Raw genomic sequence first — 51548 nt, forward strand, 5'->3', positions numbered from 1 at the left:
CTCCCTTGAACCGGTGCGGTCGCGGTGACGCCGGTCCTCATTTTCCAACGCAGCCGGGTTACGCTTGAACCTTGCCGCACTTGCACGGTAAGGCGCCCGCAATGCCGGAAGGCCCCGACGGTTCACAGCTTGCGCCCAGGAAATCAGGTTTCCAGATGTCACTTTCCAATCTCACCCCGATCCCCGAGCTTTACGTATCGCCCGAAAGCGCCCAGAAACTCAAGGTCGAGGCGGGGCATCTGCCCAGTTGGGATCTGACGCCGCGCCAGATTTGCGACCTCGAGTTATTGTTGAATGGCGGGTTCAACCCCCTCAAGGGTTTCCTGTCGGAAGCCGATTACGACAGCGTGGTCGAGACCATGCGTCTCGCCGACGGCACGCTCTGGCCGATGCCGATCACGCTGGATATCTCCGAGGAGTTCGCAGCAAAGATCGAGCCTGGACAGGACATCGCGCTGCGCGATCTCGAAGGCGTGATCCTTGCCATCCTGTCCGTCACGGACAAATGGGTGCCAAACAAGGCACGAGAAGCCGAAAAGGTCTTCGGCGCCGACGATCTGGCCCATCCGGCGGTGAACTACCTGCATCACAGCGCGGGCAAGGTCTATCTGGGCGGCCCGGTGACTGGCATCCAGCAGCCGGTACATTACGATTTCCGCGGCCGCCGCGACACGCCCAACGAGTTGCGCGCCTATTTCCGCAAGCTTGGCTGGCGCCGCATCGTGGCGTTCCAGACCCGCAACCCGCTGCACCGCGCACATCAGGAACTGACCTTCCGCGCGGCGCGCGAGGCGCAGGCGAACCTGCTGATCCACCCGGTCGTGGGGATGACCAAGCCGGGCGATGTCGACCATTTCACCCGCGTGCGCTGCTATGAGGCGGTGCTGGACAAGTACCCCTCCGCCACCACCACGATGAGCCTCTTGAACCTCGCCATGCGCATGGCCGGCCCGCGCGAGGCGGTGTGGCACGGGATCATCCGCCGCAACCACGGCTGCACCCATTTCATCGTCGGCCGCGATCATGCCGGTCCCGGCAAGAACAGCCAGGGCGCCGATTTCTACGGCCCCTATGACGCGCAGGATCTGTTCAAGCAATATGCGGACGAAATCGGCATCGAGATGGTCGATTTCAAACAGATGGTATATGTGCAGGAAAAGGCACAGTATTTCCCCGTGGACGAAGTGTCCGAAGGGGCAACCGTTCTCGACATATCGGGCACCGAACTGCGCCGCCGCCTGCGCGAAGGGCTGGATATCCCCGACTGGTTCTCCTTCCCCGAGGTGGTGACCGAACTGCGCCGCACCTCGCCGCCGCGCTCGCAACAGGGCTTTACCGTGTTCTTCACCGGGCTGTCGGGCTCGGGCAAGTCAACCATCGCCAACGCGCTGATGGTCAAGCTGATGGAGATGGGCGGCCGTCCGGTGACGCTGCTCGACGGCGACGTGGTGCGCAAGCATCTGTCCTCGGAACTGGGCTTTTCCAAGGAACATCGCGACATCAACATCCGCCGCATCGGCTATGTCGCAAGCGAGATCACCAAGAATGGCGGCATAGCCATCTGCGCGCCGATCGCGCCCTATACCGCCACCCGCCGCGCCGTGCGCGAGATGATCGAAGCCTATGGCGCCTTCTGCGAGGTCCATGTCGCCACGCCCATCGAGGAATGCGAGAAACGCGACCGCAAGGGCCTCTACCGGCTCGCGCGCGAGGGCAAGATCAAGGAGTTCACCGGTATCTCGGACCCCTACGAGGCCCCGGAAACCCCCGAACTCTGCGTCGACACCACCGGCGTCGATGTCGACAACTGCGCCCATCAGGTCATCCTGAAGCTCGAACAGATGGGGCTGATCGCGGGGAACTGACCCGCCTGCAACAGGCCGCGCCGACTCACCCGGCGCGCGCCTCCTGCTTCTTCCTGGCAAAAAATACCCCCGCGCGGCGCGCGCGGCCGCAAGGCCGCGCCACGCCCAACCCCGGACAAGCGGGCGCATGCGCCCTGCGCCGGCCCGGGGCGGGAGCGCCCCCTTGCGTCCCGGTTCAGTGCACGTTGACCGGCGCCAGATCGTTCTGCCGCGCCAGCACGAAGGCCAGCTTGCGGTCGCGCACCAGCGCCAGCCGCTCGCCATTCGGCGCATGCAGCGCATAAAGCGCCTTCAGCCCCTCGGCCTCGCGCTGGACCTCTTCGGGCAGGTCCGCCACCCTGACAGACCGGATATAGACGATCCGCTCGCCGCCGCCGGGCAGGAAATCGGTTTTCGTGTCCATGGCCCTGCCCCCCGTCACGCAGTCTTGATGCGGATCGTCTGCACCACGCTCTCGGGCACCGAGCGTTGCAGATCCACATGCAGCAGCCCGTTTTCCATGGTCGCTCCCGACACTTCGACCCCGTCGGCCAGCACGAAGCTGCGCTGGAACTGACGCGCCGCGATGCCGCGATGCAGGAACACCCGGTCGGCGCCCTCCTCGGCCTGGCGGCCGCGGATCACCAGTTGCCGGTCCTCGACGGTGATCGCCAGATCCTCCTCGCGGAACCCGGCCACCGCCAGCGTGATGCGATAGCCCGTTTCCGAGGTCTGTTCGATGTTGAAGGGGGGATAGCCCTCGGTTCCGGACTTCGCCGTCCGTTCCACGAGCCGTTCGAGCTGCTCGAAACCCAGCAGGAAGGGGTGCGAGCCGAGAGTGAGTTTCGTCATATGTGCAAGTCCTTGAACAAGCGACCTGGATTCCACTACGCCCCGCATCCGCGGCGGCATTCCGGGATATGGGGGCGGCACGCGCGCCCCGCAAGTCCGGCTTCCCGCCGGGCGGCAAAACGGATATCTTAATATCGTCCGGAACCGTCGCGACTCACGCGGGAAAGCCATGAACATCGCCAGCGAGATGAACTCAGAAGAAGTCCTGCGCGTGAAGCTTGAGGTTCTGCGCCGCGAGCATCGCGATCTCGACGATGCGATCCGTGCCCTTCAGGAAAGGGGCACCGGCGACACTTTCACGCTGATGCGGCTGAAGAAGCAGAAACTCGCGCTCAAGGACCGCATCGCGCTGATCGAGGATCAGTTGACCCCCGATATCATCGCCTAGCCCGATTGCGCAGCCGCGCCGCACCGCTATAGTGCCCGCTCGCGAAACCCGGAGGGCGGAATGGCGGACGTGAAAGTGGGCATCATCATGGGCAGCCAGTCGGACTGGTCCACGATGAAAGAGGCAGCCGCGATCCTCGACGAACTCGGCGTGCCCTTTGAATCACGCATCGTTTCCGCCCATCGCACGCCCGACCGGCTGTGGGATTATGGCAAGTCCGCCGTCAGCCGCGGGCTTCAGGTCATCATCGCGGGGGCTGGCGGGGCGGCGCATCTGCCGGGCATGATGGCCTCGAAAACCCGCGTGCCGGTGATCGGGGTGCCGGTGCAGACCCGCGCCCTCAACGGTGTGGACAGCCTTTATTCCATCGTCCAGATGCCCCGCGGCTTTCCCGTCGCCACGATGGCGATCGGGGCGGCGGGCGCGGCCAATGCGGGGCTGATGGCGGTGCAGATCCTTGCGCTGACCGATCCCGTTCTGGCAGCACGGCTCGACCGCTGGCGGTCCGATCTGTCGGCCTCGATCCCCGAGGAGCCCTCCGATGACTGAGCCGCTTGCCCCCGGTGCCACGATCGGGATTCTCGGCGGTGGCCAGCTTGGCCGGATGCTGTCGGTCGCAGCCGCGCGTCTCGGCTTTCGCAGCCATATCTTCGATCCCGCCCCCGAACCGCCCGCAGGCCATGTCGCCGACCGGGTGACCACCGCGCCTTATGAGGATACCGAGGCGCTGGCCGCCTTTGCCGCTGCGGTCGATGTCGTCACCTACGAGTTCGAGAACATCCCCACCGCCGCGCTCGACGCGATCGAGGCGCGGGTGACGATCCGGCCCAACCGCCGCACGCTGGCCGTTTCGCAGGACCGGCTGACCGAAAAGGCCTTTGTCACCGAACTGGGCCTGAAGACCGCCCCCTTTGCCGCCGTCGACGACGAGGTGGATCTGGCCGAGGCGATGGCCGAGATCGGCTTGCCCGCCATCCTCAAGACCCGCCGTCTGGGCTATGACGGCAAGGGCCAGGCGCGGATCAACCGGCCCGAGGATGCGCCCGCCGCCCTTGCCGCGATGGGCGGGGCGCCTGCAATCCTGGAGGGCTTCGTGTCCTTCACCCGCGAGATCTCGGTGATTGCCGCGCGCGGGCTGACGGGCGAGGTCGCCTGTTACGATCCCGGCCTGAATGTCCATCGCGACGGCATCCTGCACACGACCCGGGTGCCCGCGCCGCTGACCGCCGCGCAGCGCACCGATGCCGTCCTGCTGGCGGGCAGGCTGTTGAACGCGCTTGATTATGTGGGCGTGATGGGGGTGGAACTGTTCGTCACCCCCGATGGCCTTCTGGTCAACGAGATTGCGCCGCGCGTACACAATTCCGGTCACTGGACGCAGGATGGCTGCATGATCGACCAGTTCGAACAGCATATCCGCGCCATTGCAGGCTGGCCGCTGGGCGACGGGTCGCGCCATTGCGATATCGAGATGGAGAACCTGATCGGCGACGATATCGCCAAGGTGCCCGCGCTGGCTCGCGATCCGGCCGTGGCGATCCATCTTTACGGCAAGGCCGAGGCGCGGCCGGGCCGCAAGATGGGGCATGTCAACCGCTGGCTTGGGCCCGCATCGTCCTGATCGTCACGTCACTCAAGGAGCCGCACCAGCGCCCCGGCCACACCCAGATCGGGCTGGAACCGACCGCTGCGCAGGAAGGCCAGCGTCTGCGCGATCACCCGGGGATCGTTCATCATGAAGGTATGCGTCACCGGCAGCACCAGATGCGCCGCCATTCCCTGCACCCGGGTCGAGGCGACCGACACCTTGCCATCATCCGCGCCGGGGATCAGCGCGGAATAAAGCGGGTTCAGGCTGCGGTCCCCGGCGATCACCCCCAGCGGGAAATCGACCGGCCCCAGCCGCTTCGGCAGGCTTTGCGGCCCGGTGCCCAGCTGCATCCCCGCCGGGCCGTTGATCCATTCGAAGGGTTCCAGCGTGCCCAGCGCATCGACCAGTTCCGAGCCCGCATTGGGCGGCCCCAGCATCACCACCCGGCCCAGATTGGCGGGCCGGTGATCGCTCAGCCAGAGCCGCAACAGGATCCCGCCCATCGAATGGGTGACGACATGCACATGCGCCATCGGCCCGCATTCGGCAAAAGCGCGTGGCAGCACGCCCGCCAGATCCTCGATCGGCGCCTCGGTCGAGGGATAATCCGCGTTCACCACCCGGTAGCCCTGGCGTTCCAGGGCCTGTTCCATCAGCAGCATCGAATCCGAACTGCGCGCAAGCCCGTGCAGCAGAATGACGCAATCGGACCGGGCGGGGGCGGACAGGGCTAACAGCAGAATCAGGACAAGACGCAGCATCGTCCTGATCTAGGCGCGCAGGCGCCCGGTTTCGAGGGGGCGCTTGCGCAGCGGCAACGGGCCGGGCAGTCTCGCGCCATGACAGCCCCCACGCCCCGCCTTGCCGTCCGCGCGCTGATCCTGCACGAAAACCGGCTGTTGCTGGTCAATGCCTGGCCCGGCGGGGTCAGCGACCTGTGGTGCGCGCCGGGCGGCGGAGTCGAGCGCGGCAGTTCCCTGCCCGACAACCTCGCCCGCGAGGTGCATGAGGAAACCGGCCTGCGCGTCGCGGTCGGCACGCCCTGCCTGGTGAACGAGTTCCACGACCCCGGCCACCCGTTTCACCAGGTCGACATCTATTTCCGCTGCACGATCACCGGCGGCACGCTTGATGCCGACTGGCGCGACCCCGATGGCGTGGTGACCGTGCGCCGCTTTTTCGCCCGCGACGAGATGGCCGCGATCCGCTTCAAGCCCGACAGCCTGCCCCGCGCTGCCTGGGAGGACGCGGTGATCTATGACCCGCTGGAGCCGTTGATCCGCTGACACCGCGCCCCGGTCACTCGCCAAGCCGCGCCCGGGCTGCCAGCGTGTCGGTGGCCGTGGCCACGGCCGCAGGCAACCCGGCGGCACGCAACATATCCATATGCTGGGGATGCGGCCCGGCCAGCGTCACCTCCATGCCCTGATCCAGCGCCTTCCTGACGAACCCGCTCAGGCTGTGGGCGCCGGTCATGTCCAGAACCGGCACATCGGCAAGGTCGATGATCAGGTGACGGGGCCGCGCCACGATCCGGTCCAGCACGCTTTCGATGACCGGGGCCGAGCCGAAGAAATAGGCCCCGGTCAGCCGCAGCACCACCGTCCGGCGGCTTTCGCCCCGATCCTCGGGGCGCGGGTCGGTGTCGCTTTCGTCCATGGTGGCGTCCACGCCGCTCATCTGCGCCATGCGGTGCAGGAAGACCAGCGCGCCCAGCGCAAGGCCAAGGATGATCGCCTCGGTCAGGTCGCGCAGCACGGTGGTCACCAGCGTTGCCAGCAGCACCACCGCCTCGGCGCGCGAGGTACGGGCCAGCGTCACGATGGCCTTGACGTCGACCATGTGCAGCGAGACCGAGATCAGCACGCCCGCAAGCGCCGCGATGGGGATGGCGCTGGCAAGCGGGGCCAGCAGCAGCACCACGGCCAGCAGCGCAAGCGCATGGATCATGCCCGCGACGGGGCCATGCGCCCCCGCACGCACATTGGTCGCGGTGCGCGCAATGGTGCCGGTGACGCAGAACCCGCCGAAACAGGCCGCGCCCATATTGGCGATGCCCTGCCCTATCAGTTCCACATTCGAGCGATGCCGTCGGCCGGTCATCGAATCCGCCACCACCGCGGACAGAAGCGACTCGATCGCGCCCAGCAGCGTGAAGGCCAGCGCGTCGGGCAGAACGGCCAGCACCTTGTCCCATGTGAATTCGGGCAGCGATGGGGCTGGCAGGCTTTGCGCGATGCCGCCAAAGGCCGTGCCGATGGTCGGCACGTCGAGTTTCAGCAGCCAGACCGTCAGCCCCGCCAGCGCGATCGCCGCCAGCATGCCCGGAAAGCGCGGGGCATGGCGGCGCTGCACGAGGATGAAGCCGAAGGTGCCGATGCCCAGCAGCAGGTTCAGGGGGCTCAGCGTCGGCATCGCCGCCCACAGCACGGGCAGCTTTTCAAGGAAGGGGCCGGGTTCCGGGCCATCGAGCGTGAGCCCCAGAAAGGGCCGCATCTGGCTGGCCAGGATGATCAGGCCGATCCCCGCGGTGAAACCCACCGTCACCGGATAGGGGATGTATTTCACGAAGCCGCCCAGCCGGAACGCGCCCAGCGCGCTCAGCATCAGCCCCGACAGGAAGGTGGCCAGCATCAGCCCGTCAAGCCCGTGGCGCTGGACGGTCGCCAGCACCAGCACGATGAAGGCCCCCGCCGGGCCGCCGATCTGGTAACGGCTGCCGCCAAGGAAAGACACGAGGAAGCCGCCGACAATGGCCGTGACCAGCCCGCGATCGGGCGGCACACCAGAGGCGATCGCGATGGCCAGCGACAGCGGCAGCGCCACCACCGCCACGGTCAGCCCCGCGATCAGGTCGGCGCGGAACTGGCGCAGACCGTAGCCCTCGGCCAGGACCGAAACGAGTTTCGGCGTGAACTGGAGGAAGGGCGAACTGTGCGGGGCCATGGCACTCCTCGGCATCGGGATGTCCCGGATCCGGAAACGCCGCCCCCTGCCTTGCGGTCGGGGCGGCGCGTTCGGGCCGAGTCGGGGTCAGTCTATCGCGAAATCCGCATCGCGGAAGGGGGTCGGCCCCGGGCCGTTTTCAGGGCCGATGGGGAAAGACCACACAGCCCGTCGCGGGGTCGAGATCGCTGCGGCGGGTATCCCGCAACCACTCGGCGTCCTCAAACCCAGCGCACAGCCGGAACGCGCCCTCGGGAAGCCGTTCATAGCGATAGGGCGCGCCGGTAAAGGGATCGGCCAGACGGATATCGCGCGGGCAGGCATCGCTCGGCGCAAGGGTTTCGGGCAGATCCCCGGTTCGGGCCAGACAATGGGCCAGATCGGCCAGCCCCTGCAAATCCGCCAGCCGGGTCGCGTCCCGCTTCTCCATCCGCCCCTTGCCCGGCCCGCCCGTGGCCAGCAGGCCAAGCCCCACCAACCCAACGACAAGGATGGCCAGAAGCGCGCGGGCCAACCCCTCAGCCCGCATCGTCGGGCTCCGCCATCTCGCCGCGGAAATAGACCAGCACGATACCCGCCGTCACCGCGACCAGCCCCGCCTTGGCAAGGAAACGCAGGGTCAGATCGCCGCCCAGCGCCGCATAGATGACCGCGATCAGGTCGCCCAGCAGCGCAAGCGTGGCCAGAAACAGCGTCAGATGCCCGAACCACCGCCGCACCGCCGAGCGCCGCACCCCCTGATCGCGCCGCGCCGCCCGGGTCGTGCGCTGGTTCAGGATCAGAAACAGCGGGAAGAACACCACGAGCGAGGCAATCGACCAGCGGATCGCATCGGCCGAATAATACGTCGCAGGATCGCTCAGCGACGGGATCCAGCGGTCGATCAGCCGAAAGCCCAGCGCGGTGACATGCCAAGTGGTCATCGCCAGCGCGAGGAACATCAACCCGTAGACGAAGGCCTCGCTGGCCGAAACATAGGGGCGCGGGCGCGGCACAGGGGGCAGGAAATCGCCCTCTGCCCAAGCGCCCAGCGCCTCGGCGGTTTCGGTCTCGGTCCAGCCGGCCGCGCGCAGGGCCGCGGCAATCTCGAGGCGGCTGCGCCCGGCGGACAGCGCCTCGGCCACGAATTGCGACAATTGCTCGGCGGGACGCATGGGCGGGCTCCGGGGCTCTGGCGCGGCCAGTCTGGCAGAACCGCAATGCCGCGCCTTGATGCAGGTCAGCCGGGCTCAGTCGCGGGGGCCGACATTATCGGCAAAGGCCCTTTCGAACGCAGCCTGTTTCTCGGGGCTTGCCTCGGTCTGGTGGGCGGCCTTCCAGTCGTCATAGGGCATGCCGTAGAAATCGGCGCGCGCCTCGGCCTGGGACATCGCGATGCCACGCTCGGCCGCGGCCTCCTGCACCCAGCGTGACAGGCAGTTGCGGCAGAAGCCCGCCAGATTCATCAGGTCGATATTCTGCACATCCGGCCGATCCTCCATCAGGTGCCGGCGCAGGCGGCGAAAGGCGGCGGCCTCAAGCTCGGTTCGGGTTGCGTCGTCCATTGTCTTTCCTCCTCCTCGTGTCAAAGCCCGGTTTCGACCAGTACCCCGGTCAGGATCGGCGCCAGCCGCTCGGCCCAGCCGATCTGGTCGGCCTCGGTCGCGATCACGTCGTTGCGCAGCTCGATCAGCACATTGGGCAAACCGTTGGCGATGGCATGGCGGTCGATGGCATCGCCCGGCAGATGGCCGCCATAGGGTTCGTTCTCGCCCACGCACAGATCGGGCTCGCGCCGCAGACGGTCGATCAGGGGTCGCGCCAGCCGGTCGTCGGCAGCATGCAGGATGCCGATCTGCCAGGGCCGCGGATCGCGCCCGGCAAGACGCGGCGTAAAGCTGTGAACCGAAACGAAGACCGTGCCCGGACGCCGCGCCAGCCGGGCCAGTTCGGCATCATAGGGCCGCCAGAACGCTGCCAGACGCCGCAGCGTTTCGGCCTCGTCCACCGCCCGGTTCGCCGGGATCACGGTGCCGTCGTAAAGCCGCATCACCAGCGTCGGATCGTCCTCGCCCCGGTTCGGGTCGATCACCAGCCGCGAGAAGCGGCTTGCGACGTAAGGTGCCCCCAGCACTTCGGCCAGCCGCCGCGCCACGCCTGCCGCCCCCGGATCCCAGGCGATGTGCCGGGCCATGTCGAGCGGTGCGATCCCCAGATCGCCCCCGTTCACCGAAGGCGGCACGATATTGGTGGCATGATCGCAGGTCACCAGCCAGCGGGACATGCGCCCCGCCTCGATCGTCTCGAACGGCTGATAGGTCATGTGCGTGTCATCTTTCACGGTGACAAGCCTATAGGACAGCCGCGGCAGAAGCACCAGTTGTCACCGGGCCGGGTTTTGCCCTAGAGAGTGTGTACCGGCGCATACACCCGCGCCGGGTTCAGCCAAACGATGGGGCAGGATGAGACGTCTACGCAACCTCAAGGTCGTGGCCACGCTGGGTCCGGCCTCCGACGATTACGACATGATCCGCAAGCTGTTCGAGGCGGGAGCCGATGTGTTCCGTCTGAACATGAGCCATGGTGCGCATGAGGAAATCGCGCGCCGCCACGCGATCATCCGCCAGATCGAACAGGATACCGGACGGCCCATCGCGATCCTTGCCGACCTGCAAGGGCCGAAACTGCGCTGCGGGGTCTTTGCCAATGGCGCGGCGGATCTTGAGGATGGCCAGGAATTCCGCCTCGATCTCGATCCCACCCCCGGCGAGGCGCATCGGGTGCAACTGCCCCATCCCGAGATCTTCGCCGCGCTGGAACCGGGCGCGTCGCTGCTGGTCAATGACGGCAAGATCCGGCTGAAGGTCAGGGAATGCGGCCCCGATTTCGCGAATTGCGAGGTGGTCGTGGGCGGCACGATCTCGAACCGCAAGGGCGTGAACGTGCCCGATGTGGTGCTGCCGCTCGCCGCCCTGTCCGACAAGGACCGGCGCGATCTGGCCTTCGTGCTGGAACTCGGGATCGACTGGATCGCGCTCAGCTTCGTGCAACGCCCCGAGGACGTAACCGAGGCCCGCGCGATCGTCGGCGACCGCGCCGCGATCCTGTCCAAGATCGAGAAACCCGCCGCCGTGAAATGCTTTGACGAGATTCTGGCCGTGTCGGACGGGATCATGGTAGCGCGCGGCGATCTGGGGGTGGAAATCCCCGTGCAGAACGTGCCGCCGATCCAGAAACGGCTGGTGCGCGCCTGCCGGTCCGCGGCCAAGCCAGTGATCGTCGCCACCCAGATGCTGGAAAGCATGATCGAAAGCCCGATGCCCACCCGCGCCGAGGTCTCGGACGTGGCAACCGCGATCTATGAAGGGGCGGATGCGGTGATGCTGTCGGCCGAATCCGCGGCCGGGCAATACCCGATCGAGGCAGTGACCACGATGAACAACGTGGCGATCGAGGTCGAAAGCGACCCGACCTATCGCACCATCATCGAATCAAGCCGTCAGGCCAGCCGCACCACGATCGCCGACGGCATCGTTGCCGCCGCGCGCGAGATCGCCGAGACCACAGACATCAAGGCGATCTGCTGCTTCACCGAAAGCGGCACCACCGCGCTCAAGACCGCCCGCGAACGCCCGCGCGTGCCGATCCTCGCCCTGACCCCCTATGCCGCCACGGCGCGGCGGCTCTGCCTGTCCTGGGGGATCAACTGCTATTTCAACGACAAGGTCGAACGCTTCAAGATGGCCGTGGTCAGCGCCGCCCGCGCAGCCCGTGCCGGCGGCTATGGCGATGGCGAGGACCGGATCATCGTGATCGCGGGCCTGCCCTTCAACATCCCCGGTTCGACCAACATCCTGCGCGTGGCCCCCTGCGAGGAAAGGCTGATCTTCAACGTCGAACCGGAATAAGGGCGCGGGCCTACAGGGACCGGAGGAAGCAGGCGCCCCATGATCTTCTTCTGGCCGCAAATATCCCGGGGGGAGTCCGCAAGGACGAGGGGGGCAGAGCCCCCCCGCGCCCTGTGACCCCCGGATCACCCCATCGTGATCACGACCTTGCCCGTCGCCCTGCGCTCGCGCAACAGCGTCAGCGCCTCCTCCGCGCGCTCAAGCGGCAGCACATGGCTCACATGCGGGCTCAGCCCGCCTTCGGCATACCAGCGAAACAGCGTCGCCAGACTGTCGGTCAGCACCTCGGGCCGGAAGGCCAGATAGCCGCCCCAGTAAAGTCCCATCACGCTCAGGTTCTTGACCATCAGGTGATTGGCCTTGATCTGCGGCACGTCGCCCGAGGCGAAACCGATCACCAGGATCCGCGCCTCGGGCTTGCAGGCCCGCATCGCCGCGGTGAACAGGTCGCCGCCGACCGGGTCATAGACCACATCCGCGCCGCCCAGCGCCAGCACCGCCTCGCGCAGATCGCCCGCATCGCTGTCGATCAGGTGATCGGCCCCGGCGGCGCGCGCCACCTCCAGCCGCTCGGCTCCGCGGGCGCAGGCGATCACGCGCGCGCCCATCCGCTTGCCGATCTCGACCGCGGTCAGCCCCACGCCCCCCGCCGCGCCCAGCACCAGAAGCGTCTCGCCCGGTTGCAGCCGCGCCTTGTGGTTCAGCGCGACATGGCTGGTGCCATAGGCAACCTGAAACGCCGCCGCCGCCTCGAATGTCATGCCTTCGGGCAGCGGCACGCAGCGGTCGGCCGGGAAGCAGCCTGCCTCGGCCAGCCCCCCCGATCCGGCAAAAACCGCGACGCGACGGCCCAGAAGCCCGGGATCGACGCCCCCGCCCAGCGCCTCGACGGTGCCAGCCAACTCCATGCCCAGCGTCACGGGCAGCGGCGGACGTTCCTGATAGCGGCCCTCGATCATCAGAAGATCGGCGAAGTTCAGCCCGCAGGCCGCAATCCGGACCCGCACGGCACCCGGCCCGGGCTCGGGCAGGGCAACCTTGTCCAGTTGCGCAGCGGCGCCGAATTCGGCGATCCGGAAGGCCCGCATCATGTGTTACTCCTGTAGCAAGGTGATTCCCGGCGAAGGGTAATCGCAGGCAGGCCCGGGGGCCAGCGGCCACAAATTCGCAATATGCAACGGGCGCTGCGCGCGTGATTTTTGCAAAACGCAAAGGCATCGGCGGAATTTCGCGCCCTGCAACCCATGCGTGAGCAACACTTTGTCGACTTTACCCTAGATAAGCCCTTCTCAGGGCACTCAGAGAAAATAATTATCTTTCGTCTGCAACGTGTTGATGACAAGGTACACGCATTGGTTGCCATCGCAAGCAATTTGGCACGCAATTTGCTTTATGATGGGTGTTAGAGGAGTTCGCCTATGAAACACCCCGTTGATGTCCATGTGGGCAAACGAATAAGACACCGCCGCTGGATGGTGGGCATGACCCAGCAACAACTGGCCGAGAAGGTCGGGATCAAGTTCCAGCAGATCCAGAAGTACGAAACCGGCATGAACCGCGTCAGCGCCTCCCGGCTGTGGGATATCGCCGATGCGCTCGATGTGCCGGTCAGTTTCTTCTTCGAAGGGATCGACGGCAAGGCGGCAGAACCCGCCGGGCAGGGCATGCCCGACGATATCCTGTCGGACAAGGAGGCGCTGGAACTGGTGCGCTCCTACTACGCGATCCCGGAAAACCAGCGGCGTCGGCTGTTCGAACTGGCGCGGGTGCTGAGCGACGTCGCCTGACGCGCGCGCTTGACGGAACCCGGCCGGGCGGATACCGCCCGGGCCAAGGGCGTAGCCCGCCGTTCCGCAAGCCAGCCTGGAGGCAGAATGCCCCATTTTTCCCCCGACGACCTGATCGCCACCGCCCATGCGCTGGCGGATGCCGCGCGTGTGGCAACGCTTGCCCATTTCCGGGGTGCCGCGCTGGGGGTCGAGAACAAGGCCGGGGCCGGTTTCGATCCGGTGACGCAGGCCGACCGCGAGGCCGAGGCGGCGATGCGTGCGGTTCTCGCCGAACGAAGGCCGGATGATGCGATCCTTGGCGAAGAACTTGCCGGGGTTGCGGGCACCAGCGGGCTGACCTGGGTGCTGGACCCGGTGGACGGCACCCGCAGCTTCATGTGCGGCACACCGACCTGGGGCGTCCTGATCGCGGTGGCGGATGAGACCGGGCCGCTCTTCGGCATGATCGACCAGCCCTATATCGGCGAGCGCTTCATGGGCGGGCTGGGACTGGCAGAGTTGCACGCGCCGTCGGGCCGGTTTCCGCTTAAGACGCGCCCGCCGCGGCCTCTGGCCGAGGCTTCGCTGTTCACCACATTTCCCGAAATCGGCAGCCCGGAGGAGGCCCGCGCCTTTGCCGACCTCGCCGGACAGGTTCGCCTGACGCGCTACGGGCTGGACTGCTATGCCTATGCGCTGGTGGCGCTGGGCCAGATCGACCTGGTGGTGGAGGCGGGATTGCAGCCTTATGACATCCAGGCCCCGATCGCGGTGATCGAGGCAGCGGGCGGCATCGTGACCGACTGGCGCGGCGGCCCGGCACATCAGGGCGGGCGTGTTGTGGCGGCGGCGAACCGCGCGATCCATGCCGAGGCGCTGGCCATCCTGTCCCGCGCGCCGGACTAGCCGCGCGGCGCTTCGGCGGGGCGCAGGCGCTGACCGTTCACCCAGACCCCGGCAATAGCGCGGTCATCGCCCATCATGATCGTCGGGAAGACCGCTTCCCAGAACGTCTCTGCCCGCGCGCTGCGCTGTGCGATGGCCTGGGTCGATGCCAGGTCGAGGGCGATCAGGTCGGCCTCCATCCCCGGCGCCAGATTGCCGATCCGGTCAGCCATCCCCATCGCCCGCGCCCCCCCGGCCGTGGCCAGCCACCACAGTTCCGCCGGGTGCAGCGCCCGGCCGCGCAACTGGCAGATTTCATAGGCGGCGGCCATGGTGCGCAGCATCGAGAAGGACGAGCCGCCGCCGGTATCGGTGGCCAGCCCCACGCGCTGGCCCTCGGCGGTCAGCCCGGCCATGTCGAACAGCCCCGAGCCGATGAAGGCATTCGAGGTCGGGCAATGGATCAGCGCCGCGCCCGTCTCGCGCAGCCGCATCCGCTCGCGCCCGGTCAGGTGGATGCAATGGCCGAACAGCGCGCCCGGCCCCAGCAGCCCCGCGCGTTCGTAGACATCCAGATAGTCGCGCGCCTCGGGGTAGAGCGCGCGCACCCAGTCCAGTTCCTCGGTCTGTTCGCTCAGATGGGTCTGCATCAGGCAGGTCGGATGCTCGGCCCAGAGCGTGCCCAGCGCGTCCAGTTGCTCGGGCGTCGAGGTCGGCGCAAAGCGCGGCGTGATCGCATAGACGAGCCGCCCCCGCCCATGCCAGCGCGCGATCAGCGCGGCACTTTCGTCATGTGCGCGCCCGGCCGTGTCGCACAGGCCGGGCGGCGCGTTGCGGTCCATGCAGGTCTTGCCCGCCGCGATCCGCATCCCCCGCGCCTCGGCCGCCGCAAAAAGGGCATCGACGCTTTCAGGATGGCTGGTGCAGAAGCTTGCGACCGTCGTGGTGCCATGGGCCAGTACGAGGTCGAGATAGCGCGCCGCCACCGCGGCGGCATGGGCCGGGTCGGCAAAGCGCATCTCCTCGGGGAAGGTATAGGTATTCAGCCAGTCGATCAGCCGCTTGCCCCAGCTCGCGATGATGCCGGTCTGGGGGTAATGGGCATGGGCATCGACGAACCCGGCCGACAGCAGCGCCGCCCCCAGATCGGTGATCCGGGCGCCGGGATGGGCGGCGCGCAGCGCGTCCGCGGCCCCGACCGCCACGATCCGGCCCGCCTCGACCAGGACGCCGCCGCGGGTCTCGATCCGCGCGGCCTCCAGACCCTCGGCAAAGGGATCGGCCGCGAAATGCAGCACCTGCCCAAGGATCAGTTCCACCGCCACCCCCCTGCCCTGTCCGCTTCGGTCGCGCAAACCCTATGGGTGCGCGCGGGCAGCGTAAATCCCGCATCGCACCCTGTTGTCCGGCCGCCCGTTTCGCTATGGTGCGCGCAAAGCAGGAGGCAGGGCCGGGCATGAACGACGAGGTCATCGACAAGACCGCCGCCGACGAGGACGGCTTTGCGCTCGACAACCGGACGGTGTCGGCGGTTCTTCTGGCCGTGGCCGCGGGCGATGGCGCGCGGCTGGGCGAGTTGCTGGAACCGATGCACTCGGCCGATATCGCCGACCTTCTGGAACAGGTCGATTCCGGGCGGCGGCGCGAGATCCTGTTGCTGGCGCCCTGGCATTTCGATGGCGAGGTGCTGTCCGAACTGGACGAGACCCTGCGCGAGGAGGTGATCGCCTTCCTGCCGCCCGAGGTGCTGGCCGAGGCGGTGCGCGATCTCGACTCGGATGACGTGGTCGACCTGATCGAGGATCTGGAACCGCCCCAGCAAGAGGCGATCCTTGACGCGCTGGAGGATGCCGACCGGGTCGCGGTCGAACAGGCGCTTGGCTATCCGGAATATTCCGCGGGCCGCCTGATGCAGCGCGAGGTGGTGCGCGCGCCCGAACACTGGACCGTGGGCGAAACCATCGACCACATGCGCGCCAACAAGAAGACCCTGCCCGACCAGTTCTATCATGTGATCGTGGTCGATCCCGGCATCCGGCCGGTGGGCTATGTGACGCTGGGCAAGCTTCTGTCGGCGAAACGCTCGGTGCCGCTGACCGATATCCTGGAGGACAGCTTCCGCACGATCCCGGTCACCCAGCCCGGCGCCGAGGTGGCCTATCTGTTCAAGCAGTATCACCTGATCTCGGCCCCGGTGGTGGACGAAGGCGGGCGTCTGGTGGGTGTCATCACCATCGACGACGCGATGAACGTACTCGACGAGGAGCACGAGGAGGACTACCTGCGGCTCGCCGGTGTGGGCGATACCAGCCTCAGCGACAAGGTGCTGACCACCGCCAAGGGGCGCTTTCCCTGGCTGATGGTGAACCTTGTGACGGCGAATGTCGCGGCGTCGGTGATCTCGCAATTCGAGGCGACGATCCAGCAGATCGTGCTTCTGGCGGTGCTGATGCCGATCGTGGCCTCGATGGGCGGCAATGCGGGCACGCAATCGCTGGCCGTCGCTGTGCGCGCGCTGGCCACCCGCGATCTGACAGCGTCCAACACCTGGCGCGTGGTCCGGCGCGAGGCGCTGGTGGGGGTGCTGAACGGCCTGGCCTTCGGCGCGATGATGGGGGCGGTGGTCGCGCTGTGGTTCGGCGAGCCGATGATCGGCGCGGTGATCGCGGTGGCCTTGCTGCTGACGCTGATCGGCGCGGCGGTGGGCGGAGTACTGATCCCGATTGCGCTGGAACGGGCGGGGGTCGATCCGGCGGTTGCCTCGGGCCCCTTCGTGACGACGATAACCGACATCGTGGGCTTCTTCGTGTTCCTCGGCATCGCAACCATGGTGCTGTTATGACCGCCGACAAGGCCGCGCTGCGGACCGAAACCCTGGCCCGGCGTGCCGCCCTGCCGGATGCGACGCGCGCGGGTCAGGCCGCTTGCGCGCGGCTTCTGGCGCTGCTGGCCGGGCATAGGGGCCGGCCCGCATCGGGCTACATGCCCATGCGCGGCGAGATCGACCCCCTGCCCGCCATGGCGGCGCTGGCTGCGCATGGCCCGGTGGGCGTGCCGGTGATCGTGGCAAGGGACAGGCCGCTGGACTTTCACCTCTGGACGCCGGAGGGCGCGATGCAGCCCGGCCGCTTCGGCGCCGCGGTGCCGGTGTCGGCCGTGCCGATGCGGCCCGAACTGGTGATCGTGCCGCTGGTCGCCTTTGACCGCAGCGGCGCGCGGCTGGGATATGGCGGCGGGTTCTACGACCGGACGCTGGAACGGCTGCGCGCGCAGGGGCCGGTTCTGGCGGTGGGCCTTGCCTTTGGCGCGCAAGAGGTGGCGCGCGTGCCGGTCGAGCCGACGGACCAGCGCCTTGACGCCATCGTGACCGAGGCGGAAGCGATCCGCATCGCGCTGTAACCGACGGCCCCTGAGAGGGCAGCGCCCCCGCCGGACCCGGCGAGGGCGCAAGCTCTGCGTTCAACCCGCGGCGGTGACGGCCCGGCCGGTCAGCACCTTGACCAGATGCGCGCGGTATTCGGGCGAGCCGTGCAGATCGCCGATCATCATGTCGGCCTCCAGCGACAGCCCCGCGATGGCGCCCGCGCTGAAATCGGCAGACAGCGCCGCCTCGGCCTCGGCCCAGCGGAACACGCCCCCTTCGGAGGCGCCGGTCACCGCGACGCGCACGCCCGAGGCGTATTTCGCCACGAACACCCCCACCAGTGCAAAGCGCGAGGCCGGTTGCTCGAACTTCTGATAGGCCGCCCGTTCCGGCACCGGAAAGCGAACCTCGGTGATGATCTCGCCATCCTCAAGGGCGGTGGTGAACATGCCCTGAAAGAAGTCGTCCGCCGCGATGTCGCGGTTGACCGTGCGGATCGTCGCGCCCGAGCCCAGCGCCGCCGCCGGATAGCAGGCCGAGGGGTCGTTATTGGCCAGCGACCCGCCGATGGTGCCGCGATTGCGCACCGCCGGATCGCCGATATTGCCCGCAAGCGCCGCCAGCGCCGGGTAATGCGCCGCCGCATCGGCCGCGACCACCGCGTGCGGGGTCGCGCCCCCCACGCAAACCGCGCCGTCATCGGCGATGCACACCCCCCTGAGTTCGGCAATCCCGCTCAGGCAGACCAGTTTCGCAGGCGCCGCCAGCCGCTGCTTGAGCGTCGGGATCAGCGTCTGCCCCCCGCCCAGCGCCTGCGCCTCTTCGGCGCCCAGTGCGGTCATCGCCTCGTCCAGCGTTGCCGGGCGCACGAGTTCGAAAGCGTACATGCGTGGTCCTCCTCAGCCCTGCATGACCGCCCAGACGCGCGAGGGCGTCAGCGGCATGTCGATATGGGTGATATGGGTATGGCCCGCCCGTTGCAGCGCATCCACGACCGCGTTGACCACCGCGGGCGGGCTGCCGATGGCACCGGCCTCGCCGCAGCCCTTGACCCCCAGCGGGTTGTGGGTGCAGGGCGTCTGGCAGGAATGGTCGACCACGTAGAACGGCACGTCCGAGGCCCGCGGCATGGCATAATCCATGTAGGATCCCGACAGAAGCTGGCCGTACTCGTCATAGGTCGTGGTTTCCAGCAGCGCCTGCCCGATCCCCTGCCCGATCCCGCCATGGACCTGTCCATCGACGATCATCGGGTTGACGACATTGCCGAAATCGTCCGCCGCCGCGAAGCGTTCAATGGTCACCTTGCCGGTCTCGGGATCAACCTCGACCTCGCAGGCATAGGCGCCCGCGGGATAGGTGAAGTTGTTCGGATCGTAGAAGGCGGTTTCCTCCAGCCCCGGCTCGATCTCGTCCAGGGGATAGTTGTGCGGCACATAGGCCGCCAGCGTCACATCCCCCCAGGCCACCGACTTGTCGGTGCCCGCAACGGTGAACCTGCCGTCCTTGAGTTCGATATCCTCGGGGCTGGCCTCCATCAGGTGGGCCGCGATCTTGCGGGCCTTGGCGATGATCTTGTTCGTCGCCTTGACCATCGCGCTGCCCCCCACGGCCAGCGAGCGCGAGCCATAGGTGCCCATGCCCATCGGCGTGTTCGCCGTATCGCCATGCACGATCTCGACCATCTTCTCGTCGATGCCGATCATGTCGGCCACCACCTGGGCAAAGGTCGTCTCGTGCCCCTGCCCGTGGGAATGGCTGCCGGTCATCACCACCAGCCCGCCCGTGGCGTTCACCCGCACCGTGGCGCTTTCGTAAAGCCCTGCGCGGGCACCAAGCTGGCCGACCAGTTGCGAGGGCGCGATCCCGCAGGCCTCGATATAGCAGTTCACCCCGAGGCCGCGCAGCTTGCCGCGGGCCTTGCTTTCGGCCAGCCGCGCCTCGAAGCCCGCGACGTCGGCGATTTCAAGCAGCTTGTCCATCGTCGCGTTGTAGTCGCCGGTGTCGTATTCCACCGCGACCGGCGTGGCATAGGGAAACTCGGTGATGAAGTTCCTGCGCCGCAACTCCACCGGGTCGATCCCCATCTCGCGCGCCGCCTTGTCGATCACGCGCTCAAGCTGAAAGGTCGCCTCGGGCCGACCGGCCCCGCGATAGGCATCGACCGGAACCGTGGTGGTGAACACCGCCTTGACGTTCACATAGATCAGCGGCGTGCGGTAGTTCCCCGCCATCAGCGTGCCATGCAGCCAGGTCGGAATCGACGGCGCAAAGGTCGACAGATACGCCCCCATATTGGCGTAGGTCTCGGTGCGGATGGCCTGGAAATGGCCCTCGGCATCCAGCGCCAGTTCGATCTTCGTGACGTGGTCGCGGCCCTGCGCATCGGTGACGAAGCTTTCCGACCGGGTGCAGGTCCATTTCACCGGACGGCGCAACTGCTTCGCGGCGAAGGTGACGGCGGCCTCCTCGGCATAGTGGAAGATCTTGGACCCGAACCCGCCGCCCACATCGGGCGCGACGACGCGCAGCTTGTGCTCGGGGATGCCCAGCACGAAGGCCCCCATCAGAAGCCGGATCACATGCGGGTTCTGGCTGGTGGTGTAAAGCGTCGAGTCGTCGGTCGCGAAATTGTAGTCGCCGATGGCCACCCGCGGCTCCATCGCGTTCGGCACCAGCCGCTGGTTGACCAGTTCCAGCGTGGTGACGTGATGGGCGGTCTCGAACGCCTTGTTCACCGCCTCGCGGTTCTCCTCGACGAAGCCCCAGTCATAGCACAGGTTCGAGGTCAGCTCGTCATGCACCTTGGGCGCAGACTCGGCCAGCGCCGCCTTCATGTCGAGAACGGGTTCCAGTTCCTCGATATCGACCACGACCGCCTCGGCCGCGTCGCGGGCCTGGTCATAGCTCTCGGCCACCACCAGCGCGATCGGATCGCCCACATGGCGCACCTTGCCCCGCGCCAGAACCGGGTGGCCCGGCTCCTGCATCGGGGCGCCGTGGCGGTCGGTCACCTGCCAGCCGCAGGGCAGCCCGCCCACGCCCTCGAAATCGGCGGCGGTGAAGATGCGGATGACACCGGGCATCGCGGCAGCGGTGTCGGTGTTCACCCCGTTCAGCCGGCCATGCGCGACCTGGCTGCGCACGAAACAGGCATGGGCCTGTCCGGGCAGGTTTATGTCGTCGGTATAGCGGCCCCGTCCCGTCAGGAACCGCAAATCCTCGCGCCGCTTGGTGCTGGCGCCGATGCCGTGATCCTTCGGCATGATATCCTCCCTGGAGTATCTGTCTTCTGCGCGCCCTTGACGGACGGCTATTCGGCGGCGACCGCGTCCCCGTGGCCCAGATGGCTGACATCCTGTCCCGAGGCTGCCAGTATCGCCTTGACGATGTTGTGATATCCCGTGCAGCGGCAGATATTGCCCTCAAGGTAATGCCGGATCTCGGCCTCGCTGGGCGTCGGGTTCCGGGCCAGCAGCGCCGCAGCCGTCATCACCATGCCCGGCGTGCAGAAGCCGCATTGCAGCCCGTGATGATCCTGAAACGCCTGCTGGATCACCGACAGCGAGCCGTCGGGATTGGCCATGCCCTCGATCGTGCGCACCTCGGCCCCCTCGCATTCAAGGGCAAAGGTCGTGCAGGATTTCACGTCCTGCCCGTTCACATGCACCACGCAGGCCCCGCATTGGCTGGTGTCGCAGCCGACATGGGTGCCGGTCAGGCCAAGCCCTTCGCGCAGGAACTGGGACAGCAGGGTGCGTCCCTCCACCTCTCCGGAAACGGCCTTGCCGTTCACGGTCATCGTGACCTTTGTCATCGATATCCTCCCTATATCCCGGGCGAGTAAAGCATGGGTCGGGGGCTTTGAGAACCGCTGATTTGCCGATCCCTTCGTCCGGGTTGACGGGCTGGAAACCGGGCGCGAAACGGCGCACAGGGCACCACACCGCCAAGGCGGATCCGCACAGGGGATTGCCCGGCAACAGCCGGTTCCGGGGGCGCGTCGCGGGTTAGTCGGCCCACTCCCAGGGGGTGGCGAAGTTGCCGAGCACCGCGCGCAACGCCGCCTCGTCATCCGCGCCGCGCCCGTCCACCCGGGCCACGAGCCCGCGCTTGCGGTCCTCGACCACCTCGGCCACATGGGCCGACAGCCCCGCCTCGGCCAGCGCCGTGTCAAAGACCCGCTGGATGGCACGCTTGCGCAAATCGGGCTTGAACACCTTGCCGACCGCGGTCTTGGGCATCTCGTCGATGATCTCGACATGCTTGGGGATCGCGGCGCGCTCGTGGATATGAACCCTGGCATGGGCCAGAAGTTCATCGGCGGTCGCGGTCGCGCCCTGCACAAGCTCGACATAGGCGCAGGGCAGTTCGCCCGCAAAGGCATCGGGCTGGCCGATCGCGCCCACGAAGGCCACGGCGCGATGGCCTGCCAGCGCCTCCTCGATCTCGGCGGGGTCGATATTGTGGCCGCCGCGGATGATGATGTCCTTGGCCCGGCCGGTGATGTAAAGGTAGCCATCGGCATCGAACCGGCCCAGATCGCCGGTGCGCAGGAACCGCCCCTCGGCATAAAGCCCGCGATTCTTCGTGGCATCGGTATAGGTCGCCCCCTCCAGAACGCCGGGATTGGCGACGCAGATCTCGCCCACCTCATCCACCTCGCATTCGCCCAGCACGTTGCCCTCGGCGTCGCATTTCAGGATGCGCACCTGCGTATGGGGAAAGGGGATGCCGACCGAGCCGATCTTCTTGGCCCCATCGGGCGGGTTGATCGAGACAAGGCAGGTCGCCTCGGTCAGCCCGTAGCCTTCGCAGATGGTGACGCCGGTGGCCTGTTCGAACCGGCGATAGAGCTCGACCGGCAGCGGCGCCGAGCCCGAGAACGCATAGCGCAGCGACGAGACATCGGCGTTCACCTCGCGCTGCATCAGCGCGGCGATGGCGGTGGGCACGGTGATGACATAAGTCACGCGCCAGCGCTCGACGAGCTTCCAGAAATTGTCGAACACGCCCTCGCCGCGATAGCCCGCAGGCGTCGGCAGCACCACATGCGCCCCGGTCGAGATCACCGACATCAGCACCGGATAGGCCGCGAAGACATGGAACAGCGGCAAGGGGCAGATCACCGTGTCGGTTTCGTTGAACAGCAGCCGGTCGCCCAGCCAGCCGTTATAGACCATGCCCGAGACCATGTGCTGCGCCACTTTGGGCAGCCCGGTGGTGCCGCCGGTATGGAAATAGGCGGCGATCCGGTCCCCGGAATGATCGGCAAAATCCAGCCCGTCGGCGCGTTCCTTTGCCAGTTCCTTGTGGAAATCCATCAGGTCGGCATGGTGATTGTCGGGATTCCTGGGCCGGATCAGCGGCACGATCAGCTTCTTGACGCCGCTCAGATAGCGCAGCAGGTCCACCTCCAGCACCGTGCGCACGTTCGGCGCATGGCGCACCGCCTCGGCGACCTTCTGGCCGACATCGGTCTTGGGGAAGGTGCGCAGCGTGACCACGACCTTTGCATTGGTCTCGCGCAGGATCGCGGCGATGGTCTCGGCCTCCAGCAGCGGATTGATCGGGTTCACGATCCCCGCCACGGCCCCGCCCAGCAATGTCACCGCGGTTTCGGTGCTGTTGGGCAGAATGAAGGCCACAACGTCGTTCTCGCGTATGCCGAGGCGGCGGAACAGGTTCGCGGCCTGGGTGACGCGGGCATGCAACTCCGCCCATGTCAGCGTCTCGGCCGATGCCCTGGGATCGGAAAACATCTGGAAGGACAGGGCAGGCCGGTCGGGATGCGCCCGCGCCGTCGTCGTCACGAACTCATAGACACTGCGCGCCACGGGGCGCGAATGCCAGTCGGATTCCGCCTCGATCGCGTCGCGATCGGCGCGTGAGGCATAGCCTGCCATCGTCTTTCCTCCCGAGGGGGTCCGTTCGATGCGGACCCGCTTTCCCTTGTCGAAGGATCAGGATGGCCGGAATTTCCGACTGCCGCAAGACATTGCTCGGGGCCTGCGCCGCCGTTTCAGGCCCCGCGCTGCACCGTGCGCGACAGGATCAGCCCTGCGGAATGCGCAGCACCTGGCCGGGATAGATCTTGTCGGGATCGCTCAGCATCGGCTTGTTGGCCTCGAAGATCTCGGTATAGCGCGCGCCATTGCCCAGCGTCTTTTCGGCGATCTTCCACAGGCTGTCGCCCTTGACGACGGTATGGAATACCGGCTCGGCGCCGCCCGCGGCATCCTCGACCGCGGCCACGCCCTCGATATTGCCGACCGCCAGCATGACCTTTTCCTTGGCCTCCTGGCTGACGGGCGTGCCCGACACCTTGACCTTGTCGCCCTCGACCGTGATCTCTAGCCCCCCGGCATCGAGCCCCAGATCGGCAATTTCCTTGTGCAGTTCATCGACGCTCGGCGCCTCGGCCGCCTCGGCCCGGCCACCCAGCTTCTTTCCGGCATTCTTCACGAATTGCCACAAACCCATTTCCCGTCCTCCTCGGCAACAATCATTAACGATGCGCCAGAATAGACCGGGTTTCGCAACAGGGAAACGAAAAGGATTTGGCTCAGGCCGCGCTGTCGATGCCGTCGGTGAATTGCAGCCGGGCAAGGCGCGCATAAAGCCCGCCCTGCGCCACCAGCGCCTCGTGGCTGCCCTCGGCGACGATCCGCCCGCCATCGAAGACAAGGATGCGGTCTGCCTTCTTCACGGTGGCCAGCCGGTGCGCCACGATCAGCGTGGTGCGGGTGGCGGCCATCTCGTCCACCGCATGCTGCACCGCGCGTTCCGATTCCGCATCCAGCGCCGAGGTCGCCTCGTCCAGAAGCAGCACGGGCGCATCGCGCAGGATGGCGCGGGCAATGGCGATGCGCTGTTTCTGCCCGCCCGACAGCATCATGCCCCGTTCGCCCACCTGGGTATCATAGCCCTGCGGCAGCGCGGCCAGGAAGTCATGCGCGGCAGCGGCGCGGGCGGCCTGTTCGACCTCGGCATCGGTCGCCTCGGGTCGGCCAAAGCGGATATTCTCGCGCGCAGAGGCCGCGAAGATCACCGGATCCTGCGGCACCAGCGCGATATGGTGGCGGAAGGTGGCCCGCGTGGTCGCCCGCAGATCCACACCGTCCATCAGGATGCGCCCCTGTTGCGGATCGTAGAAGCGCAGCAGAAGCTGGATGATCGTCGTCTTGCCCGCGCCCGAGGGACCGACCAGCGCCACGGTTTCACCCGGCCGCACATGCAGGTTCACCCCGTCCAGCGCCGAGATTCCAGGGCGCGAGGGATAGGAAAAGCGCACATCCTCGAAGCGGAGGTCACCCCGCGCCCGGGCCGGCAGCGGCAGGGGTCGCGCGGGGTCGGTAACGCTGTCCTCGGCGGTCAGCAGCTCGACCAGCCGCTCGGTCGCGCCCGCGGCGCGCTGCAACTCGCCCCAGATCTCGGTCATCGCGCCCACGGCGGCAGCCACCATCACCGAATAGATCACGAACTGGACCAGCTCGCCCACGCTCATCACATCGGCGCGGACATCGCGCGCGCCGGTCCACAGCACGCCCACGATCCCGGCAAAGACCAGAAAGATCACGATCACCGTCATCACCGCCCGCGTGCCGATCCGCTGGCGCGCGGCGACATAGCTTTTCTCGGTCACGTCATGGAACGTGCCGCGGCTTGCCGCCTCGTGGGTAAAGGCCTGTACGGTCTGCACCGCCAGCAGCGCCTCGGAGGCATTGCCAGACGAGGCCGCGATCCAGTCCTGGTTCTCGCGGCTCAGGCGGCGCAACCTCCGGCCCAGCAGCACGATGGGCACGATCACCGCAGGCACCAGGATCAGCACCGCACCCGTCAGCTTGGCCGAGGTCGCCAGCATCAGCGCCAGCCCGCCAAAAAAGATCAGCACATTGCGCAGCGCGACCGAAACCGACGAGCCGATGACCGACAGGATCAGCGTGGTGTCGGTGGTGATCCGGCTGAGCACCTCGCCGGTCATCGTCCGTTCGTAAAAGGCCGGGCTCATCCCGATCATGCGGTCGAAGACGGCGGTGCGGATATCGGCCACCACCCGCTCGCCCAGCAGGGTGACAAGGTAATAGCGTAGCGCCGTGCCCAGCGCGAACAGCGCCGCAATGCCCAGCGCGGCGGCGAAATAGCCGTCCAGAAGCGCGGCCGTCTCTGTCTCGAACGCATCGACCACCCGGCGCACCGCCATCGGCAGGATCAGCGAAACCGCCGCGGTCAGCACCAGCACCGTCAGCGCCGCGCCCAGCAACCCCTTGTAGGGCAGAACAAAGGGCCAGAGCGCCCGCAGCGCCCCCACCCGCTTCGACGTTGCGCGATCCTCGTCAACCTTGGCCCTGGGGGGCATGGCATGCTCCTGCTTGTCCGCGGCTGTTGTAGGGCCGGGCGGCGGGGACAACAAGTCGCAGGCGCCGATTTCACGGCCGGGGCGCGGGATGCAGGGATGGAGCGGGTAGACGGAATCGAACCGACATAGCCTGCTTGGAAGGCAGGGGCTTTACCATTAAGCTATACCCGCGTGCCCCTGTCACTAGGCCAGCACCGGGCGGCGGTCAAGCCGCATCTGGCCCGAAGCGGTCAGCCTGCGGCCGGCTCGATCAGCCCCGTCCCCGCGGCACGGGTCGCGTTCACCGCCGGACCGACCCGGTTCAATGCCAGCACGCCCTCGACCGACAGGGTGATCGCGAACCGTCCGCACATGGGCGTCAAGGGGAAGGCCGGGACCAAGACCTTTCAGAAAGTCCTGGCAAAATCCTTGCAAGGATTTTGCGCCCCGCCCAACCGTCCGGTCATTGCCATTCATCGCGGCCCGTGCCGACCGCCTCGGACACATTGGCAAAACCGTCGCGCGCCAGAAGCCGGTCAAGCCCCCGCAGGATCTCGGCCACCAGCCCAAGCCCGCCATAGACCAGCGCGGTGTAAAGCTGCACCGCGCTCGCACCTGCGCGGATCTTGGCATATGCGTCCTCGGCCGAGCCGACGCCGCCCACGCCGATCAGCGGCAATTGCCCGCCCGTCGCCACCGACAGCCGCGCCAGCACCCGGGTCGAGCGCGCGAAAAGCGGCGCACCCGACAGCCCCCCCGCCTCGCCCGCATGGCGGCTTGTCAGTTCGCCCCGGGCCAGCGTCGTATTGGTCGCCACGATCCCAGAAATCCCGGTCTCCAGCGCGACCCCGGCGATCTCGTCGATCTCGGCATCGCCCAGATCGGGCGCGATCTTGAGGAAGACCGGGATCGGCCGCTTCAGCCCCGCCCGCGCCGCCATCACCCCCGCCAGCAGCGCCGAAAGCGCCGCGCGCCCCTGCAAATCGCGCAGCCGCTCGGTATTGGGCGACGAGACATTGACGGTCGCGAAATCCACATGCGCCCCGCAATGGGCAAGCACGGCGGCGAAATCGGCGGCCCGGTCGGCGCTGTCCTTGTTCGCGCCCAGGTTCAGCCCGACCACCGCCCCCCCGGGCCGCGCCGCCAGCCGCGCCCCGATCGCCACCATGCCCTCGTTGTTGAAGCCGAACCGGTTGATCGCGGCGCGATCCTCGGCCAGCCGGAACAGACGCGGGCGCGGGTTGCCGGGCTGCGGGCGCGGCGTCGCCGCCCCCACCTCGACAAAGCCGAAACCCGCGCGCGCCAGCGGGTCAAGCGCCGCGGCATTCTTGTCATAGCCCGCGGCCAGCCCGACCGGATTGGGCAATGCCAGCCCCGCCAGATCGGTCGCCAGCCGGTCCGAGGTAATCGGCCCCGGCAGCGGCACAAGCCCTGCGCGTAATGCCGCCAGCGACAGCCCATGCGCCCGCTCGGGGTCCATCCGGTGCAGAAGCGCAAGCCCCGCGCGTTCAAGCGGCGTCATACCATACCCTCGGGAAAGATGTGGCCGGTCGCCCCCAGCGGCAGGGACTTGTCCCAAACCACATCCGCCGCGACCAGTTCGCGATAAAGATGGGGAAACAGCGCGCCGCCGCGCGACGGCTCCCAGCGCAGCGCCTCGCCCAGCCGGTCCACGGCGACCGCCACCAGCACCAGATCGCTTTCCCCGGCGAAATGCCGCTCGGCCGTGCCGGTCACCTGTTCCGCGGTTGACAGATGGATGAACCCGTCGGCCAGATCGACCGGCGCCCCGGCAGTTCGCCCTGCCGCGCGAAAGGCGTCCCACTCGGCCCGGCGAAGGATCTTGTAGATCAGCATCCCGCTCCCATGCCCGCAGACGCGCGGCCGGTCAAGCGCCAGAGGCTTTGACAGCCCCGGCGCGGCAGGCCAGACTTGCCGCGTTCAACCCAAGGGGGGGGATTCATCATGGCAACGCGCGTTCTTTCCGCTGCGCTTTTTCTGGCACTGGCGGCCGCCCCGGTCCGGGCCGATTATACGCTGACCATTCTGCACACCAACGATTTCCACGCCCGGTTCGAGCCGATCTCGAAGCATGATTCGGGCTGTTCCGAGGCCGAGAATGCCGCGGGCGAATGTTTCGGCGGTTCGGCCCGGCTGGCGACCGCCATCGCCGAAGCCCGCGCGCGCAATGCCAACACGATCCTTGTCGATGCCGGCGACAAGTTCCAGGGCACGCTGTTCTACACCCATTACAAGGGCCAGGCCACCGCCGAGATGATGACCCGGCTGGGCTATGACGCGATGGCGGTGGGCAATCACGAATTCGACGACGGCCCCGAGGTGCTGGCCGTTTCGTCGCCTCGGTCGATTTCCCGGTGCTGATGGCCAATGCCGATCTGTCGGCCGAACCGCTGCTGCGCGAGGGGATCGCGAAATCAGCGGTGATCGAGCGCGGCGGCGCAAGGCTGGGGCTGATCGGCCTGACGCCCGTGGACAACCCCGATCTGGCCAGCCCCGGCCCGAACATCGTCTTCACCGACCCGGTCACCGCGGTTCAGGCCGAAATCGACCGGCTGGCCGCGGACGGCATCGACAAGATCATCCTGCTCAGCCATTCGGGCCATGACCATGACCTGCGGATCGCCGCGGAAACCACCGGCCTCGACGTGATCGTGGGCGGCCATTCCCACACGCTCTTGTCCAACAGCGTCGAGGGGGCGGCGGGCCCCTATCCGACCATGGTGGGCCAGACCGCCATCGTGCAGGCCTATGGCTATGGCAAATATCTGGGCGAGCTGACCGTCACCTTCGATGACGCGGGCGTTGTGACCGCGGCGATGGGCGAGCCGATTTTGCTGGACGCCACCATCGCCGAGGATGCAGAGACCAGGGCACGCATCGCCGACCTGGCCCAACCGCTCGACGAGATCCGCCAGAAGGTCGTGGCCGAGGCCGCCGAACCCATCGAGGGCGATCGCAGCATCTGCCGGGTGATGGAATGTGCGATGGGCAATCTGGTCGCCGAGGCGATGCTGGATCGGGTGCGCGCACAGGGCATCAGCATCGCGATCCAGAATGGCGGCGGCCTGCGCGCCTCGATCGAGGCGGGCCCCGTCACGATGGGCGATGTGCTGACCGTGCTGCCGTTCCAGAACACGCTTTCGACCTTTTACGTGCCGGGCCGCACGGTGATCGAGGCGCTGGAAAACGGCCTGTCGCAGGTCGAGGAAGGCGCCGGCCGCTTCCCGCAGGTCGCTGGCCTGCGCTTCACCTGGGCGCCGGGGGCCGAGCCGGGCGCGCGGATCAGAAGCGTCGAGGTGATCGAGAACGGCGACTGGGCGCCCATCGACCCGGACCGGACCTATGGACTGGTGTCGAACAACTACGTCCGCAATGGCGGCGACGGCTACCGGATGTTCCTCGATGCGCAGAATGTCTACGATTTCGGCCCCGACCTTGCCGATGTGACGGCCGAATTCCTGGCCGCGAACGCCCCCTATCGCCCCGTCACCGATGGCCGGATCGCCACGGCCGAATGGGAACAGGCCCGCTAGGCAGCCAGCTTCGGGCGCGTCGGGGCGCTGCCCCCGCCCCCCTGCGCCTGCCGCGTGATCCGCGATATCGGGCGGCGCCCCCTTGCCAGCCCGTCGCGCCAGTCGTAACGCTTGGGGGATGACCTGTCCCCCGCCCCCTGCCCCATGAGCCTGCGCCCGGGCTTCGAGCTCGGCGATGCGCTGGTGCCTGCGGGCACGCGGCGGACGGTCGATCTGCCGGTTTCGGTGCTGTCGGATCATACCCCGGTCACCATGTCCGCCCATGTGATCCATGGCCGCCGCCCCGGGCCGGTGGTCTTCGTCACCGCGGGCATCCATGGCGACGAGGTGATCGGGGTCGAGATCGTGCGGCGGCTGTTGAGCCTGCCCGCGCTGGCGGGGCTGGCGGGGACGTTGATTGCCATTCCCATCGTCAACGCCTTCGGCTTCCTGAACCTGTCGCGCTACCTGCCCGACCGGCGCGATCTGAACCGCTGCTTTCCGGGCTCGGCCGGGGGGTCGATGGCCGGGCGGCTGGCGGATCTGCTGACCCGCGAGGTCGTGGCGCGGGCCGATCTGGGGATCGACCTGCATTCGGCGGCGGTTCACCGCACGAACCTGCCCCAGATCCGGGTATCACCGGGCGATGACGAATTGCTGCGCCTGGCCCGGGTCTTTGCCGCGCCGGTGGTGCTGCGCTCGGCGCTGCGCGAGGGCTCGCTTCGGCAGACCGCGCGCGAGATGAAGGTGGGGATGCTGCTTTACGAGGCGGGCGAGGGTCTGAGATTCGATGAAACCGCCGTGCGCACGGGCGTTGCGGGCATCCTGCGGGTGCTGCATGACCGCGGCATGATCGCCGCAAGGGGCGTGCCGCGTGCGCGCCGCGCGCCGCTTGTCTGCCACGCCGCACGCTGGCTGCGCGCACCCCAGGGCGGGCTCTTGCGCAGCAGTTGCACCGAAGGCGATCTGGTCGAAAGGGGCGATGTTCTGGCCGTGGTCTCGGACCCGTTCGGCGAGGTCGAGGCCGAGATCCGCGCCCCCGAATCCGGCATCATTCTCAGCCGCGCGGTGCTGCCCGTGGTCAACGAGGGCAATGCCGTCTTTCATCTGGCCGCCATCGCGCCCGAAGCGCAGGCGGATGAGCGGATCGGGGCATGGTCCACCGGGCTGGAGGCCGACAGGCTGTTCGACGAGGACGAGATTCTCTAGCGCCGGTCCGCCGCCATTTCGAGCGCCGGATAACGCAGCCCCAGCGTGACCGCCCGCGCCACGAACGAGATCAGCAGCGCCATCCAGAGCCCGTGATTGCCGTAGGCCGGGACCAGTGCCAGCGCCGCCGCCGCATAGATCGCCGCCGCCACCGCCATCATGTTGCGCATGTCGCGCGTGCGCGTCGCGCCGATGAAGATGCCGTCCAGCATGTAGGAGGCCAGCCCGAAGACCGGCGCCGCGACCATCCAGGGCAGGTAGCCGCGCGCCGCGGCACGCACCTCTGCCGATGTGGTCATCAGGTCTATGATCGCCCCGCCGAACAGCGCAAAGGCCGCCGCCAGCCCGATCACCGTCACCACGCCCCAGAGGCTGGTCATCAGCGCGGCCCGGCGCAGCGTGGCGCGGGCGCGGGCGCCCATCGCCTGGCCCACCAGCGCCTCGGCGGCAAAGGCGAAGCCGTCCAGCGCATAGGCGGTGATCTGGAGGAATTGCAGCAGCACCTGATTGGCCGCCAGCGGCACGTCGCCGAAGCCCGCCGCGACGAACAGGAACGAGACGAAGATCGCCTGAAGCAGCAGCGAGCGGATCAGGATATCGGTATTGACGGCGGCCATGTGCCTGAGCCGCGCGGGGTCGAACAGGCGCGCGCGGTCGCGCCAGGCCGCGCCCCGGAGGGCATCGCGACAGAGCCACAGGCCCAGCCCCGCCCCCGACCATTCCGCCAGAAAGGTCGCGACGGCCACCCCCTGCACGCCCCAGCCCAGCCCGAGCACGAACCACAGGTCGAGCACGATATTGACCGCGTTCATCCATAATTGCAGCACCAGCACCGCCCGCGTGCGGCCCTGCGCGATCAGCCAGCCGGTAATCCCGAACAGCCCGATGGCCGCAGGCGCCGACCAGATGCGGATCGCCATGTAGTCGCGGGCCAGCGTCTCGACCTCGGGGCTGGCGGGCGCGATCCGGAAGGCCCCGGCGAACAGGGACCATTGCAGCGCGATCAGCACCAGCCCCGCCGCGCCCCCGATCAGCAGCGCGCGCGACAGCATCGCATCGACCTCCGCCCGGTTGCCCGCGCCCAATGCCTGGGCGGTCAACCCGGTCGTGCCCATCCGCAGGAAGCCGAACACCCAGTAGAGCGCGGCCAGAATGATCGCGCCAAGACCCACGGCGCCGATCGGCGCGGCCTCGCCGATCTGGCCGACGACGCCGGTATCGACCGCGCCCAGGATCGGCACGGTGGCATTCGACAGCACGATGGGCAGCGCGATGGCCAGGACCCGGCGATGGGTCAGCGGGGGCGGCGCAGGCGCGGCCCCGGCAGCGCTGTCAGCCATTGCGGGGCGGCATCAGGAAATGGCCGGTGGCCTGTGCGTAAAGCCGGGCGCGGTTGTCCTGCCATGCCTCGACATGGACGGACGCATAGCGCCGCCCCGAGCGATTGACCCGCGCCCGCGCATAGGCGTCGCGCGGCAGGCCGGTGCGCAGGTAATCCACGGTGAAGTCGATGGTCTTGGGCAGGCGCGGCAGGGTTTCGGGCGTCAGCGCGAGGGGGTCCAGCGCGCCCGATTCCATGTCCTCCCAGATGATCGCCCAGCTCAGCCCGATGATGGCGGTCACTTCCAGAAAGGCCGCGGTCACGCCGCCATGCAGGGCGGGCAGCAGCGGGTTGCCGATCAGCTTGTCGTCGAAGGGCAGCAAAGCGGTCAGTTCGTCGCCGCGGCGCTCGAACTCGATGCCGAGGAAGTTGATATAGGGCACGCCATGGACCAGCGCGGACAGCGCCGCATCGCGGCGTTGCTTGATGACCTGGACGGGTTCGGGGGCCTTGCGGCTCATGGCTTGCCCCCGCGTTCCACGGTAAAGGCCCCCGCGGCGGTGGCCACCGGGTTTTCGCGGTCCTCGTCGGTGGCGATGGCGCGCACGAAGGCGACCGAGCGGGTGACATGATAGCATTCGGCCCGCGCGGTGATCCGCTGGCCGGGGGCGGCGGCGCGCATGTAGTCGATGCGTAGGTCGATGGTCGCGGTGCCGACGGGGGCGTCCTTGTGGCTCATCACGGCCGCACCGCCGCAGGTGTCCAGCAGCGCCGAGACCGCGCCGCCATGGATCACGCCGCTTTGCGGATCGCCGATCAGGCGGGGGTCATAGGGCATCGAGATCTCGGCCACGCCGTCGCCGATGTCGTCCACGCGCATGTTCAGCGCGCGCGAATGCGGGATCATCTCGATGAATTGCCGCGCGATCCGGGCCTTGTCCTCGTTCATCGGGCACCCCCTTTCCGCCCGATTTATTGGCCCTTGCCAATCCCCCCGCAAGTGCTAACTTCTGCAATTGAGAACCATTTGCAATTGTGGCCGGATATGGCGACCAGGATCATCGACAGGAACATGCGGCTTGGGGCTGCGCTGCCGGGCGGATTCCGCCCCCGGCGGCTGGCGGTCGCGCTGCTGCTTCTGGCGCTGGCGGTCGCGCCGGGCGAACTGGGGCGGCTGACCCGCGAATTGATGACCGATGCCTATGTGCAGGTCAGCGTCTTCGTGGCCGCGACGCTCATGCTGTTCTACGGCTCGGAACGGCTGTTCCGCTTTGACCTGGGCGAGGCGCTGCGCGGCGCGCGCGGCTGGCAGGTGCCGCTGGCCGCGCTTCTGGGCGCGACGCCCGGCTGCGGCGGCGCGGTGGTCGTGGTGGCGGCCTATACCTCGGGCAATGCGCGGATGGGCGCGGTGGTGGCTGCGCTGACCGCGACGATGGGCGATGCCGCCTTCCTGCTGCTGGCAACACGGCCCGATGCGGCGGCGGTGGTGCTGCCACTGTCGCTGGCCGTCGGCATCGTGACGGGCTGGCTGGTGGACCGGTTCGACCGTTCCGACCTGCCCCGGCTGCATGGCGCCTCGGGCGAACTGGCCCCGCGGATCGGGCGGCTCAGGCCACGCGACATCGCCTATCTGCTGCCGCTGCTGCCCGGGCTTGCCGTGGGCATCGCCCAGCTTGTCCAGATCGAGGTCGCGATGCTGCAAGCGCTGCCCGTGACCGCCATCGCGCTGACCGGCACGGCGCTGGGCCTGTTCATCTGGTCCAGTTCGCCCGTCACCGCGATGACCAATGCCAGGGATGCACCGCTGACGCGCATGGCCGAGGAGACCAGCTTCATCTCGGTCTGGGTGATCGGCGCCTATCTGGCCTATGACTATGCGGCCGCGTTCGGCGGGCTTGACATCGCCGCATGGTTCCAGACTGTTGCGCTGCTCTTGCCGTTGATCGCGGTAGTGGTGGGTTTCGTTCCGGGCTGCGGGCCGCAGATGCTGGTGACGATGCTGTATGTCAACGGTGCCCTGCCCTTTGCCGCGCTGATCGGCAATGCGATCTCGAACGATGGCGACGCGCTGTTTCCCGCTATCGCGATCAACCCGCGTGCGGCGATCATGGCGACCGTCTATTCCGCCATCCCGGCACTGCTGGTCGCCTATGGCTTCCTTCTTTTCGCCCCGGATTTCATGAACTAAGGTTGCGCCAAGCGGAACAGCCGCGCCGCGGCAGGGGCAAACTGGAAGGGTCGATGTCCGACACCCGTCTGACATTCAAGGAAATGTGCGCCAGGTTCGACGTGACCCCGCGCACCTTGCGCTATTACGAGTATATCGAGCTTCTCAGCCCCGATAAGGAGGGCCGCGCCCGCTTCTACACCCCGCGCGAGGTGGCGCGGATGACTCTGATCCTGCGCGGACGGCGTTTCGGCTTCGGGCTCGAGGAAATCCGCCAGTGGCTGCTGATCTATGACGAAAAGGGCAGCCGGGCGCAGCTTGAGAAGCTGATCGAGATGGCCGACCGCCAGCTTGTGGCGCTGGCCGCGCAGCGCGACGAGATCGACCGCTCGCTGACCGAGCTGGAGGCGCTGCGCCGCGAGGTTGTGACCACCCTTTCCGGCAAGGACGCCCCGGCCCGCTGATCGCAGGACCGTCCCCGGGCGCTCAGGACAAGGCGCCCAGAGCCTGGCTGACCTGGGCGACGAAATCCTCGCCCCGGCGTTCGAAATTGTCGTACTGGTCAAAGCTGGCCGCGGCGGGGGCAAGCAGCACGACATCGCCCGGTTCGGCCTCGGCCGCGGCGCGGGCGACGGCGGTCGCCATCGCGGTGCAGACCTCATGCGGGATGTCGCGCAGATGCAGCGCGAAGGCGGCGGCCTCGCGCCCGATGACATAAGCCTTGGCGACATTACCCAGATGCGGCGCAAGTTCGGCCAGCCCGCCCTCTTTCTCAAGCCCGCCACAGATCCAGCGGATGCGCGCAAAGGCGGCCAGCGCACGCGCGGCCGACGCGGCATTGGTGGCCTTGGAATCGTTGACGAAACGCACGCCGCCCGCCTCGGCCACCAACTGGCTGCGATGCGGCAGACCGGCGAAATCGTGAAAGGCGCGCTCGATCTCCCTCGGCCCGATGCCAAGGCAGCGGGCGGCGGCATAGGCGGCGCAGGCGTTCTGGTGGTTATGCACGCCGGGCAGACCGGGGATGGCGCGCAGGTCGATGCTGGCCACCTGTCGGCCCTTGCGCCATTCCGCCAGAAACCCCTTGCGCGCAAAGACCGACCAGCCCGGCCCGGTCAGCTTGCTTCCCGCCGAAATCCGGATCACCCGGTCATCGGCAGCCCCCTCGGCCATCTGGTTGGCCAGAAACCGCCCCTCGTCCTCGTCCACGCCGATGATCGCCCGATCCGGCCCGCCCTCGGCAAAAAGTCGGCGCTTTGCGGCAAAATACCCGCCCGGCCCGCCATGACGGTCCAGATGGTCGGGCGACAGGTTGGTGAAGACCGCAATATCGGGGGTCAGCGCGCGGGCCAGTTCGGTCTGGTATGAGGACAGTTCCAGCACCACCACCCCGCCCTCGCCCGGCGGGTCGATATCCAGCACGCCGCGCCCGATATTGCCCGCAAGCTGGCTGTCGCGGCCCGCCGCACTCAGCACATGATGGATCAGCGCCGAGGTGGTGGACTTGCCGTTCGATCCGGTCACCGCGATCACGCGGGGCGGGCTGTCGAAGCCCTCCCAATCCTCGGTGGAAAGCGAGCGGAAGAACAGCCCGATATCGTTGTCCACCGGCACCCCGGCGGCCCAGGCGGCGGCAACCACGGGGTTCGGCGCGGGGTAGAGATGGGGGATGCCGGGGCTCAGGATCAGCGCGACGGCTCCCTCCAGCGCGCCCGGTCGGGTCAGGTCGGCGGGCGCGAACCCCTCGGCCTGGGCGGCGGCGCGCGCGGTCTCGTTGTCGTCCCAGACCAGCAACTCGGCCCCGCCCGCCCGCAACGCCCGCGCCGCCGACAGGCCCGACCGCCCCAGCCCCAGAACGGCGACCCGCGCCCCCTCAACCCCGCGCACCGGAATCATTCCCCACCCCTTTCAAAGGTGGGCGGAGCATGCCCATCACGGGGCGCCGGATGCAAGACGGCCCGGCACGCGCAAGGCGTGTTCCCGACCGCCCCGGCCCTCAGACCAGATAATGCCAGCCCAGCATCAGCGGCGGCATCGCCACGGCGGTCAGCGCGAACAGGAAGCCCGCCGTGCGGTTGCCGCCCATCCGCCGCACCGCGCCGCTGATCGCCGGGGCGACCACGATCGAAGCCAGCACGATCGGCAGAATGCGGTCGAAGATCGGCGCACAATTCTGCGGCTCGGCAAAGTTCGCGATGCAATAGGGCACGATCTGGTTAGAGAAGACCAGCACCAGCGCGATCAGATAGCCGATGAAGGCGATCACCGCATAGGGCGGCACGCCATCCCAATGCTTGAGCGTGACATCGGGGGTCACCGCATGAAGCCGGGGAGACGCCCAGAACGCGCGCCGGTCGCGTTTGGGGCCGGGCCGGACTTCCCGGACGAATTCTTCGTCCACGATCTTGTATTCCATGCTCTCATCCTCCTGTTCCCCCGGGCGTCAACGCACCTTGAGGGTCGCCAGCCCGATCAGCGCGAGGATCAGGCTGATGATCCAGAACCGTATCACGATCTGCGGCTCCGCCCATCCCTTCTTCTCGAAATGGTGGTGGATTGGTGCCATAAGGAACACACGTTTTCCGGTAGTCTTGAAATAGGCCACCTGGATGATGACGGACAGCGCCTCGACCACGAAAAGCCCGCCAACTATGGCCAGAACGATCTCGTGCTTGGTCGCGACCGCGATCGCGCCCAGCGCGCCGCCCAGCGCCAGCGAGCCGGTATCGCCCATGAAGACAGCCGCCGGTGGGGCATTATACCACAGGAATCCCAGCCCAGCGCCGATCAGTCCGGAGCAGAAGATCAGGATCTCGCCGGTGCCCGGGACGTAATGGACATCGAGGTAATTGGTGAAGTCGACCCGGCCGACCGCATAGGCGATCACGCCCAGCGCAGCCGCGGCGATCATCACCGGCATGATGGCCAGCCCGTCCAGCCCGTCGGTCAGGTTGACCGCATTCGCCGAGCCGACGATCACGATCATGGCGAAGGGCACGAACAGGATGCCCAGGTTGAACAGCGCCGACTTGAAGACGGGCACCGCAAGCTGGTTGGTCAGGGCCTCGGGGTGGACCGAGGCCGCCCAGTATCCCGCAACCGCCGCGATCAGCAGCCCCAGCCCGAAACGCACCCGGCCGGGCACGCCCTTGACGTTGTTGCGCGACACCTTGGCGTAGTCGTCGGCAAAGCCGATGGCGCCGAAGGACAGTGTCACGAACAGCACCATCCAGATATAGGGGTTGTCGAGCCGCGCCCAGAGCAGGGTCGAGACGATCAGCCCGCCAAGGATCAGCACCCCGCCCATCGTCGGCGTGCCGGCCTTGGTTTCCAGATGGCTTGCGGGGCCATCGGCGCGGATCGGCTGGCCGTTGCGCTGACGCCGACGCAAGAGGTTGATCAGCGGCCGCCCGAACAGGAAGCCGAACAGCAAGGCGGTGAAGAACGCCGCACCAGCCCGGAAGGTGATGTAGCGAAACAGGTTGAAGATGCCGCCCCCATCAGAGAGATCGGCCAGCCAGAACAGCATCAGTCAAGGTCCTCGTCGGTTTCGCGGACCGCTTGGCCCAGTTTGCCCAGCGCGTCAACGACGATCGAGACGCGGCTGCCCTTGGACCCCTTGACCAGCACGACATCGCCCGCATCGACCAGATGATGGACCCGCGCCGCCAGCGGCTCGGCCTCGTCGAACCACTGGCCGCGGCGCTTGAGCGGCAGCGCGAAATAAAGCGCGCGCATCCGGGGTCCGACGCAATGGACCAGATCGACGCGGCCCATCGCGGGCAGATCGGCAAGGCCCGCATGCAGCGCCTGTTCCTGTTCGCCAAGCTCCAGCATGTCGCCGAGGATCGCGATACGGCGGCCCTGGGCGACGCGACCGACCCCGTCGCGGGGCACGGCGGCGGCCAGCACCTCCAGCGCAGCGCCCATCGAGGCGGGGTTGGCATTGAAGGCGTCGTCAATCACCTCGAGCGCGATCTCGCGGTCGATCGGGTCAAGCGCGATCCTGAGCCGCGCGCCGCGCCCGCCGGGCGGAACCCAGCCGCCCAGATCGCATGCCGCAAGCGCCCGATCGATGCCCAGCGCCTCGGCCACGGCCAGCACGCCCAGCGCGTTCATCGCGAAATGCCGGCCCGGCGCGCGGATCTTGAACAGCAGCTTCTCGCCCTGCGCCTTGGCCTCGACCACCGTGGAATTGGGATGAAGCTGCACCTTGATCAGCCTGAAATCGCAGGCTTTCCCCTGCCCGAAGGTAAAGACGGTCGTGGCCCGGGCGCGGCCTGCCTCGGCCAGGATCGGGCTGACCTCCAGATCGGCGGGCCAGATCGCGGCGCCGCCCGGCTCCAGCCCCTCGAAAATCGCCGCCTTCTCGCGCGCGATGCCCGCCAGATCGTCGAAGGCGGCCAGATGGGCGGGGGCAACCGTGGTGATCAGCGCAACATGGGGCCGCGCCATGCGGGCCAGCGGCGCGATCTCACCGGGATGGTTCATGCCGATCTCGATCACCGCGAAATCGGCATCGACGGGCAGCCGCGCCAGCGTCAGCGGCACGCCCCAATGGTTGTTGAAGCTCGCCTCGGCAGCATGAACCCGGCCCTGCCCGGCCAGAACCGCACGCAGCATCTCCTTGGTCGAGGTCTTGCCGACCGAGCCCGTCACCGCCACAACCCGCGCCCGTGCCCGCGCCCGGCCCGCCTGCCCCAACGCCACCAGCCCCGCCAGCACATCGGGCACGATCAGAAGCGGCGCATCGGGGGCAAGCCCCTCGGGGATGCGCGACACCATCGCCGCGGCCGCCCCCCGGGCCAGCGCATCGGCGACGAAATCGTGGCCGTCGCGCTGGTCGGTCAGCGCAACGAACAGATCGCCGGGCGCAAGGCTGCGGGTGTCGATCGACACGCCCCTTGCGCGCCAGTCGCAACCGGTCTGCCCACCGGTGGCGGCTGCGGCCTCGGCTGCCGTCCAGAGCACGCTCATGCCAGCCGCCCGTCCAGCGCGGCAACCGCCACGCTGGCCTGTTCGACATCGTCGAAGGGGAACACGTCGTCGCCGACGATCTGGCCGGTCTCATGGCCCTTGCCCGCGATCAGCAGCGCGTCACCCGGCTCCAGCGCGTCGACGCCGCGCAGGATCGCCTCGGCCCGGTCGCCAACCTCGCTCGCGTCGGGGCAGCCTTTCAGTATTTCTGCACGGATCACCGCCGGAACCTCGGATCTGGGGTTGTCGTCTGTCACATAAGCGATATCGGCATGTTCGGCAGCCGCCGCGCCCATCAGCGGGCGCTTGCCCCGGTCGCGGTCGCCACCCGCGCCAAAGACGATGACGATGCGGCCCATCACATGCGGGCGCAGCGCCTTCAGCGCGGTGGCGATGGCGTCGGGGGTATGCGCGTAATCGACAAAGACCGCCGCCCCGTTCGCCCGCCGCGCGGCCATCTGCATCCGCCCGCGCACACCGACAAGATCGGGCAGCGTGTCGAAGACCTGCCCCGGGTCGTCGCCGCAGGCAATCGCCAGCCCTGCCGCCAGCGCCACGTTATGCGCCTGGAACCCGCCGATCAGGCCAAGGCGCACCTGCCGCGCCCGCCCCTGCCAGTCGAGCCGCAATTCCTGCCCGGTCGCATCGAAGCGTTGCGCGGCGATCCGCAGATCCGCCGCCGGGTCGGAACCGACGCTCAGCACCTCCTGCCCGCGCGCCCGCGCCAGAGAGGTCACCGACACCCCCTTGGGATCGTCGATATTGACGACCGCGGTGCCATCCTCGGGCAGCACGCGGCCGAAAAGCCCGGCCTTGGCGGCGAAATAGGCATCGAAGGTCTCGTGGTAATCCAGGTGGTCCTGCGTGAAATTGGTAAAGCCCGCCGCGCGCAGCACCACGCCGTCAAGGCGCGCCTGGGCAAGGCCATGGCTTGACGCCTCCATCACGGCATGGGTGACACCCGCCCCGGCCATCTCGGCCAGCAGGCGATGCAGCGTCAGCGGGTCGGGCGTGGTGTGCGCCAGCGGCGCCTGATAGGCACCCTCGACGCCGGTGGTGCCAAGGCTGGCGGCCTGATGGCCCAGCAGCGTCCAGATCTGGCGGGTGAACTGGGCGACCGAGGTCTTGCCGTTGGTGCCCGTGACCGCGGCCATCGTCGCGGGCTGGCCGGCGAACCACAGCGCAGCGGCGCCCGCAAAGGCCGCGCGCGGGTCTTCGGCCACGATCAGCGCGGCCTGACTTGCGGCCAGCGCCCCGGCCGCGATCCGTGCGCCTTCGGCATCGGTCAGGATCGCCACCGCCCCCCCTGCCAGCGCCTGCGGGATAAAGGCGCCGCCATGGGCGCGGCTGCCGGGAAAGGCGGCGAACAGGAAGCCGGGGCGCACCGCACGGCTGTCGATGGCAAGGCCCGCCACGCGCGCCTCGCGCCCCCCCCGGGCCCGAAGACCGAGCGCAGCGAGCGATTTCTCCGAGCGATGCGCCATGATCCCCCGCGCGCTAATTCGCGGCCAGTGTTACTCCAAAGCCCGAGGCGGATTCAATCTCCGGCCGCAGCCCCAGAAGCGGCGCGGCGCGGCGCACGATCTCGCCCGCAACCGGCGCGGCGGTCCAGCCGGCGGTGCGGCGCGGTTCGCTTCCGGTGCGGTCCTCGGGCTCGTCCAGCGTGACCACCAGCACATATCGGGGGGCGTCAGAGGGAAAGATGCTGGCAAATGTCGAAAGCACCTTGTCCTTGTGATAGCCGCCGGTGCGCTTGGGCTTGTCGGCGGTGCCGGTCTTGCCGCCGACCGAATAGCCCTCGACCTCGGCCAGGGTCGCCGTCCCGTGCGCGACGACATCGCGCAACATCGACCGGATCGCGGCCGATGTCGCCTCGGACACCACCCGCTCGCCCGGCTTGCCACCCCCGGCCAGCAGCGTCGGCGTCACCCGGAACCCGCCATTGGCCAGCGTCGCATAGCCCGCGGCCAGGTGCATCGGACTGGCCGACAGCCCGTGGCCATAGGAAATCGTCAGCATCGAGATATCGGTCCAGCGCGGCGGCAAGAGCGGCTTGCCGGTCGGCGCCTCGACCAGTTCCAGCGGCACCGGCACCAGAAAGCCCAACTGGTCCAGAAACGCCCGCTGGCGTTCCGCGCCGATACGCTGGGCCAGACGCGCGGTCCCGATATTCGAGCTTTTCACCAGAACATCGGTCACCGACAGTTCGGGGCCGTAATTGCGGAAATCGCGGATGCGGTAGCGGCCCCAGACCATCGGCCCCTTGGTGTCGATCATGGTCTTCGGCGTGACGATGCCCTCTTCCAGCGCCTGGGCGATGGTAAAGGTCTTGAAGGTCGAGCCAAGCTCGTAGACCCCCTGCACCGCGCGGTTGAACAGCGGGCTGTCGGACGGATCGCCCTTGGTCGGCAGGCGCGGACGCTCGTTGGGGTCGAAATCGGGCAGCGAGGCCATTGCGATCACCTCGCCCGTATGCACATCCATCAGGATCGCCGTCGCGCCCTTGGCGTTCATCAGCCGCATCCCGCCCGCCAGCACCCGCTCGACCGAGGCCTGCACGGTCAGGTCAAGCGACAGCCGCAGCGGTGCGCCGCCATTCGCCGGATCGCGCAGCCAGGCATCGAACGCCTGTTCGACACCCGCGCGCCCCACCACCTCGGCCGAGGACACACCCTCGCGCCCGAAGCCGGACCCGCCCAGCACATGCGCGGCCAGCCGGCCATTGGGGTAAAGTCGCATCTCGCGCGGGCCGAACAGCAGGCCCGGATCGCCGATGTCATGCACCTTCTGCATCTGTTCGGGGCTGAGACGGCGCTTGATCCACAGGAACTTGCGTTCCCCGGTAAAGTCGGCCAGCAGGCGCTGTTCGTCCAGATCGGGGAAGATCTGCGCCAGTTCCCGCGCCACGCGGGCGGGTTCGATCATGTTGGGCGGCTGGGCGTAAAGCGCATGCGTGGCCAGATTGGTGGCCAGGATATTGCCGTTGCGGTCCACGATATCGGCGCGCTGCGCGACGATGGCCGCACCCGACGCGGCGGCGCGCGGCTCGGTGGGCACCGCCGCGGCCAGCGTGCCCATGCGCACCCCCACCACCACGAAGGCGGCACAGAACATCACGCCCAGCATCAGCAGCCGCCCCTCGGCGCGGGTACGGGCGCTGTCGCGCATCCGTTCGTGGCGCAGCCGCAGGTTCTCGCGCTCGATGGCGGCGGGGTTCTCGCCCCGGGCGCGGGCCTCGAGGATGCGGGCAAGCGGGCGCAGCGGCGTGCGGATCATGGCTGGGGCTCCAGATCTTCGTCGGCGAGCAGACTGCCCAGAAGCTCTATCGGGATCACGATCTCGGGCAGTTCGAAGGTCGGATAGGCGACCTGGTCGATCCCGGCGAATTGTTCGGGCGCAAGCGGCAGCAGTTCCAGCCGCTCGAAATTCAGGTTGGCCAGTGCGCGCAGCCGGTCGGGCCGGTTCAGATAGGCCCATTCGGCGTTCAGGATCGCGCGCCGCTCGCGCAGCATCCCGATATCGCGGTTCAGCCGCTCGACCTCGGCGATGGTCTGCTGGGTGGCGTAGTTCTCGCGATAGGCCCAGACCGCAAGCCCCATCACCGCCAGCGCCGTCAGAACGTAGAACAGACTGCGCATCTAGCCCCCTTCCATGATCGCGGGCAGGCCAAGCTGGCTGCGATCCACCGGCCCCGCGGGCGCATCGGTACGTTCGGCAACCCGCAGCTTGGCCGAGCGTGCGCGCGGGTTGGCGGCCAGTTCCGCCTCGTCGGGGCCGACGGCCTTGCGGGTGAGGATACGGAACCGCGGCGCCTCGCTGGGGGCCTCGGGCGCATGGCGGCTGCCCCCGCCGGACTGGCCCGCGCGCAATTGCAGGAAGCGTTTCACGATCCGGTCCTCGAGCGAATGGAAGGTCACGACCGCCAGCCTGCCGCCCGGCTTCAGCGCGCGTTCGGCGGCCTGAAGCCCCGCCACCAGTTCGCCCAGTTCGTCGTTCACCGCAATCCTGATCGCCTGAAAGCTGCGCGTCGCGGGGTGGATCTGGCCCGGATGCGGACGCGGCAGGCAGCGGGCGATCACCTCGGCAAGCTGGCGGGTGGTGACGATGGGCGCGATGGCGCGGGCCGCGACGATGGCGCGCGCGATCCGGCGCGCGGCGCGTTCCTCGCCGTAATGAAACAGGATATCGGCCAGCGCGGCCTCGGGCGCGGTGTTGACCAGATCGGCAGCCGAGGGGCCGGTATCGCCCATCCGCATGTCGAGCGGGCCATCCTTCTGAAAGGAAAAGCCGCGCTCGGCCTGGTCGATCTGCATAGAGGACACGCCAAGATCCAGCACCACGCCGTCAAGCGGCCCCTCTGAATGGTCGTCAAGCTGCGAAAACGTGCCCTGCACCAGCCGCAGCCGGTCGCCGAACTCTGCCGCCCAGCCCTGCGCCATCGCGAACACGCTGGGGTCGCGATCAACCCCGATCACGCGATCCGCCCCGGCCTCGAGCAGGCCGCGGGCATAGCCGCCCGCCCCGAACGTGCCGTCAAGCCACACCCCCCCGACCGGCGAGACCGCTTCGAGCAGGGGCCGCAGCAGGACGGGGATGTGGGGCGGTTCGGAGGGGTCAAGGCGTTCCGCGGCGGCCATCCCCTAGCCCTCCAGCGAACCGTCGAGCAGCGAGGCGACGTCGAAATCGGGCGGCAGGTCGTCGAGCCGCGCGCGCGCCCGGGCCATTTCCTCGGTCTCGAAGGTATCGGGGTTCCAGATACGGAACGTGTCGCCGTGGCCGATGAAATACGCCTCGTCGCCGAGTTCGATCTTTTCCCGCAGCTTCTGGGGCAGCACCAGCCGGCCGTCATTGTCGACCTCGGTGGTGTGGGACTGGCCGTTATAGGTCAGTTCGAGGATCTGACGCTCGATCGAGCCGCGCGGCTTGGCCGCGATCTTGCGGTCGATCTCCTCCATCGCTTCCATCGTGTAGCATTCAAGATATTTGCGGCGATGGTCGCCATAGACGATGACAAGCTGGGGGCGCTGGCCGTCGGTACAGTCGGGATCCCCGGCTTCGAGCACGCGGCGGAACGTGGACGGGATCGACACCCGGCCCTTCGCATCCACCTTGTGGCGGCTCTCGCCTCTGAACCTGCGCGCCACCGGACGACCGCTCCTTCCGCTTCACCGTCGGGCTGGTACGAAAACGGCGGACCGAGCTGCTGCCACTGCCCGATCCGCCGCCCTCGTCCCGCTTCGGGATGCCCGGCTGCGCGCGCCACCTGGGGGGATGTTCTGCTCGCCCGCGCGCCGGATCTGTGTTTTTCGATGAAGCTGGGTGCCTGTATGAAACCTGGTGCCTCGCGGGGTCTTGATGCCCCTGTGTCTGCCCATCCTCATCGGATGTTTCAGACATACTATGCCACTTCATGGTATTCAATGTTTTTCTATGGTCATCCACGGCACCAGACGGGCGGATTTCCCCCATCTCTGCCGGATTTCAGCGTCCGATCACGGGCAACTTCGCCCCATGTTGCGAACGGGCGCGTCACGCCTACCAGATGCAGTAGGGCACCCAGTGAGCAGGGTTTTTCCCGTGATTTCCCGAAAGATCTGCCCGGATCTGCTGCCAGAGGCGGTCGCGGCCCGGATTCCGGCCCGAAAGCGCCCCTGACACAGCCTCACGCGCGGGTGATTCGCGGTGAAAACGGGCGCGAAGATGACCGCGCCCATGAATTCCCGTGGCCGATCAGGCCATCCCGCCGCCGATCAGACGGGCGGCGATATGGGCATAGGCATCGGCCTGCGGCCCCTCGCCCAGCGCCACCGGCTGGCCCGCATCCCCCGCCAACCGCACCTCCAACGCCAGCGGCAACGCCCCCAGCAGCGGAACGCCCAGCGCCTCGGCCTCGGCGGCGACGCCGCCATGGCCGAAGATATGCGCCTCGTGCCCGCAATTGGGGCAGACATAGGTGGACATGTTCTCGATCAGGCCCAGAACCGGGGTGCCCAGCTTGCCGAACATGTCGATGGCCTTGCGCGCGTCGATCAGCGCCACATCCTGCGGCGTCGAGACGACGATGGCCCCGGTCAGCCGCGTGCGCTGGCACAGCGTCAACTGGATGTCGCCCGTGCCCGGCGGCAAATCGACCACCAGCACGTCAAGCGGCCCCCAGTTCACCTGCGACAGCATCTGCTGCAACGCCCCCATCAGCATCGGCCCGCGCCAGACGACAGCCTGCCCTTCGTCCAGCATCAGCCCGATCGACATCATGGTGACGCCATGGGCCACCACCGGCTCGATGGTCTTGCCATCGGCCGAGGCGGCGCGGCGGGTCACGCCCATCATGCGCGGCTGCGAGGGGCCGTAGATGTCGGCATCCAGCAGGCCCACCCGGCGCCCCTGCCGGGCCAGCGCCACGGCCAGGTTCGAGGCCACGGTCGACTTGCCCACCCCCCCCTTGCCCGAACCGACAGCCAGAATGCGGTCGATCCCGGCGGGCGTCTCGGGGCCGGATTGCGGGGTCGGGTGGCGGCCGAATTTCAGCCCCTGCTCCGGCGGGGCCTTGGGCGCGGGACCATGGGCGGTCAGCACGACAGACGCGCGGGCCACACCCGGCAGCGCCTCGACCGCGGCCTGGGCAGCGGCGCGCACCGACTCCAGCCCGGCGGCCTGGCCGGGATCGGGGGCCTCGATCACGAAGCGTACCGTTTCGCCCTCGATCCCCAGTGCCCGGACCATGTCGCGCGAGACCAGATCGCCGCCACCGGGCAGCGCGATCCGGGACAGGGCATTGAGCACGGCATCGCGCGTGACGGGCATGGAGATCTCCTTTCCAGAGGTTTGCGGCCGGCGGGCCCGCCCCATAACTTGGCCAGACGCAGGCGAAGGGCAAGGGCGTTCGCGACATGCCCGTTTCCGCAGCACGGGGCGGATGCAGCGCCCCGAAACATGTCAGCATGACTTATGCGTTTTCCGCATGGCGGCAATTCACCCGCAAACTATTGTGCAGCCGCAGCATTGCCGTATGTTGATCCCAACGGCGCGCGGCAGAAGTCGCGGTCGGGTTCGAGAAAACGGCCCGACATGCCAACCGGCTGGGAAACCCCTCCTCCTCCCTGGGTTTCCTTGTCTAGCGGCGACACCTTCCTCCTCCTTGGTGTCGCCGCACCCTTTCGGGGCCTTACCGCCCCACCGAATGCGACGGGTCGTCTCCTCCTCCCTGACACCGTCGCTGACAAGAACGGCGGCGCCTCTCCTCCCTGGCGTCGCCGTTTCTTTTTCTGGTCAATGTCAGATCGAAGGTCGGCCCAGCGAAGTGATCATCACCTTCCGGGCATCGCTGCCGGGTGCGTGCTATCCCGACCGTGCCAGCCGGTGCAGCGGTTCCATAGCGCCCGCCTGGCCAAAGGCCGTCCCCTGCCCTGCGGCGACACCGGCCGAACCGAACAGCGCCCGCGCCTCGTAGACGCGCAGGATCGGCCGCGCGGCCTCGAACGGTTCGGCCCCGGCGGGGGTGACGTCAAGCTCGGGGAAATGGGTCGCGATCTCGTCGCGCGATTCGGCATCAAGCGCGCGGCGGGCGACATCGCCCAGGAACAGGCTTTCGCAGACCGCACCCTCGGCCCGCACCAGTTCATGGCGCTCGAACAGAAGATGGACATAGCGCACCACCGGCCACTCGACGATGGCCGAACCGCCGATCCCGGCCAACGCATAGGCCCGGGCGGGAATCAGTACCTCGGGCTCGGCGAATAGCTGCGTTGCCATTGTCGAGGCATGCAGCACGCGATGCTGCTGCGACAGCACAAGCGGCCGTTCATTGCCCAGCGCGCCCGACGGAAACACCACCGGCGCCATCGGCCCGGTGCCGCGGGTCACGCTCTGGCCGACCCAAAGCAGCATCTGCGGCCCGCGATCGACGGTCTCGACCATCATGCCGGGCGCAAGGCTGGCGGCGCGGACCGGCCCGCGCGGCGTGGCGATCAGCGTCTCGGCCTCGAAACACAGGATGGGGACGGAATATTCGGTATCGGGGTCGCGGTCATAGACATAGAAGCCGGGGCTCCGGCCGTTTCGCAGGTTGGTCCGGTACCAGTTGTCCAGATCGAAGCCCGGCGACCAGACAACCTGGACAAGCCTGCCGGTCTGGTCCCTCCCCTCGAACACCACGGCATGACCCGAAGCGAACCCGATCTCGTCCGACCGGATCACGGCGGCGTTCGGCACCGTGGTTGTCCCCTCCCGGCCGCGAAAGCTGATCTCGTAGAGATCGCCGAGCGAGAACAGATAGGGGTCGGGATCGCCCGGCGTCGAGGTGATCACAAGATTCGTGGTCGCGCCCGGCTTGTCGTCGAAGGTGGACGTGCCCGCGCCGCCAGCATTGCTGTTGACGTTGTTGCCGGTCGAGACGGCGAATTCGGTGTCTGTGGCGCTGAACGTGACCATGAATACAGAGTCCTTCCCTGACGGACTCTCGTCTGACGCCCCGAAAGAAGTGTTAACCCGAATCCGGCGCCAAGGGCATATTTCGATTGGATTTTCGGCAAATGACGCGGGTTGCGGCAGCTAGAACGGCACGTCGTCCGCCTGCCCTGCGGCAACGACGAAACGGGCGACCACCTTCTTTTCGCCGGCCTTGTCGAAGGCGATGTCCAGCTTGTCGCCCTCGGTCCCCGTCACCGTGCCATAGCCGAATTTCTGGTGGAAAACGCGCGCGCCGGGGTCGAAGGCGGCGATTGCCTCGGCGTCGATGACGATGCTGCGGGCTTCCCGGGGCTGGGCAAGAGGGCGCTGGGCGCTGCGGGCCTGCAACCGCTTCCAGCCGGGCGAGGCATAGACATCGGCCCGCGTCGCCGCATCCTCAAGGCTCGATCGCTGCGGCGCGCCGCCACCGTAAAGCCCCGGCGCGGTCAGCACCTCGACATGGGCCTCGGGCAATTCGTCGATGAAGCGCGAGGGCAGTTGCGACTGCCACTGGCCATAGACGCGGCGATTGGCGGCAAAGGAAATCGTGCAGACTTCCTCGGCCCGGGTGATGCCGACATAGGCCAGCCGCCGTTCCTCCTCGAGCCCCTTGAGCCCGCTTTCATCCATCGCGCGCTGATTGGGGAACAACCCGTCCTCCCAGCCGGGCAGGAAGACCACGGGAAATTCCAGCCCCTTGGCGGCATGCAGCGTCATGACCGATATCCTGGCGCCGCCCTCCCCGGTCTCGTTGTCCATGATCAGCGCGACATGCTCAAGAAAGCCCTGAAGATTCTCGAATTCCTCCAGCGCCTTGACCAGTTCCTTGAGGTTTTCCAGCCGCCCCGGCGCCTCGGGCGTCTTGTCGGCCTGCCACATCGCGGTATAGCCCGACTCATCAAGGATGCGCTCGGCCAGTTCGATATGGCTTTCGCGCGGATCAAGCGCGGCGCCATGCCAGCGGCCGATGCCTTGCACGAGCTTCCTGAGTTCCGCCGCGCCCTTGCCGCCCAGCGCGCCGCTCTCCAGCACCAGCCGCGCGCCCTCGACCAGCGGCACGCCATGGCTGCGCGCCATCTGCTGTATCGTCTGCTGGGCCTTGTCGCCAAGGCCGCGCTTGGGCGTGTTCACGATCCGCTCGAAGGCCAGATCGTCGGCGGGCGAGACGGCGAGGCGAAAATAGGCCATCGCATCGCGGATCTCCATCCGCTCGTAGAAGCGAGGGCCGCCGATCACGCGATAGGGCAGCCCGATGGTCAGGAAACGGTCCTCGAAGGCGCGCATCTGGTGGCTGGCGCGTACCAGAATCGCCATGTCATCCAGCGTATAGGGGCGCAGCCCGCGGGTACCCCGCGTCATCGCCTCGGCCTCGTCGCCGATCCAGCGGGCTTCTTCCTCGCCGTCCCAATGGCCGATCAGGCGGACCTTTTCGCCGGTCTCGGCTTCGGTCCACAGCGTCTTGCCCAAGCGGCCCGTATTGGCGGCAATCAGGCCCGAGGCGGCGGCCAGAATATGCGGGGTAGAGCGGTAATTCTGTTCCAGCCGGATCACCTGCGCGCCCGGAAAATCCTTTTCGAACCGCAGGATGTTGCCCACTTCGGCACCGCGCCAGCCATAGATCGACTGGTCGTCGTCGCCCACGCAGCAGATGTTGCGATGCCCCCCCGCCAGCAGCCGCAGCCACAGGTACTGGGCGATGTTGGTGTCCTGATACTCGTCCACCAGGATATAGCGGAACCAGCGGCGATACTGGTCCAGAACGTCCGGATGCGCCTGGAAGATCGTGACCATGTGCAGCAGCAGATCGCCGAAATCGACCGCGTTCAGGTTGCGCAACCGGTCCTGATAGGCGGCATAAAGCTGAACCCCGCGATTGTTGAAGGCGGCGGCGTCCGAGGCAGGCACCTGCGCGGGCGTCAGGGCGCGGTTCTTCCACTGGTCGATGATCCCTGCAAGTTGCCGGGCGGGCCAGCGCTTTTCGTCGATCCCGGCCGCGGCGATCTCCTGTTTCATCAGGCGGATCTGGTCGTCGGCGTCGAGGATGGTGAAATTCGATTGCAACCCCGCCAGCTCGGCGTGGCGGCGCAGAAGCTTGACGCAGATCGCGTGAAAGGTGCCAAGCCAGGGCATCCCCTCGACCGCCTCGCCCATCAACCGGCCGATGCGGTCCTTCATCTCGCGCGCGGCCTTGTTGGTGAAGGTGACGGCCAGCACCTCGTTCGGCCGGGCGGTGCCGGTGGTCAGCAGATGCGCGATGCGCGCGGTCAGCGCACGGGTCTTGCCGGTGCCCGCGCCAGCCAGCATCAGCACCGGCCCCTCCAGCGTTTCAACCGCCTGCCGCTGGGCGGGGTTCAGCCCGTCGAGATAGGGCGCAGGCCGGGCGGCCATCGCCCGCGCAGACAGGGGCAGACGGGCGGCGGCCTCGAAGGCTTCGGAGTCGTCGATGGGGTTCATGGGGCCAATCTAGCGCGGACGGGGCGGAAGGGGAAGGCGAGTTCGCAGAATGTTCCAACCCGACCACGTCAGCGGGATCGGCATTCCCCGTTGTACCGTCTTCACGGCGATTTCAGGCGGGCGAACCTTGCATTGTCCAGCGCAGGGGCGCGACGGACCCGAGGCTGGTGCCGGTGGAGGGCGCGGTGATCGAAAATCGAACGCGCCGCAACCGTTTATTCTCAAGAACTTATGCCGAAGCGCCTGCCCGAGTGTGGACCTTGCGCGGGCCGATTGTGGACCCGCGAGGAGAGAGGTAGCGGGGACCGGGAGGGCGCGTCAAGTGCCGGGTGGACGCCAACCTCGATTAGTTGCCCCCGGCTCAAGGTGTCACAGCTTGAACTAGATCGACGCCCCCGGACGCCCGCTCCATCTGGCCTTCAGGGACTCGTATAGCTGCCCCGGCCCCAGAAGGACGTCCTTCAGGCCATCGCGGACTTCAGCCGAATCCAAGGCCTGCTTGCTCATCGTCGAGTGGGCCTCGAAGGCATCAATGACCGCGTCAAGAATGGCTTGCGCTGCCTGCGCCGTGACGAGGTCGCCCCGATCATCATCCGCTCAGACAGCCAGTACCTCATCAAGGGGATGTCAGAGTGGACGCCCGGTTGGATCAAAAGGGGCTGGCGCAAATCAGACGGCAGGCCGGTCGAAAATCAGGACCTCTGGATCGACCTCCTGTCGGAAGCAACAACGCGCACGCTGAACTGGCAGTGGGTGCGCGGCCACGCCGGGGACAAGTATAACGAGGAGGTGGACGCAATAGCGCAGGCGCAGGCGCAGGTGAGCCAGAAGCCGACTTGACGGAGAAGTTCCGGCACACACTGCCCGATCACCACGCATTACGGCCCCTGCCACATCGGCGGGGGCCTTCTTCATTCCGGCCCATCGTGGGGCCGCGCGATCACCAAGGAACCACCCATGACCATCACCGCAAAAGCCACCGCCACGCCCAGCTACCGCCGCGCCTATGTCCAGCCCCGCGAGATCACCCGCGACCCGGCCTTCACGGTCCGCGACATCCGCGAAGATCACGTCAGGACGCTTTATGCCGCCCTTCGCAACAGCGGACGCCTTGACCCGGTCCTTGTCTGGGAAGACCTCAGGGACCCCGACAGGCTCCGCCTGGTGCTTCTGGACGGCCAGCACATCCTCGCCGCCTACGAGAACCAGCGTCGCAAAACGAAGGTCGCCAAGGGCATCCCCGTCCGCATCGTCACCTGCGACGAGATCACAGCCCATCGCCTTGCCGCCCAGCGCAACAGCCGCGACAAGCTGCCCCTGACGTTTGCCGAGAAGATGAACCTCGCATGGCGTCTGGTGTGGCTGGCGGATGCCGCTCTCTCGAAGGCGGACATCGTGGGCGATACCGGCGCGAGCCGCACCACCGTTCACAACATGCGGCAGCGCCGCAGGGCAATGATCGCCGCCGGGAAGCAACCGACCGGGGAATGGTGGCGGGACGCCAAGGACACACCCCCGGAGCAACCAGAGGAAACCGACATGGAAGCACGCATCGCAGAACTTGCCGACACCCTG

The 51548-nt window shown here is 67.7% G+C and carries 49 protein-coding genes, 1 tRNA gene and 1 pseudogene; 16 read left to right on the plus strand and 35 right to left on the minus strand.

Annotated elements, in window-relative coordinates; translation table 11 throughout:
* Positions 1-155 precede the first annotated feature (155 nt).
* Positions 156-1865, plus strand: coding sequence for a bifunctional sulfate adenylyltransferase/adenylylsulfate kinase (locus tag GH815_RS06080; RefSeq protein WP_153747862.1), 1710 nt, complete (start codon positions 156-158; stop codon positions 1863-1865).
* Positions 1866-2040: 175 nt separating this feature from the next.
* On the opposite strand, the gene GH815_RS06085 is transcribed toward GH815_RS06080, so the two are convergent.
* Together GH815_RS06085 and GH815_RS06090 are read right to left on the minus strand one after the other, a co-directional pair.
* Positions 2041-2268: a DUF1150 family protein gene (locus tag GH815_RS06085; RefSeq protein ID WP_153747863.1), complete on the minus strand. Its 228-nt coding sequence runs from the start codon at positions 2266-2268 to the stop codon at positions 2041-2043.
* Positions 2269-2282: 14 nt separating this feature from the next.
* Positions 2283-2696 (minus strand): Hsp20 family protein, encoded by a 414-nt coding sequence (locus GH815_RS06090; RefSeq protein ID WP_153747864.1) that lies wholly within the window; start codon positions 2694-2696, stop codon positions 2283-2285.
* A 169-nt stretch (positions 2697-2865) separates the two neighbouring features.
* Between GH815_RS06090 and GH815_RS06095 the strand changes: the two genes are divergently transcribed.
* Genes GH815_RS06095 through GH815_RS06105 form a run of 3 tightly spaced genes read left to right on the plus strand, consistent with a single transcriptional unit; the run spans position 2866 to position 4705 of the window.
* Positions 2866-3084, plus strand: coding sequence for a YdcH family protein (locus GH815_RS06095; protein WP_153747865.1), 219 nt, complete (start codon positions 2866-2868; stop codon positions 3082-3084).
* 60 nt (positions 3085-3144) lie between these two features.
* Entirely contained in the window at positions 3145-3633 is a 489-nt protein-coding gene (purE, locus tag GH815_RS06100; protein WP_153747866.1) for a 5-(carboxyamino)imidazole ribonucleotide mutase, read from the plus strand.
* Positions 3626-4705, plus strand: a complete 1080-nt coding sequence (locus GH815_RS06105; protein WP_153747867.1) for a 5-(carboxyamino)imidazole ribonucleotide synthase — start codon at positions 3626-3628, stop codon at positions 4703-4705. Before purE ends, GH815_RS06105 begins: the two co-directional genes overlap by 8 nt.
* 8 nt (positions 4706-4713) lie before the next feature.
* On the opposite strand, the gene GH815_RS06110 is transcribed toward GH815_RS06105, so the two are convergent.
* Entirely contained in the window at positions 4714-5436 is a 723-nt protein-coding gene (locus GH815_RS06110) for an alpha/beta fold hydrolase (protein ID WP_153747868.1), read from the minus strand.
* Between the two features lie 78 nt (positions 5437-5514).
* Between GH815_RS06110 and GH815_RS06115 the strand changes: the two genes are divergently transcribed.
* Positions 5515-5961, plus strand: coding sequence for an NUDIX domain-containing protein (locus tag GH815_RS06115; protein ID WP_153747869.1), 447 nt, complete (start codon positions 5515-5517; stop codon positions 5959-5961).
* A 13-nt stretch (positions 5962-5974) separates the two neighbouring features.
* Here GH815_RS06115 and GH815_RS06120 read toward each other — a convergent pair whose 3' ends face one another.
* The 5 genes from GH815_RS06120 to GH815_RS06140 all read right to left on the minus strand — a co-directional run bounded on the left by GH815_RS06120 (position 5975) and on the right by GH815_RS06140 (position 9923).
* A complete protein-coding gene (locus GH815_RS06120; protein WP_153747870.1) occupies positions 5975-7636 on the minus strand; it encodes a SulP family inorganic anion transporter in 1662 nt (553 codons plus the stop codon).
* Positions 7637-7760: 124 nt separating this feature from the next.
* Positions 7761-8150 (minus strand): hypothetical protein, encoded by a 390-nt coding sequence (locus GH815_RS06125; protein WP_153747871.1) that lies wholly within the window; start codon positions 8148-8150, stop codon positions 7761-7763.
* A complete protein-coding gene (locus GH815_RS06130) occupies positions 8140-8775 on the minus strand; it encodes a DUF5671 domain-containing protein (RefSeq protein ID WP_153747872.1) in 636 nt (211 codons plus the stop codon). Before GH815_RS06130 ends, GH815_RS06125 begins: the two co-directional genes overlap by 11 nt.
* 75 nt (positions 8776-8850) lie before the next feature.
* Positions 8851-9165: a DUF1244 domain-containing protein gene (locus GH815_RS06135; RefSeq protein WP_153747873.1), complete on the minus strand. Its 315-nt coding sequence runs from the start codon at positions 9163-9165 to the stop codon at positions 8851-8853.
* A gap of 20 nt (positions 9166-9185) precedes the next feature.
* A complete protein-coding gene (locus tag GH815_RS06140; protein WP_153747915.1) occupies positions 9186-9923 on the minus strand; it encodes an N-formylglutamate amidohydrolase in 738 nt (245 codons plus the stop codon).
* Between the two features lie 139 nt (positions 9924-10062).
* Between GH815_RS06140 and pyk the strand changes: the two genes are divergently transcribed.
* A complete protein-coding gene (gene pyk, locus GH815_RS06145) occupies positions 10063-11508 on the plus strand; it encodes a pyruvate kinase (RefSeq protein WP_153747874.1) in 1446 nt (481 codons plus the stop codon).
* Between the two features lie 125 nt (positions 11509-11633).
* Here the strand turns inward: pyk and GH815_RS06150 are convergent, their stop codons facing one another.
* The gene (locus GH815_RS06150; protein ID WP_153747916.1) at positions 11634-12596 is read right to left on the minus strand and encodes an NADPH:quinone oxidoreductase family protein; all 963 of its coding nucleotides are present in this window, start codon (positions 12594-12596) and stop codon (positions 11634-11636) included.
* A gap of 330 nt (positions 12597-12926) precedes the next feature.
* On the opposite strand from GH815_RS06150, the gene GH815_RS06155 reads away from it, so the two are divergent.
* Positions 12927-13295, plus strand: coding sequence for a helix-turn-helix domain-containing protein (locus tag GH815_RS06155; RefSeq protein WP_153747875.1), 369 nt, complete (start codon positions 12927-12929; stop codon positions 13293-13295).
* An 87-nt stretch (positions 13296-13382) separates the two neighbouring features.
* Complete coding sequence (locus GH815_RS06160; protein ID WP_153747876.1) at positions 13383-14183, plus strand: inositol monophosphatase family protein; 801 nt, start codon at positions 13383-13385, stop codon at positions 14181-14183.
* Here the strand turns inward: GH815_RS06160 and guaD are convergent.
* The gene (gene guaD / locus GH815_RS06165; protein WP_407072165.1) at positions 14180-15481 is read right to left on the minus strand and encodes a guanine deaminase; all 1302 of its coding nucleotides are present in this window, start codon (positions 15479-15481) and stop codon (positions 14180-14182) included. The two genes, GH815_RS06160 and guaD, sit on opposite strands and share 4 nt — an antisense overlap.
* 137 nt (positions 15482-15618) lie before the next feature.
* Here guaD and mgtE point away from each other — a divergent pair, with 137 nt between their 5' ends.
* On the plus strand, positions 15619-17004 hold the full coding sequence (gene mgtE, locus GH815_RS06170) for a magnesium transporter (protein ID WP_153747878.1): 1386 nt from the start codon (positions 15619-15621) through the stop codon (positions 17002-17004).
* Complete coding sequence (locus tag GH815_RS06175) at positions 17001-17561, plus strand: 5-formyltetrahydrofolate cyclo-ligase (RefSeq protein WP_153747879.1); 561 nt, start codon at positions 17001-17003, stop codon at positions 17559-17561. The genes mgtE and GH815_RS06175 overlap by 4 nt, the downstream gene beginning before the upstream one ends.
* 60 nt (positions 17562-17621) lie before the next feature.
* Here the strand turns inward: GH815_RS06175 and GH815_RS06180 are convergent, their stop codons facing one another.
* The 10 genes from GH815_RS06180 to GH815_RS06220 form a co-directional block, all read right to left on the minus strand.
* Positions 17622-18413 carry an FAD binding domain-containing protein gene (locus tag GH815_RS06180; protein WP_153747880.1) on the minus strand — a complete coding sequence of 264 codons (792 nt, stop codon included), beginning with the start codon at positions 18411-18413 and terminating at the stop codon, positions 17622-17624.
* 12 nt (positions 18414-18425) lie between these two features.
* Positions 18426-20792, minus strand: coding sequence for a xanthine dehydrogenase family protein molybdopterin-binding subunit (locus tag GH815_RS06185; RefSeq protein ID WP_153747881.1), 2367 nt, complete (start codon positions 20790-20792; stop codon positions 18426-18428).
* Positions 20793-20839: 47 nt separating this feature from the next.
* The gene (locus tag GH815_RS06190; RefSeq protein WP_153747882.1) at positions 20840-21343 is read right to left on the minus strand and encodes a (2Fe-2S)-binding protein; all 504 of its coding nucleotides are present in this window, start codon (positions 21341-21343) and stop codon (positions 20840-20842) included.
* A gap of 193 nt (positions 21344-21536) precedes the next feature.
* Positions 21537-23432 (minus strand): acyl-CoA synthetase, encoded by a 1896-nt coding sequence (locus GH815_RS06195; RefSeq protein ID WP_153747883.1) that lies wholly within the window; start codon positions 23430-23432, stop codon positions 21537-21539.
* Positions 23433-23580: 148 nt separating this feature from the next.
* Positions 23581-24009 (minus strand): peptidoglycan-binding protein LysM, encoded by a 429-nt coding sequence (gene lysM / locus GH815_RS06200; protein ID WP_153747884.1) that lies wholly within the window; start codon positions 24007-24009, stop codon positions 23581-23583.
* Positions 24010-24091: 82 nt separating this feature from the next.
* Positions 24092-25885 carry an ABC transporter transmembrane domain-containing protein gene (locus GH815_RS06205; RefSeq protein ID WP_153747885.1) on the minus strand — a complete coding sequence of 598 codons (1794 nt, stop codon included), beginning with the start codon at positions 25883-25885 and terminating at the stop codon, positions 24092-24094.
* Positions 25886-25982: 97 nt separating this feature from the next.
* Positions 25983-26056 (minus strand) — tRNA-Gly (locus GH815_RS06210).
* Positions 26057-26115: 59 nt separating this feature from the next.
* On the minus strand, positions 26116-26238 hold the full coding sequence (locus tag GH815_RS19380; RefSeq protein WP_281354776.1) for a hypothetical protein: 123 nt from the start codon (positions 26236-26238) through the stop codon (positions 26116-26118).
* Between the two features lie 89 nt (positions 26239-26327).
* Entirely contained in the window at positions 26328-27386 is a 1059-nt protein-coding gene (locus tag GH815_RS06215; protein WP_153747886.1) for a quinone-dependent dihydroorotate dehydrogenase, read from the minus strand.
* Positions 27383-27721, minus strand: a complete 339-nt coding sequence (locus tag GH815_RS06220; protein WP_153747887.1) for a DUF952 domain-containing protein — start codon at positions 27719-27721, stop codon at positions 27383-27385. Before GH815_RS06220 ends, GH815_RS06215 begins: the two co-directional genes overlap by 4 nt.
* Before the next feature lie 108 nt (positions 27722-27829).
* On the opposite strand from GH815_RS06220, the pseudogene GH815_RS06225 reads away from it, so the two are divergent.
* Together GH815_RS06225 and GH815_RS06230 are read left to right on the plus strand one after the other, a co-directional pair.
* Positions 27830-29418 (plus strand): annotated as a pseudogene (locus tag GH815_RS06225) (bifunctional metallophosphatase/5'-nucleotidase).
* Positions 29419-29562: 144 nt separating this feature from the next.
* Positions 29563-30606 carry a succinylglutamate desuccinylase/aspartoacylase family protein gene (locus GH815_RS06230; protein ID WP_153747888.1) on the plus strand — a complete coding sequence of 348 codons (1044 nt, stop codon included), beginning with the start codon at positions 29563-29565 and terminating at the stop codon, positions 30604-30606.
* Here GH815_RS06230 and GH815_RS06235 read toward each other — a convergent pair.
* Genes GH815_RS06235 through GH815_RS06245 form a run of 3 tightly spaced genes read right to left on the minus strand, consistent with a single transcriptional unit; the run spans position 30603 to position 32876 of the window.
* The gene (locus GH815_RS06235; RefSeq protein WP_153747889.1) at positions 30603-31946 is read right to left on the minus strand and encodes an MATE family efflux transporter; all 1344 of its coding nucleotides are present in this window, start codon (positions 31944-31946) and stop codon (positions 30603-30605) included. The two genes, GH815_RS06230 and GH815_RS06235, sit on opposite strands and share 4 nt — an antisense overlap.
* On the minus strand, positions 31939-32448 hold the full coding sequence (locus tag GH815_RS06240) for a PaaI family thioesterase (protein WP_132696768.1): 510 nt from the start codon (positions 32446-32448) through the stop codon (positions 31939-31941). The genes GH815_RS06235 and GH815_RS06240 overlap by 8 nt, the downstream gene beginning before the upstream one ends.
* Entirely contained in the window at positions 32445-32876 is a 432-nt protein-coding gene (locus GH815_RS06245; RefSeq protein ID WP_153747890.1) for a PaaI family thioesterase, read from the minus strand. The genes GH815_RS06240 and GH815_RS06245 overlap by 4 nt, the downstream gene beginning before the upstream one ends.
* A 96-nt stretch (positions 32877-32972) precedes the next feature.
* On the opposite strand from GH815_RS06245, the gene GH815_RS06250 reads away from it, so the two are divergent.
* Together GH815_RS06250 and GH815_RS06255 are read left to right on the plus strand one after the other, a co-directional pair.
* Entirely contained in the window at positions 32973-34115 is a 1143-nt protein-coding gene (locus GH815_RS06250) for a putative manganese transporter (RefSeq protein ID WP_153747891.1), read from the plus strand.
* A gap of 53 nt (positions 34116-34168) precedes the next feature.
* Entirely contained in the window at positions 34169-34558 is a 390-nt protein-coding gene (locus tag GH815_RS06255; protein WP_153747892.1) for a MerR family transcriptional regulator, read from the plus strand.
* Positions 34559-34580: 22 nt separating this feature from the next.
* Here GH815_RS06255 and murD read toward each other — a convergent pair whose 3' ends face one another.
* From murD to GH815_RS06315, 12 genes are all read right to left on the minus strand, one after another.
* On the minus strand, positions 34581-35990 hold the full coding sequence (gene murD / locus GH815_RS06260) for a UDP-N-acetylmuramoyl-L-alanine--D-glutamate ligase (RefSeq protein WP_153747893.1): 1410 nt from the start codon (positions 35988-35990) through the stop codon (positions 34581-34583).
* A 100-nt stretch (positions 35991-36090) separates the two neighbouring features.
* Positions 36091-36510: a hypothetical protein gene (locus GH815_RS06265; RefSeq protein ID WP_153747894.1), complete on the minus strand. Its 420-nt coding sequence runs from the start codon at positions 36508-36510 to the stop codon at positions 36091-36093.
* A gap of 27 nt (positions 36511-36537) precedes the next feature.
* On the minus strand, positions 36538-37623 hold the full coding sequence (gene mraY / locus GH815_RS06270) for a phospho-N-acetylmuramoyl-pentapeptide-transferase (protein ID WP_153747895.1): 1086 nt from the start codon (positions 37621-37623) through the stop codon (positions 36538-36540).
* Positions 37623-39071, minus strand: coding sequence for a UDP-N-acetylmuramoyl-tripeptide--D-alanyl-D-alanine ligase (locus GH815_RS06275; protein WP_153747896.1), 1449 nt, complete (start codon positions 39069-39071; stop codon positions 37623-37625). Before GH815_RS06275 ends, mraY begins: the two co-directional genes overlap by 1 nt.
* Positions 39068-40555, minus strand: coding sequence for a UDP-N-acetylmuramoyl-L-alanyl-D-glutamate--2,6-diaminopimelate ligase (locus GH815_RS06280; RefSeq protein ID WP_153747897.1), 1488 nt, complete (start codon positions 40553-40555; stop codon positions 39068-39070). Before GH815_RS06280 ends, GH815_RS06275 begins: the two co-directional genes overlap by 4 nt.
* A 13-nt stretch (positions 40556-40568) precedes the next feature.
* Positions 40569-42347 (minus strand): peptidoglycan D,D-transpeptidase FtsI family protein, encoded by a 1779-nt coding sequence (locus GH815_RS06285; protein WP_153747898.1) that lies wholly within the window; start codon positions 42345-42347, stop codon positions 40569-40571.
* Entirely contained in the window at positions 42344-42709 is a 366-nt protein-coding gene (gene ftsL / locus GH815_RS06290; RefSeq protein ID WP_153747899.1) for a cell division protein FtsL, read from the minus strand. Before ftsL ends, GH815_RS06285 begins: the two co-directional genes overlap by 4 nt.
* Positions 42710-43708, minus strand: coding sequence for a 16S rRNA (cytosine(1402)-N(4))-methyltransferase RsmH (rsmH, locus tag GH815_RS06295; protein ID WP_153747900.1), 999 nt, complete (start codon positions 43706-43708; stop codon positions 42710-42712). It abuts the gene before it with no gap.
* 3 nt (positions 43709-43711) lie between these two features.
* Entirely contained in the window at positions 43712-44215 is a 504-nt protein-coding gene (gene mraZ / locus GH815_RS06300; RefSeq protein WP_132696417.1) for a division/cell wall cluster transcriptional repressor MraZ, read from the minus strand.
* A gap of 586 nt (positions 44216-44801) precedes the next feature.
* Positions 44802-45875 (minus strand): Mrp/NBP35 family ATP-binding protein, encoded by a 1074-nt coding sequence (locus tag GH815_RS06305; protein WP_153747901.1) that lies wholly within the window; start codon positions 45873-45875, stop codon positions 44802-44804.
* Between the two features lie 534 nt (positions 45876-46409).
* Positions 46410-47501, minus strand: coding sequence for a Hint domain-containing protein (locus tag GH815_RS06310; RefSeq protein WP_153747902.1), 1092 nt, complete (start codon positions 47499-47501; stop codon positions 46410-46412).
* A 120-nt stretch (positions 47502-47621) separates the two neighbouring features.
* A complete protein-coding gene (locus tag GH815_RS06315; RefSeq protein ID WP_153747903.1) occupies positions 47622-49973 on the minus strand; it encodes an ATP-dependent helicase in 2352 nt (783 codons plus the stop codon).
* A gap of 513 nt (positions 49974-50486) precedes the next feature.
* Between GH815_RS06315 and GH815_RS06320 the strand changes: the two genes are divergently transcribed.
* Complete coding sequence (locus GH815_RS06320; protein WP_170290301.1) at positions 50487-50813, plus strand: RNase H family protein; 327 nt, start codon at positions 50487-50489, stop codon at positions 50811-50813.
* A gap of 117 nt (positions 50814-50930) precedes the next feature.
* A partial coding sequence (locus GH815_RS06325) for a ParB N-terminal domain-containing protein (protein ID WP_153747905.1) occupies positions 50931-51548 on the plus strand: 618 nt, incomplete at its 3' end.

Source organism: Rhodovulum strictum (assembly GCF_009649175.1).
Taxonomy (GTDB): domain Bacteria; phylum Pseudomonadota; class Alphaproteobacteria; order Rhodobacterales; family Rhodobacteraceae; genus Rhodovulum; species Rhodovulum strictum.

Bases quoted from the DNA above. Each gene is read 5' to 3' on its own strand.
- GH815_RS06175 (WP_153747879.1), top strand. From the start codon at position 17,001: ATGACCGCCGACAAGGCCGCGCTGCGGACCGAAACCCTGGCCCGGCGT.
- GH815_RS06280 (WP_153747897.1), bottom strand. From the start codon at position 40,555: ATGGCGCATCGCTCGGAGAAATCGCTCGCTGCGCTCGGTCTTCGGGCC.
- GH815_RS06115 (WP_153747869.1), top strand. From the start codon at position 5,515: ATGACAGCCCCCACGCCCCGCCTTGCCGTCCGCGCGCTGATCCTGCAC.
- GH815_RS06285 (WP_153747898.1), bottom strand. From the start codon at position 42,347: ATGATCCGCACGCCGCTGCGCCCGCTTGCCCGCATCCTCGAGGCCCGC.
- GH815_RS06310 (WP_153747902.1), bottom strand. From the start codon at position 47,501: ATGGTCACGTTCAGCGCCACAGACACCGAATTCGCCGTCTCGACCGGC.
- GH815_RS06255 (WP_153747892.1), top strand. From the start codon at position 34,169: ATGTCCGACACCCGTCTGACATTCAAGGAAATGTGCGCCAGGTTCGAC.
- GH815_RS06185 (WP_153747881.1), bottom strand. From the start codon at position 20,792: ATGCCGAAGGATCACGGCATCGGCGCCAGCACCAAGCGGCGCGAGGAT.
- GH815_RS06110 (WP_153747868.1), bottom strand. From the start codon at position 5,436: ATGCTGCGTCTTGTCCTGATTCTGCTGTTAGCCCTGTCCGCCCCCGCC.
- GH815_RS06230 (WP_153747888.1), top strand. From the start codon at position 29,563: ATGAGCCTGCGCCCGGGCTTCGAGCTCGGCGATGCGCTGGTGCCTGCG.
- ftsL (WP_153747899.1), bottom strand. From the start codon at position 42,709: ATGCGCAGTCTGTTCTACGTTCTGACGGCGCTGGCGGTGATGGGGCTT.
- lysM (WP_153747884.1), bottom strand. From the start codon at position 24,009: ATGGGTTTGTGGCAATTCGTGAAGAATGCCGGAAAGAAGCTGGGTGGC.
- GH815_RS06195 (WP_153747883.1), bottom strand. From the start codon at position 23,432: ATGGCAGGCTATGCCTCACGCGCCGATCGCGACGCGATCGAGGCGGAA.
- GH815_RS06150 (WP_153747916.1), bottom strand. From the start codon at position 12,596: ATGCGGGCCTTCCGGATCGCCGAATTCGGCGCCGCTGCGCAACTGGAC.
- GH815_RS06135 (WP_153747873.1), bottom strand. From the start codon at position 9,165: ATGGACGACGCAACCCGAACCGAGCTTGAGGCCGCCGCCTTTCGCCGC.
- mgtE (WP_153747878.1), top strand. From the start codon at position 15,619: ATGAACGACGAGGTCATCGACAAGACCGCCGCCGACGAGGACGGCTTT.
- GH815_RS19380 (WP_281354776.1), bottom strand. From the start codon at position 26,238: ATGTGCGGACGGTTCGCGATCACCCTGTCGGTCGAGGGCGTGCTGGCA.
- GH815_RS06125 (WP_153747871.1), bottom strand. From the start codon at position 8,150: ATGCGGGCTGAGGGGTTGGCCCGCGCGCTTCTGGCCATCCTTGTCGTT.
- GH815_RS06130 (WP_153747872.1), bottom strand. From the start codon at position 8,775: ATGCGTCCCGCCGAGCAATTGTCGCAATTCGTGGCCGAGGCGCTGTCC.
- GH815_RS06140 (WP_153747915.1), bottom strand. From the start codon at position 9,923: ATGACCTATCAGCCGTTCGAGACGATCGAGGCGGGGCGCATGTCCCGC.
- GH815_RS06085 (WP_153747863.1), bottom strand. From the start codon at position 2,268: ATGGACACGAAAACCGATTTCCTGCCCGGCGGCGGCGAGCGGATCGTC.
- GH815_RS06250 (WP_153747891.1), top strand. From the start codon at position 32,973: ATGGCGACCAGGATCATCGACAGGAACATGCGGCTTGGGGCTGCGCTG.
- murD (WP_153747893.1), bottom strand. From the start codon at position 35,990: ATGATTCCGGTGCGCGGGGTTGAGGGGGCGCGGGTCGCCGTTCTGGGG.
- GH815_RS06275 (WP_153747896.1), bottom strand. From the start codon at position 39,071: ATGAGCGTGCTCTGGACGGCAGCCGAGGCCGCAGCCGCCACCGGTGGG.
- GH815_RS06120 (WP_153747870.1), bottom strand. From the start codon at position 7,636: ATGCCGAGGAGTGCCATGGCCCCGCACAGTTCGCCCTTCCTCCAGTTC.
- rsmH (WP_153747900.1), bottom strand. From the start codon at position 43,708: ATGGCCGCCGCGGAACGCCTTGACCCCTCCGAACCGCCCCACATCCCC.
- GH815_RS06095 (WP_153747865.1), top strand. From the start codon at position 2,866: ATGAACATCGCCAGCGAGATGAACTCAGAAGAAGTCCTGCGCGTGAAG.
- GH815_RS06190 (WP_153747882.1), bottom strand. From the start codon at position 21,343: ATGACAAAGGTCACGATGACCGTGAACGGCAAGGCCGTTTCCGGAGAG.
- GH815_RS06305 (WP_153747901.1), bottom strand. From the start codon at position 45,875: ATGCCCGTCACGCGCGATGCCGTGCTCAATGCCCTGTCCCGGATCGCG.
- GH815_RS06180 (WP_153747880.1), bottom strand. From the start codon at position 18,413: ATGTACGCTTTCGAACTCGTGCGCCCGGCAACGCTGGACGAGGCGATG.
- GH815_RS06160 (WP_153747876.1), top strand. From the start codon at position 13,383: ATGCCCCATTTTTCCCCCGACGACCTGATCGCCACCGCCCATGCGCTG.
- GH815_RS06090 (WP_153747864.1), bottom strand. From the start codon at position 2,696: ATGACGAAACTCACTCTCGGCTCGCACCCCTTCCTGCTGGGTTTCGAG.
- GH815_RS06235 (WP_153747889.1), bottom strand. From the start codon at position 31,946: ATGGCTGACAGCGCTGCCGGGGCCGCGCCTGCGCCGCCCCCGCTGACC.
- GH815_RS06245 (WP_153747890.1), bottom strand. From the start codon at position 32,876: ATGAACGAGGACAAGGCCCGGATCGCGCGGCAATTCATCGAGATGATC.
- GH815_RS06265 (WP_153747894.1), bottom strand. From the start codon at position 36,510: ATGGAATACAAGATCGTGGACGAAGAATTCGTCCGGGAAGTCCGGCCC.
- GH815_RS06215 (WP_153747886.1), bottom strand. From the start codon at position 27,386: ATGACGCCGCTTGAACGCGCGGGGCTTGCGCTTCTGCACCGGATGGAC.
- purE (WP_153747866.1), top strand. From the start codon at position 3,145: ATGGCGGACGTGAAAGTGGGCATCATCATGGGCAGCCAGTCGGACTGG.
- GH815_RS06220 (WP_153747887.1), bottom strand. From the start codon at position 27,721: ATGCTGATCTACAAGATCCTTCGCCGGGCCGAGTGGGACGCCTTTCGC.
- GH815_RS06080 (WP_153747862.1), top strand. From the start codon at position 156: ATGTCACTTTCCAATCTCACCCCGATCCCCGAGCTTTACGTATCGCCC.
- GH815_RS06205 (WP_153747885.1), bottom strand. From the start codon at position 25,885: ATGCCCCCCAGGGCCAAGGTTGACGAGGATCGCGCAACGTCGAAGCGG.
- GH815_RS06240 (WP_132696768.1), bottom strand. From the start codon at position 32,448: ATGAGCCGCAAGGCCCCCGAACCCGTCCAGGTCATCAAGCAACGCCGC.
- GH815_RS06155 (WP_153747875.1), top strand. From the start codon at position 12,927: ATGAAACACCCCGTTGATGTCCATGTGGGCAAACGAATAAGACACCGC.
- pyk (WP_153747874.1), top strand. From the start codon at position 10,063: ATGAGACGTCTACGCAACCTCAAGGTCGTGGCCACGCTGGGTCCGGCC.
- GH815_RS06105 (WP_153747867.1), top strand. From the start codon at position 3,626: ATGACTGAGCCGCTTGCCCCCGGTGCCACGATCGGGATTCTCGGCGGT.
- mraY (WP_153747895.1), bottom strand. From the start codon at position 37,623: ATGCTGTTCTGGCTGGCCGATCTCTCTGATGGGGGCGGCATCTTCAAC.
- GH815_RS06315 (WP_153747903.1), bottom strand. From the start codon at position 49,973: ATGAACCCCATCGACGACTCCGAAGCCTTCGAGGCCGCCGCCCGTCTG.